This is a genomic window from bacterium, from assembly GCA_016702305.1.
Taxonomy (GTDB): Bacteria; Electryoneota; RPQS01; order RPQS01; family RPQS01; genus JABWCQ01.
This window is the reverse complement of record JADJEH010000011.1, coordinates 1-57,671: the sequence shown is the minus strand read 5'-3', so window position 1 is coordinate 57,671 and position 57,671 is coordinate 1. Positions and strand designations below refer to the sequence as shown.

41 protein-coding genes and 2 pseudogenes (1 of these 43 running past the window's edge) are annotated in these 57,671 nt (G+C 52.5%); 2 read left to right on the top strand and 41 right to left on the bottom strand.

The features are described 5' to 3' along the window. The 5 genes from IPH10_10575 to ettA all read right to left on the bottom strand — a co-directional run. Nucleotides 1-232: the 5' portion of a carboxypeptidase regulatory-like domain-containing protein gene (locus IPH10_10575; GenBank protein ID MBK6911353.1), read on the bottom strand. It extends 1,742 nt beyond the left edge of the window; 232 of the gene's 1,974 nt are visible here — the first part of the coding sequence; the start codon lies at nt 230-232; its stop codon lies beyond the left edge, outside the window. A gap of 262 nt (nt 233-494) precedes the next feature. Further along, nucleotides 495-3,356, bottom strand: a complete 2,862-nt coding sequence (locus tag IPH10_10570; GenBank protein ID MBK6911352.1) for a hypothetical protein — start codon at nt 3,354-3,356, stop codon at nt 495-497. A gap of 383 nt (nt 3,357-3,739) precedes the next feature. After that, a complete protein-coding gene (locus IPH10_10565; GenBank protein MBK6911351.1) occupies nt 3,740-4,102 on the bottom strand; it encodes a diguanylate cyclase in 363 nt (120 codons plus the stop codon). Between the two features lie 33 nt (nt 4,103-4,135). Further along, entirely contained in the window at nt 4,136-5,647 is a 1,512-nt protein-coding gene (locus IPH10_10560) for a transglutaminase domain-containing protein (protein MBK6911350.1), read from the bottom strand. 67 nt (nt 5,648-5,714) lie between these two features. After that, on the bottom strand, nt 5,715-7,385 hold the full coding sequence (gene ettA / locus IPH10_10555) for an energy-dependent translational throttle protein EttA (GenBank protein MBK6911349.1): 1,671 nt from the start codon (nt 7,383-7,385) through the stop codon (nt 5,715-5,717). Between the two features lie 659 nt (nt 7,386-8,044). Here ettA and IPH10_10550 point away from each other — a divergent pair. Next, nucleotides 8,045-9,484, top strand: a complete 1,440-nt coding sequence (locus IPH10_10550; GenBank protein ID MBK6911348.1) for a DUF3365 domain-containing protein — start codon at nt 8,045-8,047, stop codon at nt 9,482-9,484. 763 nt (nt 9,485-10,247) lie between these two features. Here the strand turns inward: IPH10_10550 and IPH10_10545 are convergent. From IPH10_10545 to IPH10_10415, 27 genes and pseudogenes are all read right to left on the bottom strand, one after another. After that, nucleotides 10,248-10,550, bottom strand: coding sequence for a hypothetical protein (locus IPH10_10545; protein MBK6911347.1), 303 nt, complete (start codon nt 10,548-10,550; stop codon nt 10,248-10,250). Between the two features lie 100 nt (nt 10,551-10,650). Next, complete coding sequence (locus IPH10_10540; protein ID MBK6911346.1) at nt 10,651-10,926, bottom strand: RNA-binding protein; 276 nt, start codon at nt 10,924-10,926, stop codon at nt 10,651-10,653. Between the two features lie 93 nt (nt 10,927-11,019). Further along, nucleotides 11,020-11,166: a lmo0937 family membrane protein gene (locus tag IPH10_10535; GenBank protein ID MBK6911345.1), complete on the bottom strand. Its 147-nt coding sequence runs from the start codon at nt 11,164-11,166 to the stop codon at nt 11,020-11,022. A 39-nt stretch (nt 11,167-11,205) separates the two neighbouring features. Continuing rightward, nucleotides 11,206-11,766, bottom strand: a complete 561-nt coding sequence (locus IPH10_10530; protein ID MBK6911344.1) for an outer membrane beta-barrel protein — start codon at nt 11,764-11,766, stop codon at nt 11,206-11,208. 28 nt (nt 11,767-11,794) lie between these two features. After that, on the bottom strand, nt 11,795-12,757 hold the full coding sequence (locus IPH10_10525) for a glycosidase (GenBank protein MBK6911343.1): 963 nt from the start codon (nt 12,755-12,757) through the stop codon (nt 11,795-11,797). After that, a complete protein-coding gene (locus IPH10_10520; GenBank protein ID MBK6911342.1) occupies nt 12,754-15,039 on the bottom strand; it encodes a glycosyltransferase family 4 protein in 2,286 nt (761 codons plus the stop codon). Before IPH10_10520 ends, IPH10_10525 begins: the two co-directional genes overlap by 4 nt. A 339-nt stretch (nt 15,040-15,378) precedes the next feature. Continuing rightward, nucleotides 15,379-15,945, bottom strand: coding sequence for a hypothetical protein (locus IPH10_10515; GenBank protein ID MBK6911341.1), 567 nt, complete (start codon nt 15,943-15,945; stop codon nt 15,379-15,381). Nucleotides 15,946-16,545: 600 nt separating this feature from the next. After that, on the bottom strand, nt 16,546-18,108 hold the full coding sequence (locus IPH10_10510; GenBank protein MBK6911340.1) for a PAS domain S-box protein: 1,563 nt from the start codon (nt 18,106-18,108) through the stop codon (nt 16,546-16,548). Between the two features lie 101 nt (nt 18,109-18,209). Then, nucleotides 18,210-18,671, bottom strand: a complete 462-nt coding sequence (locus IPH10_10505) for a hypothetical protein (protein MBK6911339.1) — start codon at nt 18,669-18,671, stop codon at nt 18,210-18,212. 68 nt (nt 18,672-18,739) lie between these two features. Continuing rightward, nucleotides 18,740-18,925: a CsbD family protein gene (locus IPH10_10500; GenBank protein ID MBK6911338.1), complete on the bottom strand. Its 186-nt coding sequence runs from the start codon at nt 18,923-18,925 to the stop codon at nt 18,740-18,742. 546 nt (nt 18,926-19,471) lie between these two features. Then, nucleotides 19,472-19,909 carry a hypothetical protein gene (locus IPH10_10495; protein MBK6911337.1) on the bottom strand — a complete coding sequence of 146 codons (438 nt, stop codon included), beginning with the start codon at nt 19,907-19,909 and terminating at the stop codon, nt 19,472-19,474. Between the two features lie 243 nt (nt 19,910-20,152). Next, entirely contained in the window at nt 20,153-20,965 is an 813-nt protein-coding gene (locus IPH10_10490; GenBank protein ID MBK6911336.1) for a TetR/AcrR family transcriptional regulator, read from the bottom strand. Between the two features lie 449 nt (nt 20,966-21,414). Next, nucleotides 21,415-21,879: a hypothetical protein gene (locus IPH10_10485; protein ID MBK6911335.1), complete on the bottom strand. Its 465-nt coding sequence runs from the start codon at nt 21,877-21,879 to the stop codon at nt 21,415-21,417. A gap of 11 nt (nt 21,880-21,890) precedes the next feature. After that, nucleotides 21,891-22,328 (bottom strand): tail fiber domain-containing protein, encoded by a 438-nt coding sequence (locus tag IPH10_10480; GenBank protein MBK6911334.1) that lies wholly within the window; start codon nt 22,326-22,328, stop codon nt 21,891-21,893. 166 nt (nt 22,329-22,494) lie between these two features. Then, on the bottom strand, nt 22,495-23,775 hold the full coding sequence (locus IPH10_10475) for a hypothetical protein (protein ID MBK6911333.1): 1,281 nt from the start codon (nt 23,773-23,775) through the stop codon (nt 22,495-22,497). Nucleotides 23,776-23,784: 9 nt separating this feature from the next. After that, nucleotides 23,785-25,008, bottom strand: a complete 1,224-nt coding sequence (locus tag IPH10_10470; GenBank protein MBK6911332.1) for a hypothetical protein — start codon at nt 25,006-25,008, stop codon at nt 23,785-23,787. Between the two features lie 20 nt (nt 25,009-25,028). Beyond that, nucleotides 25,029-25,337: a hypothetical protein gene (locus IPH10_10465; protein ID MBK6911331.1), complete on the bottom strand. Its 309-nt coding sequence runs from the start codon at nt 25,335-25,337 to the stop codon at nt 25,029-25,031. A gap of 26 nt (nt 25,338-25,363) precedes the next feature. Then, nucleotides 25,364-27,187, bottom strand: a complete 1,824-nt coding sequence (locus tag IPH10_10460) for a hypothetical protein (protein ID MBK6911330.1) — start codon at nt 27,185-27,187, stop codon at nt 25,364-25,366. Further along, nucleotides 27,184-28,155 (bottom strand): hypothetical protein, encoded by a 972-nt coding sequence (locus tag IPH10_10455; protein MBK6911329.1) that lies wholly within the window; start codon nt 28,153-28,155, stop codon nt 27,184-27,186. The genes IPH10_10460 and IPH10_10455 overlap by 4 nt, the downstream gene beginning before the upstream one ends. 1,166 nt (nt 28,156-29,321) lie before the next feature. Continuing rightward, nucleotides 29,322-31,418 (bottom strand): annotated as a pseudogene (locus IPH10_10450) (DUF87 domain-containing protein). Further along, on the bottom strand, nt 31,402-31,764 hold the full coding sequence (locus tag IPH10_10445; GenBank protein MBK6911328.1) for a hypothetical protein: 363 nt from the start codon (nt 31,762-31,764) through the stop codon (nt 31,402-31,404). The pseudogene IPH10_10450 and the gene IPH10_10445 overlap by 17 nt, the downstream one beginning before the upstream one ends. Before the next feature lie 1,133 nt (nt 31,765-32,897). Further along, the gene (locus tag IPH10_10440) at nt 32,898-33,299 is read right to left on the bottom strand and encodes a hypothetical protein (GenBank protein ID MBK6911327.1); all 402 of its coding nucleotides are present in this window, start codon (nt 33,297-33,299) and stop codon (nt 32,898-32,900) included. 1,894 nt (nt 33,300-35,193) lie between these two features. Next, the gene (locus tag IPH10_10435; protein MBK6911326.1) at nt 35,194-35,643 is read right to left on the bottom strand and encodes a hypothetical protein; all 450 of its coding nucleotides are present in this window, start codon (nt 35,641-35,643) and stop codon (nt 35,194-35,196) included. Between the two features lie 16 nt (nt 35,644-35,659). Then, nucleotides 35,660-37,465 carry a hypothetical protein gene (locus IPH10_10430; protein MBK6911325.1) on the bottom strand — a complete coding sequence of 602 codons (1,806 nt, stop codon included), beginning with the start codon at nt 37,463-37,465 and terminating at the stop codon, nt 35,660-35,662. Between the two features lie 90 nt (nt 37,466-37,555). After that, complete coding sequence (locus tag IPH10_10425; GenBank protein ID MBK6911324.1) at nt 37,556-38,632, bottom strand: DEAD/DEAH box helicase; 1,077 nt, start codon at nt 38,630-38,632, stop codon at nt 37,556-37,558. Nucleotides 38,633-38,879: 247 nt separating this feature from the next. Then, a complete protein-coding gene (locus IPH10_10420) occupies nt 38,880-39,200 on the bottom strand; it encodes a hypothetical protein (GenBank protein ID MBK6911323.1) in 321 nt (106 codons plus the stop codon). A 29-nt stretch (nt 39,201-39,229) separates the two neighbouring features. Continuing rightward, a complete protein-coding gene (locus tag IPH10_10415) occupies nt 39,230-39,589 on the bottom strand; it encodes a hypothetical protein (protein ID MBK6911322.1) in 360 nt (119 codons plus the stop codon). 163 nt (nt 39,590-39,752) lie between these two features. Between IPH10_10415 and IPH10_10410 the strand changes: the two are divergent. Continuing rightward, nucleotides 39,753-40,846, top strand: a pseudogene (locus IPH10_10410) (IS3 family transposase). Between the two features lie 1,542 nt (nt 40,847-42,388). Here the strand turns inward: IPH10_10410 and IPH10_10405 are convergent. From IPH10_10405 to IPH10_10365, 9 genes are all read right to left on the bottom strand, one after another. Then, on the bottom strand, nt 42,389-42,616 hold the full coding sequence (locus IPH10_10405; GenBank protein MBK6911321.1) for a PD40 domain-containing protein: 228 nt from the start codon (nt 42,614-42,616) through the stop codon (nt 42,389-42,391). A 440-nt stretch (nt 42,617-43,056) separates the two neighbouring features. Next, complete coding sequence (locus IPH10_10400; GenBank protein ID MBK6911320.1) at nt 43,057-43,239, bottom strand: T9SS type A sorting domain-containing protein; 183 nt, start codon at nt 43,237-43,239, stop codon at nt 43,057-43,059. Nucleotides 43,240-43,269: 30 nt separating this feature from the next. Then, the gene (locus IPH10_10395; protein MBK6911319.1) at nt 43,270-44,001 is read right to left on the bottom strand and encodes a hypothetical protein; all 732 of its coding nucleotides are present in this window, start codon (nt 43,999-44,001) and stop codon (nt 43,270-43,272) included. Nucleotides 44,002-44,129: 128 nt separating this feature from the next. Continuing rightward, nucleotides 44,130-44,687, bottom strand: coding sequence for a hypothetical protein (locus IPH10_10390; protein ID MBK6911318.1), 558 nt, complete (start codon nt 44,685-44,687; stop codon nt 44,130-44,132). Continuing rightward, entirely contained in the window at nt 44,687-47,311 is a 2,625-nt protein-coding gene (locus IPH10_10385) for a right-handed parallel beta-helix repeat-containing protein (protein ID MBK6911317.1), read from the bottom strand. Before IPH10_10385 ends, IPH10_10390 begins: the two co-directional genes overlap by 1 nt. 664 nt (nt 47,312-47,975) lie before the next feature. Then, nucleotides 47,976-49,547: a hypothetical protein gene (locus tag IPH10_10380; GenBank protein ID MBK6911316.1), complete on the bottom strand. Its 1,572-nt coding sequence runs from the start codon at nt 49,545-49,547 to the stop codon at nt 47,976-47,978. A 23-nt stretch (nt 49,548-49,570) separates the two neighbouring features. After that, a complete protein-coding gene (locus IPH10_10375; GenBank protein MBK6911315.1) occupies nt 49,571-52,069 on the bottom strand; it encodes a T9SS type A sorting domain-containing protein in 2,499 nt (832 codons plus the stop codon). Nucleotides 52,070-52,345: 276 nt separating this feature from the next. Further along, nucleotides 52,346-56,644: a T9SS type A sorting domain-containing protein gene (locus tag IPH10_10370; GenBank protein ID MBK6911314.1), complete on the bottom strand. Its 4,299-nt coding sequence runs from the start codon at nt 56,642-56,644 to the stop codon at nt 52,346-52,348. Beyond that, a complete protein-coding gene (locus tag IPH10_10365) occupies nt 56,641-57,474 on the bottom strand; it encodes a right-handed parallel beta-helix repeat-containing protein (protein ID MBK6911313.1) in 834 nt (277 codons plus the stop codon). Before IPH10_10365 ends, IPH10_10370 begins: the two co-directional genes overlap by 4 nt. Between the last annotated feature and the right edge of the window lie 197 nt (nt 57,475-57,671).

Sequence of the window (57,671 nt, the reverse complement as noted above, 5' to 3'; positions counted from 1 at the left end):
GCACATCGCCACCGCTACTGATCCGAGCAATGAGTAGTCGTGAATTCGTCAGGCCGGGATTCGTTTCGCCCACGACGATAAAATCGGCGCTGGAATGCGTCATTGCGTCGTAGATCGCGGGATTGCCGACGGTAGTGATCCTGGCGGACCACAACGTGTCCGGCACCGCGAAGGCCGAGATCGCCGAAATACTCAGAAGTACGAAAAGTGTTGCAGGCCTAAGCCAACGCACAATAGTCCTCGTAACGAGTCCGTGGTGAATCACTCTGCACCGCACTCGCGGCGGTAGATGATCCGTGGTATATACTCATGAGGCGGCGGCCAGAGTCTTGCGCTCTGACCGCCGCTCATTTCACCAATGCATGCTGCTCTCAGAGCAGCGCGTAGTACAGGAGCGCTAACATCGCCAGCAGGACTATTCCTGCGTCGTCCAGGCCCTCTTGCCAAGGCCTTGGAACGACGCCAGGCAAACTGCTCGCGACCGATAATTGCAACTATGGCGTATCCGTGCAGTGACCGGTAACGATGTAGAACATCATACTGTTGCCAGCGGCAGGCTCACTGTAGTACAGATGGTCGTCAGCGACCACCGGCACGATATTATCGGCGACAATCGTCCAACTTAGGTCATCGAACGGCATCCAGTTGGTGTTGGCCCAGATCCGATAGGTGCCGCGCGCAGCGGACGCGGCGTCGGTTGACCACCGGAGTTCTATATTGTCACCCTCGACCATCGCGGTGAGATCGTCCGGAGCGTCAGGCGGCGTGCAGTGCAAGGGACCGTTGTCGTAAACCGTGAGCGTGTAGGCGCCAACTTGCGCGCCATACTTGGCCACCCGAATCAAGAACAGCCCCGGCCCCATATTCGCGGCAACATAGGACCTTGATTCGCCAGGATGCTGTTCGGGAACGTCCCACGAAGGCAGCGGTACAAAGTTGGCATCATCGTCGTTGCACAGGAGCGCAGGACTCACGCAACACTGGCCCTGGCCCTCATAGACGGAAATGTGCATGTCGCTCGTGCCGAGCGCCAGCGCGATCTTTCGAGTTTCGCTTAAGTCCAGCGAATAGAACACGTCGCCGCCCGAAGAACTGTAAGTGAAGCCACCCTCGTCACACGCGTCCGTGCAACTTGCTGCGGCATTCATCGTGGTTCCGGATACGGTAACGGATCCATTGGGAACAAGTGTTAGAGGCGCAGCCGCCGCACACTCATCATTGTCAGGCGGAAGACTGGAAACGGCATTGACATGAATGGTGTATTCGCCGATGCTATTGGGGTCGTACATCGTAACTGAGATGTACCATGTCCCGGCCGGTACGCTGCGCCAGAGACCTGTCATCGCTGTGATCGGTGAACAGAAGCCCCAGTCCACGGCCTCCAGCATGATGCGGTCGCCACACGGACAGCCGTCATAAATCCACGGATTGAAGCTGTGAAAATTCTGGGTGCCGCAATAGTCAATCTGAATGTCCTGCGTTTCCGTGGTTGTGAAGACGTGCCACACCTGCGGGTCGCCCTCCTGCGGGCAGTCGTTCGTGGCATTGACGTTGGTGCCCGTGAATGTCGCAGGCAGCGTCGCCGGCACACCGGCATTTTCACAATGGTCATTCGGCGGATAGATCGGACAGGGATCAGCGCAGGTCAGCAGCGCATCCCAATAACCACCCAGAATATCGCACTCGGGCTCCGTGTACATCGAACAAATGCCGGCGTAGCAGCAGCGGCCCGTGGGTAGTTCACAGGTAACCAGATCGAATGATACGCGATATTCAAACGGCTCAGTGTCCGGAGACGACAGAGCGCCGCCGCGCGTGATACGAATGTAATAGTCGCCGGGCGCAAGGCATGTGGTCGTCATTGACCGCGAGCCGCAAGGCGTCGTCTGAATGCCATTTTGCAGGGGGATCGTTCCGCACGGTGCTTCGAGCAAGGCAGCTTGCAGCGACGTCTCACCGACGTAGGTAACCGTCAGCTCAGCCGGCATCGCGAGTGACAAGCGGTACCAGTCCGTGTCGGCGCGCAATGAACCTGAAATCGAGTCCGTATAGGCAAATGTCCGGCCGTGAACCGTCTGGCCGCCCGCGACATCGTGAAACTGCGGCGCAAACGGAGTGTCGTTGTTGCAGCCGCCATCGGGATCGTTGATCGAGAACGTACCGGGCAGCGGGAACGCCTCGGCCACTTCTTCAACATCACCCGGCTGACTGACCAGGTCGCACGGCCCACAGGTCTGAATCAACAGATCGTAGGAGTAGCAAGGGTGGAGCCAAGTTCCATTGTCAATCATGACATAGTACGTACCTGCGGCAAGCGAGTTGCAGTCCAGCACAAGCGGAATTGACTCGACGATCGTCCAACTGCTGGCCGATGCAATGCATGTCCAATCCGGCGGACAATGGTCGCTGAGTAGGATTCCGGGCATAACCCATTCCTGCGGCGGAGTGTCGGACAGATGCGCGTTGAGGATAATCTCGACGGACGTCTGCGTCGTTAGCGTGAACGAGTAGATAACGTCCGGGCCTTCATCCTGATTGCTCAGGCACGTGGATCCGGAGTAGTTGTTCGAGTAGACGCAGTTCGTTTCATTTACGACACTGAATGGAAGATCCGCGACGACGATCGGGTTGTCACAGTTATCGCCTTGGGGTGCCGGCGCCAGTTCTTCAATGTAGAACGCATAGTCGCCGAAGTCACCGTTCCAGCCGTCGATTACGAAGTAATGCGTTGTTCCGCCCACAAGAGTCACGCGGGCGATCACCGATGACGGCCAGCAGGGCCCGTCGTCGTTGCAGGCAATGGGTACGCCGCCGCAATTATCCGCATAGACCGACAGCTTTGTGTCATACGACGATCCACACATGCTGACGTAATAGTCGCCGGTGGTCGCAGGCGTATAGGAGTAGACAACATCAGGTCCCGCGCCGCTGCCGTCGCATTCAGGGATTTCATCCTGATAACCGAATGTGCTGCCAAAATCCGTGTATGGCACGAAGTCAATCGGTGTCGAGGTCGTGCAATCTTCACCACCCTGATCCAGGCTGCCGCGGCGAACCGCGGGCGGACGTAGCTGTGCGACTCGACTGAGCAGCGCTGGCGCAGGTGCCGCGCCCGCAGTCTTGGCCGCTTGGAACTCGTGGTACAATCCCTGAAGCTCCCGCTGCTCAGCGATCACCTTGGTGATGGCCGGGTCAGTTGACGTTGCCGAGGCACTATTTGGCTCGGCATCGCGCACGTAGGTTACAGTCGCCGATTTGCCATGTGTCGTTTGACTTATGACGGTCGAGGCAGCGAATACCGCCACGACGCTAAGCAGCGCGGCGAGTCCCACAAATAGTCTCATTCGATTCTTCATGTCACGTTCCTTCTTGTATGTTCCTTCTGGCAAGTCCACGGCCTAAATCAGGTACTTGCCGAGCATCGCTAGCGACATATCCTCTTCCATCCTCCATCGCCAATGCCGAACCGGTCCTGTGCACAGGTGCCGCACAATTTGAGGAGTTACTTCGCACCGTTTGCATCCGATGCGGCGGGGTAGTACTCACCTTGTCCAATAAGCTACACAATCGCGCACAGATAAGCAATGCAGATTAGCCAGTCTAAATAGAAAGTTGCACCTCTCCGGACACAATGACAATATTGCATTTATAACTTGATTGATTTTATCAACTATGAAACAAGCGGTCCAAGGTTGCGAGCGCGATTTTCAGGCCTTGGATTGCGGCGAAGACGATGTAATCATCCCTGCGCCGGTTTGCTATTGGCACGCACAAAATGCGGCATGTCAAACGGGATTTCCAATGAGAGTTCGACATAGCCACGATACTCCGCGTTTTCGTACCACGGCATCTGGTAGATCAATTTCTTCACACCGTTCTTCTCGATCGTATAAATGTTCGTCGTCCGTTCAACGAGCATGTCCGCCAGTTGAGACCTGGATGGCTCCGGGTGGCAATCCAGCACGTTTGTGCCGATCAACGCGCCGCCGCCGTCGGCAGCAAATGTCGCCTTGGACTTCTCATTCATCTCCAGTATCATTCCATTGCTATCACAGACCGTGATTGAAATCGGCAATTCGGCGGCCCAACGCTGTTCTGTCATGTTTGTACCCGGTAATGACCTGATCTTGTGGGATTACCACCAGACCTGCTGATTATTTTCGTAAGTGAAGATGCGTTCTTCGCGATCTGAATCCGCGGCCGTCAGCCAATAGATCGCGGCGCTGGGCACATTGTCGAATACGATCGGTTTGTCGTCGGCGGCGACGGTTCCCAGCGTTTGCCAACCGTCGCGCCAGAACTTCAACTCGTAAACGACATCCGGCAAGAAGTTGGTTTTTCGGATGCCATCCGTGGACATTTCGAGAGTCGTTTTCGTAGTCGCGGTCAACTCCATGCGTATCAGATTGGTTGTGTCCGCGATGGTCGGATGCACTGATCCGTCTTCAGCCAGAATAAACGGCGCGCCGACGGGCACGATTTTTCCGTCGCTGAAGCAGGCCGGAAGATAGGCAATACCGACTCCCATGTCAGAAAAGACCGCCGCACCATTTTGCAAACGACTCCAGTGAATCGCTTTCCATTCTCCGGAGTTGAATACGCACAAGTAGCCGATCGTGATCGAGTCCGGCGCCGCAAAGTCTAATGTCACATCACGAACGGTCGTGTAATCGCGCGTTACATCCGTGTAGCTCTTGGAAGAGAGATACTTGGGCAAGTCTTCCGGGATCGCCACCTGGAAGGCCAGATTGTCACGCTGCACCGAATATGTCTTGCGATAGACTTTGGCGAGCTTGTTGGCAAGCTGGTAAGAACCCGGATTGGCTTCCGCGCCCATAAACGGTATCACCTTGCCGTCCGCTGTTACTATTGCGTTCCAAGCATGGTTGTTCCCTGAGTTGGCCCAGTAGGGCGTATAGTCGCTGGTCACCGCCAAGCCATTCGCACGCATCGCATAGATCGTGAGATTAGTCATGTCCTCGCAGCGGCCCAACGTCGTCGAACGCATGTCGGCTAATCCTTGATCCGTAGGATGGTAATAGAAGCGCGGGTCAAAATGAAACCACGACATCAGATCACGATTGATCAGACTCGCGGCCTCAATCGGATCGGCCGGATCCGCCATGAGATTGAAAGCGCTGTCATAGCGACTTGCAAAGAACTCGCGCCACAACTCGAGCGGCTCATTGCTCCCGCGATAGGGCAGAATGTATTCACAGAACTCCGCGAAGCTGAAATCCCGCGCCCAAGGCCGCGACCGCCACGCTGCCATGGCGCGGTCCACATGGTCTATTACGAATTCCGCGGTAATCACGGAGTCATCCATGGTCACGGCGCGCTTCTGGAAATCAAGCGTTCCGCGTGTATTTTCGAGAGTCTTGAAGGAAGATTCCAGATCCGCAAACGTCGCATAGTCGAGCACATCAAAAGCCACAACGGTCCCGGCTGTGTCCGCTAAATCGAAGGTCATGTAGCTATGTCCTTCCATATTCTCAAACAGAAACGTCGCGGCCTTCCTTTTGAGCGAATCATCCGCTTCCGAGTAGTGGTTCAACACCTGATTGAGCACCGGATGCAGCGAAGCTGTCGTTGCGGCGGTTAGCGGAATCAGCACCGCCAGCCACAGAAGCGTGATGTTCCAATGCATGCCTGTTCCGCGATGATTCCCTAAAGCGTTCATTGCATTTACCTCTTTTACTCCATGCGACGGGAAGCTATGCCGTAAGCTTACGATAGAGTGAACGGCGCGGGCGATCGTAGTTCGCCCCCAATTCAGTCCGGCGCTGCTGTTCGTACGCTTCAAAATTGCCTTCAAACCAACGTGCCACTCCGTTGCCTTCGAACGCCAGAATATGCGTGCAAATGCGGTCCAGGAAGAACCGGTCATGACTAATCACCATGACGCAGCCGCTGAAGTCCAACAGCGCGTTCTCCAGCATACGCAGCGTCGTGATATCAAGATCATTGCTCGGTTCGTCAAGAATCAGGAAATTGCCCCCCTTGCGTAGAAGCCTCGCCAAGTGCACGCGATTGCGTTCGCCGCCGGAGAGATTTCCGACGAGCTTCTGCTGATCACCTCCGCGAAAATTGAACTTCGACACGTAAGCACGCGACGAGATTTCCTTGGTGCCCATCATGATTGTGTCGCTGCCGTCAGTAATCTCCTCAAACACCGTTTTCTTGTCGTCAAGATTGTCCCGCATCTGATCCACGTACGAAAGCACGACAGACGGACCTAAGCGTATGGTGCCCGAATCAGGCTGCTGCTCCCCGGTAATCATGCGAAACAGCGTTGATTTACCCGCACCATTGGGTCCGATCACGCCCGTAATGCTGCCCGGCGGAATGAACAGATTCATGCGGTCAATCAGGAGGTTGTCGCCAAAGCTCTTGGTGACTTTCTCGATTTCGAGGACCACATCTCCCAGGTGTGGTCCCGGCGCAATTTGAATGTCCATGTTCTGATTGCTGACTTCAAACACTTCTTTGGAGCGCTTCTCGTACTCCGCAACGTGCTTGTGGCTCTCCGCGAGGCGATCGCGCTGACTAAGTTTGATCCACGCCAGTTCGCGCTTCAATGACGCCAATTTCGCCGACGGCTTCTTGTCGCCGACGTCCATCTGCGCGATCTTCTGTTCGAGCCATGACGAGTAGTTACCTTCCCATGGTATACCCTTGCCCGCGTCCAGCTCCAGAATCCACTTGGTGATATTGTCGAGGAAATAGCGATCGTGGGTGGATATTATCACCGTACCTTCGAATTCACGCAGTTGCTTTTCGAGCCATAACACCGTTTCTGCGTCGAGATGGTTGGTCGGTTCGTCAAGAAGGAGAATATCCGGCTTTTCGATTAGCGCTTTGCAAAGCGCCACGCGCCGACGTTCCCCGCCGGAAATCTGTGATACCAGTAGATCACCGTCCGGCAGGAACAAGGCGTCTGATGCCACTTCCACCTGGTGTTCAAGATTCCAACCATCCACTTTGTCAATTTCGTCTTGCAGCTTCTGCATGCGATCGAGCGCCTTTTCCATGGCATCGCCGTCCATGCTGGCCATGTCCTCGGCGAGTTTATTGTACTTCTCGATCAAGTTCAAAGTCGGACCGAATGCCATTTCGACGTTTTCCCGCACAGTCTTGTCCAAGTCCAGCACAGGCTCCTGAGCAACCAAAACGGCGCGCACTCCTTTGGCTGGTTCAGCGGAGCCTTGAAACTCTCTGTCCAACCCGGCCATGATGCGCAGGAGTGTGGACTTGCCCGATCCATTGTCGCCGACTAACCCGATCTTGGCGCCCGGATAGAAGGCCAAATTTATGTCGTCAAGGACTTTCTCACTGCCATACAGTTTGACGAGATTCTGCATGACAAATATGTACTGTGGTGCCATTACTCTCTTGTGGTTCGTGACGTGACGCTCTGCTTGTTTAACATAGAATATATCGCTTCTTGGGATTTATTGCTCACCGGTGAGCGCGGCACCGCCGGGCCATATCGAACTCTATAGAAATCAGTATATTAGCGGATTGCAGTTCGGCGGCCCCGCACTCGCCCGTCGCCTTGCTGACTCGCCAGCAATCCAGGCTGTAAAACGCTTCGGGCGCAATGTGCTGCGCGGTGCCAACGGGGAGCAATTGTGGAATGCCCGGACCCGGCCATATGACGACCTGATCGCCCCAGACTGATTCTTCGGCAACAACGGTTAGCGCGGCACGAAATGGCCGCCAACACACGATGACACCGAGGGAAATACTTTTAGCCAGCGGTTCTTTTTAACCGCGCTTGAGCATTGACGACCCTATTCAAATCCAATGCCTGCCTGATCAAGCAGATATTTGTGTTTGTGAAATGCGGAAAATACTGTGTCTTCCTTGGAGCATGAAAGGGAAAGAATGTCCACAACAACTACTGGTGAAGCACTCGGGTCATGCTTACTTCGCGACGTTTCTGGGCAAATTATGAACACTTTTTCCAAAAGCGAGATTCGAGAACTTCGGCGGATACTCATGCGATAGTCGGCACGCGAGTTGCCAAAGGAGTGAACAAGCCGTGAATGTTCATGAAAAGGAGTACACAATGCTGGGGTTTGGAGTATTGTCACACCGTACCAAGATTGTCGTCATCGGTTTGACGTTGACATGTTCTTTGATGTTAATACTGTTTTCAGTCTATTACTTTCAGTCATCAAGTCAACTGCGCGCTATGTATGTGGACAAAGCGCGGGCGATTTGTGTTGCGACTGAAGCAGCCAACGCCATGCTGGCCGAAAACGCCAGTGCGGATGATCACTGGGCGATGGCACGCAAAATGGCTAGCGAAGGAGGTTATCAATTTATGACTCCTGTCGCGGAACCGGAGAACAAGGAAAACAAAGCCAATGCCAAGCAAAGCGAAATTTTGCAGCGCATCGTGGCGAACAACTTGGCCGAGCATGTCGAAATCGATGATGAAGACGGCCATCTCTGCTATTTTCGGCCGATTCATCTTGAAAAAAGCTGTCTCGACTGCCATACTTCCAATCAAAAGGTAGGCGGCAAACCGATTCACGGTGCCATTGAGATCCGCCAGTCATTGGACCCTAAGCAAGCAGCATTGGCTAAAATGCGACTGAACGGTATTCTTACATTGTGTGGGATCGGATTTATTTCACTCTGCCTGATGAGCCTCGTGTACTTCAGGGTTGTGACAGTTTCCATCAATCGGCCGGCGGAACTAATCACGATGAGCTTAAACGAGGGGTCGGATCAGATTACAGCGGCAGCAAATGAACTCTCGGGCGCGAGCCAATCTTTGGCAGCGGCATCACATGACGAAGACACTGGGCTTAAGGAGACTTCAGAGGCCGTGACCCAGCTCAGCAACAGAACGTCGGAAAATGCTCGGCACGCCGAGATGGCTCGAGAATTGGTTGAAAAGTCCATGTCGAAGACTCGGCTTGCCACTGAGCGCGCCGAGAGCATGGAAACATCCATGCAGCAAATTCGTGAGGCGTCACGGCAGACTTCCGCAATTGTCCGGACCATTGACGAAATCGCGTTTCAAACGAACTTGCTCGCCCTGAACGCGGCGGTGGAAGCAGCGCGAGCAGGCGAAGCAGGCAAAGGCTTCGCCGTAGTCGCCGAAGAGGTGCGCAACTTGGCACGACGAAGCGCTGAATCCGCAAAGAATACCGCTGATCTGATTCAGAGCACCGTAGCCAGCGTGGAAGCGGGATCAGGAGTTGTCTTGGCGCTGCGTGACGCCCTGTCTGAAGTCAAGATGTCTGCGGAGGAGATCAATAGCCTAGTCAACGATATCGCAGAAGCAGCTGAGTCCCAGCATCGCGACATTGATGTAGTCAACAGTTCAATGGCCACGATCAAGTCAGCTTCCTCCTCTAACTCATCATCAAGTGAACGAACTGCAGCTGCTGCAGAGGAGTTATCGGCACAATCAGAATCACTGCGGACAAGCGTGCGCGACCTGGTCCATCTGATACACGGCCGTTAAACTAGTTTGATTGTCAGAATGAAAGCCCCCGCGATTCTCTCGCGGGGGCTTCTATCGTTGAGCTAGCCCTGAAGACTGTACCACTTTGGAAGTTAGTGATTGGCAGCACATTCGGAAGGTACAAAGGCCTGAATGGACAGAGATAAGTACCGTCCGAAGCAGACGATGCCGATACTTCGCGAAGCGGAGGTCGAGATCGGGAACGAGATGGCGGTGCGTGAAGTGTGCCGGAAGCTGGGGTTTCGGTAAACACGTATTACCACTGGCGGCGGGAGCACTTGGGGTTGACGACGAATTCGCACGGCACCAATCGACGATGGGTACCTGTGCGGCGATTCGACGATACCGAACTGGCATTGCTGGTGAATGTTCATTAGCGTGTCAATATGGCCCGATGGCTATCGCATCGTCACCGCGCTGATCCGGTTGACTTGTTGGTGTGTCAATCACAGACGCTACGTTCGTGACAAAAGGCCAACGGCAGGCCGTTGCGAGTATTGACCATACTGGAATGAGTATACGCGGGAGTGCTTGGACTTGCCTGTCGCCTGACCGATCACAGCGGATGATGTGCTGTTACCTTTGCAAGATATGATCGCCCTTCCCAACGCATAGTTGGCCGATCAGGATCATGTGCAATAGAAAGAGGGTGATTTGAATTGTTGGTGGTTCAGGAAGACATGAAGCCCATTGGACTGTTCCGACGTGCTTGCTTCTTATCTGTGTGACACCAGTGGACTGCGCACCCATACTGACCGGCAGCTTACCGGATCGGCCGCCGCTGCCGCATGTCAGTTTCTGCCGCCCAGAATTTCTCGGCTTCCTTCTCCATTTTCTTCAGGCGCGTGTAGTAGTCCGGAAACTCCTTCAAGTGCGCCCAAGCGATACGACCAGTCTGCAGCGGATCATCATGGGTTACATCCGTCTGCGGATCGCGCGCACCGTGCTCAAGCTCGACGTCTAAACCCATGCGAAATTCCTCGACCGGGAACATGTTCCAGTCCACGCCGAGAAGGTCACCAATTCTCTTGGCTTCCGTGAATTCTATCATCGTTGTATTTGCCATTCTGCACTCCGTTATGTTGGACCTGCCCTCACCACACGAAAGCCGGTAACGCAAGGGGCGAACAACGCGTTCGCCCCATGTCCATGCTGTCTGCGAAGCTTTAGTAGCGGTCGTGGCTTGAGCCGCGATCGCCCTTCGGCTTTGCTTCATTGACCGTCATCTTGCGTCCTTGCGTGTTCATGTCGTTCAGAGCGGCGATGGCCACCTTAGCTTCAGCGTCATTGGGCATTTCGACAAAACCGAAGCCCTTGCTGTCGCCGCTAGCGCGGTCTTTGACGAGGCTCGCGCGATCTACCTTGCCATGCGCTTCAAACATGTTTCTCAGGTCAGATTCCGTCATGTCAAATGACAGGTTACCCGCATAAATATTAACCATTGTTAGATCCTTTCTGGACTTGGGTATGGTACCCATATGTTACGGTCGAAAATGTTTCCATGCTGTGCGTGTCGGCGGCTGCCTGCGCGAAAATCAGGTTAGCCGTTTGCCCTGTACCATCCGCACGATGAATACTATGAGGGCGATGACCAGCAGAATGTGGATCAAGCTGCCGACCGGGTAGACTACAAACCCGAGCAGCCAAAGCACCAGCAGCACGACGACGATTGTCCAAATCATGTTGGATTCCTTTGGGGTATGCATTGCGATTCCACTGGTCTATTTCAAGACGTAGAGCAGATTAAACATGAGCGCCGTTTGATCCGGGTCCGCGAAATCAAGCTGCACTTGCAGTTGTCCGGTCCAGCGCTCCGCGATTTGATGCTCAACACCGCCGTCTACGTAGAGTCCAAGTTTGTTGTCATCAGAGTTGCTATAGTTGGGCGCGTTGCTGTAGTCCCACGAGTAGAAGTGCAGACCAAGACCACCGCCCGCATAGGGCTCCCAATCACCTTCAATGAAGTGATAGTCCACGCCTGTGCGCACGATTATGTCGCGCAATGTCCAGTCGTACCGGTCGTTGAAGTAACGATACTCGCGCCCAGTGGACCAGAAGCTCAAGGAGCCGTTCCAATGCAGTTGGCGAACAAATTCGCCGAATTCCATTGCGGCGCCGAATTCTACGGCACCGTCTAAGTCGTTGCCCGGATCAACGAAGCCCAGACGTGGACCAATTGCTTTGAAGCCGATGTTGCTCTCGGCGGAAGCGGTTGCAGCGATTGCAAGCAGCATGATGCTTACCCCAAGAATAGCCACACTCTTGCCTAAGTTCTTACTCATTGTCTTTACCCTTTTTCTTTCAATTGGACTATGTGATGTTAGTTTGGTTTTGAGACTGTCGTTCCAGCCACTTCAGCATCGTCTTCACGCTGCCGGTGGCAAGTGCAATACTGGTGTCGGCGGCGCCGTAGTAGAGATTGAGACTATCGCCGTCCGCTGCGATGGTGTAGCCACACGGGAATACCACATTGCCCACGTCCCCGTGCTGTTCGTATGGTTCCTGCGGCCCAAAGATCCACTCGTCACCGCGACTCAGACACACTTCCGGCTTGTTGATGTCAAAGAGCGCAAGCCCGAGGCGGTACATGCAACCGGCCGCTGACTGTCGCACACCGTGGTAGATGACGAGCCAGCCATGTGGCGTTTCAATCGGTGGAGGCGACAAGCCAATTTTGTTAGCATCCCACCACGCGCCGCGCCGGGCTTCCATCATCAGCTTGTGTCCGCCCCAGTTCTGCAGGTCTGGCGAGTATGAAATCCACATGTGGGCGCGCGGCGCGCTTACCGGACGGTGGATGACTGCCCATTGACCGTCTATGCGGCGTGGGAGGAGTGCAGCGTCTTTGTCCTCGGGCGGCATGATTACGCCCAACCGTTCAAAGGTCACAAAGTCGTCCGTGAACGCCAACGCGACGCCGGGCCCGTCGCGACTATAGGCTGTGTAGACAATGGCGTATTTGTTCAGCTCAGGTACATACGTAATGCGCGGATCTTCGATTCCCCATAGCTCCTCGGGAAATCGCTCCGGGTCCGCTGCCAGCGTCGGCGTCGCGTCAATGACCCAGTTGTCCACTCCGTTCGCAGAGCGCGCCGCGCTGAAATGCGAATGACCGCGCCGATCCTCCACTCGACAAAGGAGCAGCGTCGTTCCGTCCTTCAACAGGACAGCGGCGGGATTGAACACGCTGTTGACAGGATATGGCCAATTGTCCGCGGTTAGGATCGGGTTGCTCTTACTTCGCTGAAAAAGATCCGAGTAGCGTTCCGTCATGATTTGCGCGCCTCTTTAGATTCCAAGCTGTGTTCTTCAAGGCGGAGCTCGAGCAGCGCTTGCAGAAACGCCAACGATGACTCGGCTCCTTGATTTTCGTTCAGGCGATTTGCGTGCAAACCGTCACGACAACCGCCGGTCAGCGGGTCGTAAATCTGCAAGTTTAAGTCGTTGCGTCCCAGAAACCATTCGAATGCACGGCGCGCTTCGTTGCGCCAGCGCTTGTCTCCCGTTGTACGGTGCGCCTCGAGGCATGCCGATACCATGGCTTGTGCTTCAACAGGCTGTTGATCAAAGCGGGCGCGATGTCCGCCGCGCCGATAGAAACCATTGGACCCGATCGGCACGAAGTGACCGGTCCCGGCTTCGGCTCGTTGCAAGTCCGCCAACCACGTCAATGACTCAATTCCGATTCGAGTGAGCTCGTCGTTTGCCATCGTGTGCCCGCAGAGCAGCATTGCGTGCGGAAGAACGGCGTTGCAATAGGTTAACTCATCTTCAAACCATTTCCAGTCATCCCCTGAGTTGGCGCGATAGAGTTCCAGCAGCCGCGCCGCCAGTTCATCTTGAAACTGACTTGCGTTGCGGTCGCCCGAAAAGCGGCGGAGATATTCGTGTATGCCGATGATTGCAAACGCCCAGGCGCGCGGACTTGAAGTTTCGTGGATCGCCGGCAGTGCTTGCTCAAACATCCACCCTGCCATGCTATGCAGAGCCGGCGTGTTGAAACGGCCTAACACCGTCCCCAATGCAAGCAGCGTGCGGCCGTGACTGTCATCCGACCCGCTATGCTCTTCCAGCCATGTACGCTGGTAGTTCATGAAATTCCGAAAGCGGCCGGTCGTAGGATTAAACGCGTACCACACGAACGAGAGATAGCGTGAGGCAAGGTCAAAAGCCTCACCGCGGCCGACTTCGTCGAGCAACGTACTAACCATCAGCGCCCGCGCGTTGTCATCGGTGGTGTAACCTTCGTGGTAGTTGGGCACCGTGAAGACAGCGTGCTGCAGCATGCCGGTTTCGTCTGTCATGTGCCGCAAATGGTCGAGTTTAAGCGGCGGTAATTCGCTCGGCCGCTTGTCCGCTGATCGGGCGATAAACGCCGGAGACATGGAATGCCGGCGTTCCGAGTGTGCGCGTTTAAACGTCGCCATATAGCTGCGCGCCACTACGGGCCAGATCATCTCTCGCCCAAACATGTACGCGCGCTTCCGCATGGAGTGGCGTCGTGGTTCATTCTCCAGGAGTTCAATAACCTGTTCGGCCAGCGCGGCGGGGTCGCGAAACGGAATCAGCACGCCGCGCTCGTCGGCGAGCATCTCCTCAGCGTACCAATACGGCGTGGAAACCACGGCTTTGCCTGCGCCAAGCGTATAGGCCAGTACACCGGATGTACTCTGCGCGGCGTTCAGGTAGGGCGTGATGTAGATATCAGCGGCGCCAATGAATTCTATCAGTTCATCCAAGCTGACAAAGCGATTGTAGAACATGACGTGTGCTTCAACGCCCTTCTCTTCTGCCATGAGTTGCAGGGATAGACGATACGATTCCCCCTCGCGCCGCTTGACATGCGGGTGCGTTGCACCGAGAATCAGGTACACCACATTTGGAAAGCGATCAAGAATTGCCGGTAGCGCCGCGATGACGTTCTCGAGTCCTTTGTTCGCAGAAAGCAAACCAAAGCTCAGCAGGACGATTTTTCCTTCTACTCCAAACACGTCCTTATGGAAGCTCGGATCAACAAATGGCAAGTCCGGTATGCCGTGCGGGATCATGTCAATCACTTCCGGCGCAACCCCAAACACCGTCTGCAGGTCGGTCCGACCGCGTTCGCTCATGACCACAATCCTGTCAGACAGCGTCGCAATTTCTTGCAAGACTCTTTTCTGGTCCGGGTCGGGATGCTGCAGAATTGTGTGAAACGTCGTGACGATTGGCATGCGAAGTTCGCGCAACAAAGCCAGGATATGGCTGCCGACTTGTCCGCCGAAGATTCCGTATTCGTGCTGCAAGCAAACTAAGTCAACATTGTTAATATTCAAGAAGTCCGCGGCACGGCGATAGGAGTCTATGTCTTTTTCGGTAAGTTCGAACCGCACTCGAGGCGGGTACGCATAGCCGGCCTCAGTATCATTGACGGGAATGGCGATGTACGTTGTATCTGTAAAGGTGTTCGCCACGGATTCGCAGAGGTCGGTCGTAAACGTCGCAATTCCACATTGACGCGGCGCGTAGTTGCCGATGAAGGCGATGCGTTTTAGCGGTGAGTTATTTACTGTCATTAGTTGGCCAAGAGTGGTGAGGCGCTTGCATTCTGCTTACGGATAGGATTGGGAATCGGTTGCCATCGGATGTATGCTATTGCGGTCAAAGTTGTCGGCGGCCCAACTTTCGGTCTTGTACTGGCAAATCCCAACGACTTTCGACGGACGATACAGTGTCTAGTCGTTTTCGCGGTGACATTGCGTTCTTTCAATTTCTGATCGCCAGCGGTGGTTCGAAGGTTTGCTACTTGTTCCAATACCGGGATGCCGCGGTCACGACAATCCAGGCTGCGAGGACAAGCAGGCCGGTTGGCACGAGCCAGCCGAGAACGATACTGCGTAAGCTCCAATCGGTCATCATTGTGGCCTCGCAATGTGTCCGTCGGTTAGCGTGGCGTTGTTCGCCGCCACACCAGGTATGACAACAGGTCCACTCTCGATCGCTTCTTCAGCCTGAAGTGTCTTTTGTTCGATTCGCACCCTGCGGAGATCAAGTCGCGCCTGCTCCTGCAGGATCTCGAGAGTGTTGATTTCATTCTGAAGTCGTTCGGCCTTCTTGCTGAGCACGGGCTTGGTCGTCCGTCCCCAGTTGAAGAAACGGTCCAACAGCCAGACTATAAGGGCCATCGCGGCCAGCATAAGCAGAAATCCGTAGTCCCGCGGCTTCCGTTGTGCGGTATCAATTTGCTTGCTGATTGTACCGGGAATGACTGTGGTGACATTGGTGGCTATCATTTGAGGTTTCTGTGGATTAGATTGTTCATCATTATTGATTTGTTGCATGTCCGAAAGGCTGAGGACGAGTGCCGGGTGTGGTTGATGCAATTGCAAGCGCCTGGTGTTCAGTACGCGATTGGCACTTTTCGTCGGCAATGCGGGCAGAGAATTTTCTCTTTGGGCATCATTGCGCGGCAATGAGGACACGGTCTTTTGGATCCTGACACCCACAGCAAAAGAAGCACGATCCCGGCTAGTATGAAGCCGATAAGAAGGACATTCGTTACGCTGGTCATTGCTTCTACTCCAGTGTGTTGTGCGACGAGGCTCGTTAATCGCGCGCTTTGTGTTTGACGCTGTCTGCCGACGGTTCGTTTATGAGCAGTCCACGTTTGAGAATGGTGGAGAGCGTCAGCTTCCATTCCTCCCATACAGTTTCGTCATGACAGTCACGCTCGTTGATCATCGAAATCAGTGGTGCAAGGTAGATCGCGCTTTAGCCATCCGCCAAAAGGCACTCGCGGACGGGCTCGATAGGCGAGTCGATCTCTGCCCTGCCGGCGACGGTGCCACCCTTTGGATTGCCGACCGGAGTCGCGGTCAATGGTTCCAGGTTTGATGGGTCACTAGCCAACCGATCAGAGTTCTCGTGGTGTGCAGCTGTCACAACTTGCGACCTTTTGGCGTATGTAGGCAAGATCGCCCAACTCAAAAGGACTCCAAGTATTACGGATGTGATTTCAGTGCATCTTTCTCTCAGTGTAGTGAAATTGACAAGTTCTCTACTCGCCGCAGTTCAAAGACAGGTTACGATTCATCCGCTTGTTGGCTATTGAGCAGCCGCCTTACTTCCGATGTCAAGTCTGTAAGACGAAAAGGTTTCTGCAAGAACGCGTCTGCGCCGGCCACGAGCAGGGACCGTACTTTGTCGTTCAAGTCGTACCCGCTGCTGATAATGACTTTGCAATCCGGTCTGGCTTGCTTGAGCAGCGCAAACGCCTTCGCGCCGTCCATAACCGGCATTGCCATGTCCAGTACGACAAGGTGAATGTCGCCAGCGAACTCTTCGGACACGCGCAGGGCTTCCGCTCCGTCTCGCGCCGTCAACACATGATAGCCGTTGGCCTCCAGTATGCGGCGGTTAAGCATCAGCAACTGCGCCTCATCATCTACGACAAGAATTGTCTCACTTCCGCGCAACTCACCACTTGGTACTACAGGGATCTCGATGGATTCACGAGTAGTCGAGGGCAAGTAGATTGTGACAACGGCGCCTTTGCCCGGTGGACTGGATGCCGTGACATGACCGCCGTGATTCTTCGAAATGCCGTAAACTGCAGCTAATCCGAGGCCGCGCCCTAGACCCTTAGTCGAGTAAAACGGCTTAAAGGCGTTCGCGATCACATCTTCGGACATGCCATGACCGCTATCGGATACTGTGACCACGACATGTTGTCCTGGCCTAAGTCCGCCATGTTCCGCGACCGTTTGCTCAGTCAGAACAGCGTTGCACGTCTTGATTAAGATGCGCCCCTGTCCGTCGACCGCTTCGATAGCGTTCTTGATTAGATTGTGCAAGGCATGCGCCATCTGCGTTGGATCCGCCACTACGCTGTTCAGATCGGCCGCCAGTTCCTGTTTAATAGTAACGCCTTGAGGAACGTGCGCTATCTGGAGCCCGAGAACCTGTTGGACAATGTTATTCATGTTGACAACGGCTGATTCGTAACGGCCTCCTTGGGCGAAGGCGAGCAGCTCTTGCGCCAACCGTCCCGCGAGCTGCGCGGAACCAAGGATAACATCAACGCTGCCCATCGCCGCGGGACGATCGCGGAATTCCATCGCGAGCAGCTCCGCATGCCCTAACACCGCGGCCATCAGGTTATTCAGATCGTGGGCCACTCCGCCGGCTAGCAGGGTTGTAGCTTCCATATTGGAGAGGGCGCGCAGTGCGTCATCCGTGCGTTTCTGGGACGTGATGTCTCGTGCGATTGTCGCAACTCCTGAAATGGTTCCATACTCATCCAGCAGGGGCGACATCGTTAACGCGACTACTTGGGTCTGCCCGTATTTCCGGATCTGTGTCGTTTCAAAATTCAGAAGTCGCTCGCCGGCTTTGATCCGCAGTATCTTGGCAGGAAATTCGTCCTCGGCGCCTTTGGGCGCCAGCATTGATATGTTTCGGCCAATGGCTTCAGCAGTAGTGTATCCGTAGAGTGCTTCTGCGCCGATATTCCAACTATCGATTGTGCCGTCCACGGCAAGACCGATAATGGCATCCGATGTCGACTCTGCAAGCGCCGCGAGTTTCAGAGCGGCAGACGTTTGTGCTTGATTTGCAGCGTCAGTTATCCGTTGCTCGTCGTTCATCGAAATCTCCGACTTCTCCTTTGTGTCTCCGACAATCCACCGGTGCGCCGCCGTGAGTGTATGCTTGGTAACACACGACTCACGACTCGCACGGCAATGCGTTACTTCTCGTTGTTGACTGCGAAGTCCTTAAGTGCCGAACCCAGTTCATCCATGTCGTGGCTGAACTCGTTCTTGAATTGTTCCCATGAGCTTTTCCCGGTTTCGGGATAGTTCACGAGCCTCGCCTTCAACTCCTTGTTCTTGAGTTCCAGCGCGTCGATCTTCTTGTCGTATTCGGCGCGACGTTTGCCATTCGCACCTGACATGCGAGCTTTGTAATCCGCGATGGCTTTGTCGTTCGCCATGATCTTCACTTCCGCGTTGCTCTTGAAGCTGAGCCACTCAACCTGCTTGGCAGCTTCTGTCTGTTCTGCGACGGCGACTTTCACATCCTTCTTGAGGTCCACAACTTCGGCCTTGGCGTCGGCGAGCTTCTGCTCGGACGTCTGCGAACAGCCGACAATCGTTGCTATTGAAGCCACCGCAACCGCTAACACTACGACCTTAAAGTGCTTTTTCATCTGTGAGTCTTTCTTCTAGTTGCCCGATCTGCTTACCATGGACCGTCCATCCGGGTCCCGTGGAGTCGCTAAATCTTCTTAATGATTTCGCGCAATTGCGCCTTAGTTCGTCCGAGTTTCGTTTGGAGCCGCCCCAAGAGTTCCTCTTCCTTGCCTTCCATGAACATCAGATCGTTGTCGGTCAGGTGGCCGAACTTCTGCTTGAGTTTTCCTGTGACTTCAAGCCATGTCCCACTGAACGTGAGTTTTTCCATTTTATCCTCGTTTGCTTGTGTGGCCAGATCGCGAGCAACTGACGACACGATTATCTACTTATTCCAATACCGGGACGCGGCGGTAATGACGAGCCAAGCTGCCAGTACGAGCGCGCCGGTCGAATTAGCCAGCCGAACACGATCCTGCGTAAGCTCCAATCAGTCATCATTGTGGCCTTGGGACGTGGCCGTTGTTTGACCGTGGGCTTTCGGTTGCCGCGGGCGGCTCAGCGTTGGCTTGCCGTTCATTTTCTTCTTCGGCCTGTAGTGTCTTTTGTTCGAGTCGAACTCTCCGGAGGTCAAGTCTCGCTTGTTCCTGCAGGATTTCGAGAGTTTCAATTTCGTTCAAAAGTTTCTCAGCTTTCTTGCTAAGCACGGGTTTGGTCGTCCGGCCCCAACTGAAGAATCGACTGAAAAGCCACATGACGAGGGCCATCGCGGCGAGCACCAATAGGAATCCATATTCCCGGGGCTTCTGGTGAGCTGCTTCCGTTCGCTTGCCGACCGTAAGCGGAACGACAACGGTGACATTAGGGGCTGTCATGATCAGTTGCTATACATGAGTTTGTCTATCTTCTTGCGCAGCTTATCTTTCTTGTCGAAAATGTTCTTCTCGCGCTCCAGCTCCTTGATGTTGCGCTTGACGTCCTTCTGGTCAACTTTGACTCGCTTGCGTTCAAGGTTGTTCTGTTCCAGTTGGCTCGCCAACGCGGAATTGTCCTGGATCAACTGAATGGACTGTTTGTCAAGGCTTGATTCCCGGTCGCGCAGTTCTGTGAGCCGGTCCACAAAATCCTTGCGTTGCGCGACGGCCTGTTCTTCGGCCGAAGGCACGGATTCTGGCGTCGTTGGTGCCTGCGCCGGCGCATACTGCGCGTAGTAGTTGCGCGGGATCGTCTGCTGTAGCTGCATCACGGTCCCAACGGCAAACGCATTGCCGGCGAACAATGTGAGCAGGACCAGTGTCCAAAGTTTCTTTTTCATGGGTGTCTCCTGGTGAGCTTTCGCTCGTGTCGCGGTGAACCCGCGGGTGACTGTCTCGTTTCCGAGACTCTATTTTTCAGTGCGCGATCGGCACTTGTCGTCGGCAGTGCGGGCATAGTACATTTAACTTGGGCATCATCGCGCGGCAATGGGGACAAGGTCGCTTGGATCCCGACACCCAAAGCAAAAGAAGCACAACGGCGGCCAATAGTAAGACGACAACAATGATACTTGCCCCGCCGGTCATGACTGAATTTTCGGGTTGATGTGAGTCCCATCCTTATTGTCACCCGCAACGTTCGGAGATTTGACGTGAGACTCATCGACAATGAGCAATCCGCGTTTGAGGATGGTGCTGAGCGTCAGCTTCCATTCTTCCCAAACCGTTTCGTCATGAAAGTCGCGTTCATTGATCATTGAGATTAGCGGGGCAAGGTAGATTGCGCTGTAACCGATCGCCAAGAGGCACTCGCGGACAGCCTCGATGGGCAAATCGACTGCTTTGCCGCTACTGACTGCGGCCTTATAGGCGTCGTGAAAGTGCAGATTGGCACCCAGCGGTCCGTGTTCGGCAACCCCGATCAATGCCCGGCGCAAGTGCACGGCACCATCGGCGATTTCGCGTCTTAAGAGCGCTGCCCACTGCGGATTGTCGTGCAATACGGTCATTAGGCGAATCGGCGAGTCGATCAACATCTCTTCGGGTGACTTGTTATTGGTTGCCGAGCCAAAAATGACACTGAGCATCGTTGTGCCCTCATAGCGCAAGACTTGTTCGTATAGCTGTTCTTTGCTGCCGAAATAGTAGTTCAGCATGACTTGGCGGACCCCCGCCGCGCTGGCGATCGCCCGCGTGTTTGTTCCCTTGAATCCGAATTCCGAGAATAGACGGGTTGCCGCAATGAAAAGTTGTCCCTTTGTTGTGGCTGGGTCCGGTGGCAAAATCGTCTCAAGCTGCGGAATTCTGGCACCGGGCGTCCGGTTTACGAGAACGAAAGAACTTTTTGTCTTCGGGGCACCTTTGGCCACCGTGGGCTTTTTCTTCATTGCAGTCATGGTTCAAGCGACTCCGGGAGTAGAAATTGATTCTTGGCTTGTATTTGAGACTAATTAGTCAATTGTATTGGTCAATTGAATTAGTCATATGACTAATATACGTTGCTTCTGTTAGAATAGCGAGCGAAATCTCGAACAATTTTACGAGTAATTGTTTTATATGATTTTATGATCAGATTGATCTGATTTAGGGGTAAAACGAAAAGGGTTTACCATTTCTGGTAAACCCTTGTTTTTTAGCGGGGCCGACGGGACTCGAACCCGCGACCTCCGGCGTGACAGTCCCAACATGTATCTGCTGTTAAATCATTGATTTAACGCGCCAACGAAATCGAATGAAGTCAAGTGCAACCTGATTTGCGATTTCACGCGCTTCCAAATGAAACCAAGTGAATGCCAAGGACAGGACCACAATGGTTGCGACGCCGCAAGGGGTCTGATTGATCGTGTCATGGGTTATTCACGATGACGATGTAATACTGCTGAACAGCGGGACCCGCCAAAACGTTTGTGTCCGTAAATGTAGTATTCGTTGTTGTGCCGACTAGGTTTCCGGGTCCTGGCGTGAAGTTGATCGCAGTATTACGATATACAGAGTAGCTTCCCGCACCGGCGATGGCTTCCCAGTTAAGTACCGCGTCCGGTTGCGCTTCCTTAATTACCAGGCGTTGAATTGGTGACAGCGGTGAAACGGAAAGCAACGGCGTCAAGAAGCCCGCGTACAGTGTGAAACTTTCGCTTGACTGCACACCGACTGGCGTCGGTTGACCGAACGCAGAAACGAGGTTGAAATTCGTAGAACTCGACGCGCCGCCGCCTGCGTCAATGACGGACTTTGTTAGGGTGAAATTCTCGCTCTGAGACTGTGCCCACAAGAGTGCGGGCAAGAAGAGTAGGACGAGTGCTTTGTTCATGGGTGGACTCCTTACTGTTTATCTGTTTGTGTCAGATTCCCAAATTGTAAGATCGCTGCCTCAAGCTGTTTCACTCGCGCTTCGAGTTCGGTGATCTTTGTGTCTTTCTGTTCATTCTGCTTGGCCAATTCCTGAATCGCCGCCAGTGCCACGCCATCGGGATCAAGCGTGGAGATCGTGGTGTCACTTTCGCCTACATGAAACGCTGCATAAAAGTCCTGCGCCATCGGGCCGATATGCTTGATGTGATTGGGGTCATCTTTGTAGCTCCATGTTTCAATCGGAATCATCGTTAGTTTGGACAAAACATCCCTGGTGTTGACTTGTCCATATCGTTCCTTCTTAGTCGAGTCGCAGATGGCTTCCCATGCAGTCGAATTGGCGGGAAGCTGTGCTCCCAGAGTAGCGGTACTGTTCGTGTGAATAAAAGTACCGTTGGACGCAACCACGATAAACCTCCGTGCTTGGCCGCCAATATTGCCGCCATATCTGCCATCATTAAAAACAAAGCTACTGTCACCAACGGAATGCGCATAATTCCCACAGGTAAATGAGCCCTCACCGGAGCAGGAATTGTTTCGTCCTCCGGGAATGCAACTCCCGATACCGCTCGCGCTATTGCCAATTCCGCCGCCGACAGTTGCAAAAAAAGTTACTTGCTGAATTTATACTACCGCCTCCGATTGTTGAATTGTATCCACTCGCCGAATTTCCTGCACCGCCGCCGACCGTAGCATAATTACCACTCGCAGTATTAAATTCGCCGCCGTCAATTGTTGTGCTGATGCCTGAAGCAACATTGTCATGACCACCGCCGACAATTGCATAATCGCCACTCGCCATGTTCCCTTCACCGCCACTGGCAGTTGCGGAATTGCCATTTGCGGTATTCCCTCCTCCGCCTCCGACTGTTGACGTGTTTCCACTCGCCGCATTTCCTACACCGCCGCTGACCGTAGCGTTCGAACTTGCGGTGTTATACCGTCCTCCGCCAATAGTACTTGCAACGAAGTTTGCGCTATTGCCTTGACCACCGCCAACAGTACTATACGAACCAGACGCGGAATCCTGCACACCCCCACTCACGACGGATCCTTGACCACTGGCAATATTGTATGCGTCTCCACCGATGGCCGAATAGTTCGCGCTCACTCTATTAAAAAATCCACCAGCGATCGTTGCCGCACTGTCGCTTATGACGTTGTTGTAATTCCCGCCCCCGATGACGCCAAAGATCCCATTGACGTAATTGCCTTCTCCGCCCGCTATGACAGCGTTATAGGCATTGGGAAAGGCATGATTAAGGGATCCGCCACTGATCGTCACGATACCCGCCTCTACGATGTTTCCAGCTCCACCGCCAATAACATTGTAGAATCCTTCCGTCGAAATGTTATTACTTCCGCCTGATATCGCTCCCCAGTTGCCGCTGACGCTATTGGACTCGCCCAGCACATTGGCGAAACTTCCGCTGTTTGTGTTGCCGCTTCCAACATTCAACTTTCCGGTGATCGTTCCGCCCGTCGCTCCGTCCACCGTCCCCGCACGGTAGGCATGACCGACCGACACAATCTGCTCACGCGGCGACATTTCCGTATCTGCGCCAATCGTCACACTCAGCCAACTGTTCACCGAGAAAACATCCGGTAACGGTATGACGGAGCCTAAGCGCACATTGAAAAGCCCGTCTGTTACAACAACTGCCGGATGTGTCTCACTCCAACCCGCTGCTCCACCGGATACAACCGGATAGAGATTGAACGTCATTGCCACTGTCGTATCGAGAGGTGTTCCGGTCTGCGAGGTCAACTGCCCTTGGTAGTTGATCACTTGCGGGATTGCAAAGGCTTGCACAGCAAACAGGAAGAGCACTATGGCGAATTTCATCATCTTCATTATCACTCTCTATTTGTTTCCCAATTTAATCGTTTGCTCGACCAGTTTTCTTAGCTCAGTGTTCTCACTTTGCAATTGCTTAACCTGCTTCGCCAATTCCTGAATTGCGGCGAGCGCAACGCCATCCGGATCAAGCGTTGAAATCGTGGTGTCGCTCTCGCCTACATGAAACGCCGAGTAAAAATCCTGCGCCATCGGGCCGATATGCTTCACATGGTTGGGGTCGTCTTTGTAGCTCCATGTTTCAATGGGAATGTGAGAAAGTTTGGACAACACTTCACTTGTGTTGACTTGCCCATACCGATTCTTCTTAGTCGAGTCACAGATGGCAACCCACGCTGTGGCGTTGGCGGGAAGCTGGGCACCCAACGTGGCGGTACTATTCGTATGGATAAAGGAGCCGTCGGACGCGATCACAATAAACCGTCGCGCTTGGCCGCCGATGTTCCCGCCGTATCTGCCATCATTAAAAACAAAGCTGCTGTCCCCGATGGAATGGGCGTTATTCCCACAAGTAAACGAGCCTACTCCGGAGCAAATATTGTTCGCTCCTCCGGGAATGCAACTCGCGACGCCGCTGGCACTGTTGCCACTCCCTCCACTCGCCGTTGCAGAATTGGCACTCGCCGTATTGCCACTACCGCCGCCAACAGTCGCATCAGTGCCACTCGCCGAATTGCCAAAACCGCCGCCGACAGTTGCAGAATTGGCACTCGTCACATTGCCAAAACCGCCGCTAACCGTAGAAAAAGGGCCGCTTGCCGTATCATTCTGCCCGGCAACGAAAGCGAAACTGCCACTGTTGACGTTTCCACTACCGATATTGGCTTTGCCAGAAATATTCACATTCCCGCTTATCGTTCCGCCACTCGCGCCGTCCACCGTTCCGACACGATATGCATGAACAACTGATAACAGTTGCTCACGAGGAGTCATTTCGGGGTCATCTTGTATTGCAATTCCGAGCCAACGATTGACTGAGAAAAGATCTGTTAGAGTGGTGATGGAACCAAGCTGAACATTGAATAGTCCGTTAGTCACAGACACAGCCGGATGCGTCTCTGTCCATACTGAAACTCCACCTGTGGGAGTTGGCCAGATGTTAAACGTCATCGCAACTGTCGTGTCGAGCGGCGTACCGGTCGGCGAGGTCAACTGACCTTGATAGTTCACCAACCTCGGGATCGCCATCGCGTTCGCGGAAAGGAGTAATACGAGTAAGAGTCTTTTCATGGGAATTCCGAATCGTCCTGTTACTTATTTCCAAGTTGAGTCATTTGTTCTACCAACTGCTTGAGTTCAGCAATCTCTGATGTTTGCTTGTCATTTGTTTGCTTCAGCTCCGCGTTCTGTTTTGCCAATTCCTGCACCGCCGCGAACAGCACGCCGTCTGCGTCAATGGTTTCGATGCCTAAACTGTCTTCACCGAGATGGAATGCGTTCCAATAATCCTGAGCCATTGGCCCAATATGCAAAGGGCCATCCGCTTGATGCTTGTAGTTCCACTGGTCAATCGGAAGCGCGGCGACCTTCTGTAAAATTGCTTTTGAATCTACAGGTATTCGATTTGTTTTCTTCGTTGAATCGCTTAGAGCAACCCATGACGATCCCCTGCTGCGAGCCGCGTCCCGATGTTGCTAGCGTGATCTGCTGTCGTCCAAAACCTACCTCCTCCATTAGCCTTAACGTTGAATGTGTTTTCTGCACCTATGCTAAACAGTGGACCGCTTCCGTCGGAAAAGACAAACGAGCTGTCGGCGCTGCAGCTAATGTTGGCGCCCAGGGCTACAGAACCTGTTCCTGCCACATCCACATTCTTTCCAGCCGCAAACGCGTAATCTCCGCTTACAGAGTTCGTAAATCCGCAAACGGTAGCGGCGTCTCCACTTGCGCTGTTGCTTGCGCCACCGATTGATATTGAATAGTTGCCTGAAGCCGTATTGCCTACTCCTCCAGCTACGGTAGCAAATTCTCCGCTTGCGATGTTCTGCGAGCCACCGCTTACGGTGCCCCTCTGTCCGCTTACACGGTTAAAATATCCACCGCCAATTGTCCCGTCAAATCCGCCATTATCTATATAGTTTCTTGATCCACCACTGATGGTTGATTGACCACCCTCCGTACTATTTGAGTCTGCGGCAGAGCCAGTTCCACCTCCAGCGATTACTGCTCCGCTCGCGCGAGCGAAATTATAGGTTCCACCACCTATCGTGGCATGGTTGCCGTGTGCTCCATTGTAGCGCCCTCCAGAAACTGTGGCATAACTGTAAGTGACCGTATTGTCCCCGCCACCCGAAATGGTGCAGTAGTAGCCAATCACCTCGTTACCGTAGCCTCCCGCGATAGTCGCATAATGGTGTACTGTGTGATTATTCTGGCCGCCTGCGATCACCGAATAATCTCCATAGAGGGAATTGTTGTAACCACCGCCAACCACACTTGCTGTATCGTGTGCGCCGTTGCTGTAGCCGCCCCCGATAGTTGAGTAGACACCACGCGTGATGTTCCCAACCCCGCCACTTACAGTCCCGCCCACATCGCTGGCAATGTTTCGATTACCACCACCGATTGTACCATAAGAACTGCTGGCGATATTGGAGTCGGCTTCTGAAGCACCGCCGCCGCCGCCGATCACGGAGTATAGGCCACTTGCACGATTGAAGCGACCTCCACTGACTGTTGAGCCGATCCCATCTGCTATGTTGCTGGCGCCGCCCCCTATGGATGAATAGGTACCGCTGGCGTTGTTTTCGTTTCCACCGCTAATTGCCGAGTAACTACCGCTTGCCGAGTGCTTTCGGCCGCCGCTGATCGTAGAGTTTAGACCAGAGGCGCTGCTGGAATCGGCAAGCAAGGAGGTTCCGCCGCCTGCAACTACTGAATATGCGCCGCTCGCACGGTTGAATCGTCCGCCGCTCACAGTTGAACCGAGCGCGCTTGCGGCGTTATTCTCGCCTCCACTAACCGACGCAAACTGATCGCCAGAGAAATTCTTGTGACCACCGCTCACTGTTGACCAATCACCGATGGCACTGTTGGAATCTGCTGAAGATGCACCGCCACCTCCACTCACAACCGAGTAGTCACCCCGGGACCTGTTTCGGGTACCGCCACTAACAGTCGAACCAATGGCGCTGGCTACATTACTTTTGCCGCCGCCGATAGTGGAATTGGTGTTGCTGGCGCTATTTGAGTCTGCCCTGCCGCCGCCTCCTCCTCCCGCGATGACACTATAGTCGCCGCGTGCCCGATTAAGGTTTCCCCCGCCAACAGTAGACGTATTGCCACTAGCAACGTTGTTAAGTCCACCGCCGATTGTAGAAAACATGTTTGAAACAGTGTTACTGTTACCTCCAGAGATTACTCCGTAAGGCGCGTTTTGTACTTTGTTTCGAGATCCGTTTCCGATCATGCTATTGTAAGAAATTGCATCAATGCTGTTCGAGTCGGATGCAGTATTCCCCCGCCGCCTGCGATCAGGGAATAGTCGCCGCGCACTTTATTGAAGCTACCACCGCCCACGGTTGAGTTAATACCGAACGCAATGTTATTTGCGCCACCAACGATCACAGCGCCAGAAGCATTGGCGTAATTCTTTTGTCCGCCGCCTATGAAAGCGTGACTGGACCAGACTTGGTTGCTGTCGCCGCCGACAATGGACGCGCCTGTGGCTTCGGCAGTATTATTTTGTCCGCCGCCGACAAAAGCATAGTCGTCCGATGCCGAGTTGTTTTGCCCGCCGCCAACTGTAGAATAGGAGCTTGCTGTTGCATTGCTACGTCCCCCTCCGATTGTACCGAAAGAATTCATAGCGACGTTGTCTTGTCCGCCTCCTACAAAGCTACCGGAATCATTGGCCGTGTTGTTAAGTCCTCCGGACACGGTCGTAATGTAATCGTTGGCCAAATTGCTGGTACCGCCACCCACCGTTGAATGCACGCCGTTTGCCTCGTTATTGCCGCCGCCGCTTACAGTCGAATAGGCTGCCGATGAATTGTTGCCTACGCCACCACCAACAGTTGAGTAGTCTGATGGCGCGAAGTTGACATTGCCGCCAGAAACCGTGGACATTTCACCGGAGGCTGTGTTCTCGTATCCACCACCAACCGTGCTCCAGGTTCCTGAAGCGGTATTGGCATCTCCACCGCCAACAGTGCTTAATTCTCCACTTGCAGTGTTGCCCGAACCACCCGGAGACTGTTGCAGCGACACCAGAAGCGATGCTTCCTGAACCAAAGGTTCCCTTTGCAGTTCCACGAACATCCCCAGTGATAACACCGCCCGTTGCCCCATCCACTGTTCCAACACGATAAGAATGAGCAACCGACTTAATTTGCTCTCGCGGCAACATTTCTGCATCCGACCCGATAGTGATTCCAAGCCAACGATTGTTGGCGAATAGATCGTTAAGCGATGTTAGCGATCCAAGGCTGACATTGAATAGGCCACCGGTGACCACGACCGCAGGATGGACTTCGGTCCATACCGCAGCACCACCTGAAAATTCAGTATAAATGCTGAACGACATTGCCACTGTGATTGTCAGTGGACTTCCTGACGACAATGTTAACTGACCTTGGTATTGACAATTTGGGGAATTGCAAAGACAGAGCTTGCAAAAAGTGAGCAAGACGAAAACCAGGGTCTTCATGGCGTTCCTTGTAAAATTGATAACTCTTGAACTGGGAGGGAAACGTGCGGCTAGATGGAATCTGCTTCGCATCCACAATTTAGCGCGAACGTTGCCGTGGGTCAACGAATGTCAGATGCATATCTCGATTTTCTCCACATTGCTGGAATCTATAAGTTATTGTTTATCAATGAGTGAATAAAAAAATTGGGTCAGAGTTCTTAATTCTGACCCAATTAGGAGTATTTTAGAGGCTATCGATTATTCGACTGTTTGCTCAGAACGCGTTCACTTCGTGACGACCAGTACAAATGAGTCCGCCAATTATGGCCAAAGTCGGAATTTATTATGCAGAATTCGTGGGTCGGAGAGACTTCTGCCCTACGCTATTTTGCAATGTGACAAAACGGGATTACGTGTGTCGTCATCGCGGGTCGCACCTTGATTCGCTGTTATACGATTGATTTACCAATACTTCACGCCTTCGTCGCCTTCGCGGCTTTTGAGTTGCATGGAAGGCCTGCTAAACTATGTTCAGTAAACAACAAAGCTAGCGCTTTCAAAGGTGAATCATCTCTTTAATCCAGGCAAGCGGGCCTTTACCCTCCAGTACACCGTAATAATACTGATCCTTTTGTGCCAAATGCGCTGACGGAAGGCAGGCGCGACGACGAGACGATTTTACGTCATTTGTCGAAGCGAGAGCGTGCGGAAAACGGATGATAATCGAATCAATATACACGATTCGGATCGGAATTTCAAGATTGGGGGGAACGACATTGAATCGATACCATGATACGCTGTCGGGCCGTCTGACTGGACTTATCGAACATTCTACTTGTAATAACCCCTCACCTTTTGTGCCAAGTGCGTGGCCCAAAACCGAAGTAGGGCAGTCACTCCGTTCTTTAGCACACTACGTTGTTCCCGTCCAGTCACTAACGATTTTCTTCCAGTCGATAGTTCGCTCTTCACTCCCTGTCCAAACTTCCCAGAATTTCGGATCGGCGGATTTTGGGCGATGCTCTTCTCGAAGTTCATTGATCTCTACGAGTACGGGCACTTGTGCTGCCCAACCTAAGAGAATTGCTTGGCGGGACGGCAGGTTCGGGAGTTCCTTTAACAATCCGCCTAGATTGTCAGGAACGAGTTTTCCTACTAGCTCCTGGTCGCGATCATTGACGATACGATGAAGCAGAAAGGTGTTGCATTGCGCGAGTACAGTAGAAGAAAGTTCTGAAGGTCGTTGTGACGAGAGGACCAAACCCAAGCCGAATTTGCGTCCCTCACGAGCAATGCGCTCGAATGTCTGTCGGCACATCTGCGTAGGATTTGGTGTTCCATCATCTTGTTCACTGCCTCTCTGAATGAACGAATGTGCTTCTTCTAAAACGAGGACCGTGGGTAGTTCCATGTGCTCAATTCGCCGATATCGTTGTACTGCTTCAAAAACGATACGTGCTATGACGGCGACAACCCAGAAGCACGTCAGCTGAGACCAGCAACGATAGATCCAGAACTACCAGCTGCCCATTGATGCTCCATCATTCCCAATGTAATCACCTCAGCCAGTCTTCGAAGCAAATTGCAGCAGCGTCCGGGTTAACAACTGGTCCCAGTCTCGATCTGCTAGCATCATGCGGATTCGTAAAGTAAGGGTCGATATGAGCAGCGAGGCCTGCGAGCTCGGCGAGATATTCGCGACTTGTTCGAGGTGGTCGGGAAGGAGATTGACATCGAAGTGCAAAGGAGCATCCTCGCTTATCGGCTCAGTTGTCAATTTCACGGGAATGCCTCCAAGTGCCTTGCGAATGCACTCAATGACTGATAATACATCAGACTCGCTGAAGGCGTTATAACCTCCAGTTCCCTTTGCCAGATTCTCCCAATGTCGACTGTCCGCTACCTTTTGGGCGGTTTCAGCAAGGTTTTGAAGTGATTTGTGCTGATCATCCGAGAATTCACTTGCATACCTCTTTGGTGTCTTCTGCAATATTTGCAAACTGAAGGCCGCAATTGTTGCTCTCTGGGAATGCCGCATAGCCATCAAGTCCCCGAACAACTCGATTTTCGAGAGAAAACTGGTGAGAACGAAGATATCGGCAACATTGGCGTTCAGTACTCTCTTTGAGTTCCGTTCCTGCTCGCATATCTCGAAGTGCTTGCAGTAACAACGGGCGTTGAATTCCAGGCGCAGCACGCGTTAAAGCGCACCACTCATGGCTATTCCACATCCAGGCAGGTAGCACTGGGTCTTTGAACGGGGCTTCACAAGGAGGTACACGGAAGTGCCGTACAGAGGTTAGATCATCAAAGGCCGAGCCATATTCACCATTTGGATCAAGGACTATGAATCGAGCGTTAACCTGATTGTTCTTTTGGCTCTTCACACACGCTTCCTTAGCTTCAGCCAGCGACCAGCGAATAAGGCCAGCAACCGTACATGATTTACCGCTTCCAGTATTACCCAGAACCGCTAGGTGTCTTCCAAAGACCTTGTTAGGGTCAACAGTTACCCGCGCGCTGGAGGTCAACGGTGAAGTTCCGATCGTTACTCTTTGATCAGCTACATCGGGTGCTTCAATAATGCTCCTAAGTTGGGTCTCGGTAGGCAATGATGCAGGATCACCAACTGATGGAAAGGCAGAAACACCACGCTCTAGCCTGTAAGAGTAGGTTCCCTTCTCCATTCTTTGAACCAAGGTACCAAGTGGTGTGAGCTTCAGTTTTCGGGCGGATAGGGCAAGTCAATAAGACCAAAGTCTTTCATTCCAGGTCGCTTTGGGAAAGCAGATCTCTCCACGCCTAACCAAACAATCATTCCGACAACTGCACCCGTCTCGTTTGGAATTAATACGTATCCATTGATCCGTGGGAATCCGATTGGAGTACCCGCATTCAAAGCGGTTGCTTGGGGTGCATCAGTATCGAGTAGAACCCAAATCTCGGATGGCGATACGGATTCAACCGTTCCGATAGTTAGTGCAGCAGCACTTTCAATTGGTGTTTGCATTTGTATTGCCTCCGACTCCAGCTCCTTGCTTTACAGTTGCGTCGTCAGGAGTACTCAGTAGTTCATCACCGCGCCGCTGTAGCAATTCGGTTTTTCGTGAAGAAATGAGATCAATCGCTGGCTTGGGTAGGTAGTTTACGACAAGGCTTTGAAATTCACCAAAGTGTGAACCAATGAGGAGTGATATCTGAGCTTTGTGGCCCACTTTGTCGCAGAACGACTCAACTCGTTTCCCCGGATTGTCATACGAAATAATTACCACATGCGTTGAAGGAATCGTGAGCATATCCCGAATCACGCGGTTAACGTGGTCATCGCCAAAACCATAGCCATAAGTGACAAGCACTGAGTTAGGTCGGCACGTAGCAGCCGCGAAGTCGCGGAATAGTTCAGCGTATGGATACTCGGATGTCTCCATGTCTTTGCAGCATTTGGATATATGATTACCCCGTCTGGTGGACCCATTGTTATCGCAGGATGGTTGTCAGGCGCGCCAAAAGGCAGTGACTGACGCCTTATTTCTCGCCGCAATTGGCGCCAATCAATTGAGCCATGCAATTTGAACAGCCTTATCACACCTTCCAAATACCGTGGCTCGCCGCGAATGCCGGGAGGGTTGTAATGAAAGTCTAGATTCATACGTGAGGCACGAAACACTGGTGACAACATCCCAACAAATCGATCCATGATGCGTAGCCCAGCTTGGTCACAACCATACTCGATAAGTCGGTCGTAATTTGTTGTAAATAGATTTAGCCTCTCTCGAGATGGTGTTCGACTTGCAAAAACTCAACAAGAAAAGATATGAGGAGATTTTGTCGAAGGTTCGCTTCAGGATCACCTTTATCAAAGACAGCGAGGAGGTCGCGCTCAGACTCCAAGACCGATTTTAGGAAGACCTGGAGCTTCGTGCCAATTTGCGTTTGCAGGTCGGTTGAGCGAGGATCGGCGAGAATCTCCAGTCCTCTTAGTAGTTCATTTGCAACGCGTAAGTTGTCCTCAAAATTGGGCACTCCACGTTCGGAGCATTTTGCTGACCTACTTGAGGCCTGTTCGACAAATTCGGCCAATGGCCCGTCGAATCCCGGGAGACACCCATGCTAGCCATGAATTTGCCACCGGAAACCCCTATTCCAAAACCATTTCCGAGAAGTAGTGACAAATGCTCACTTTGAAAAACCGCAGACAGCCACGGCTCTATATGCTTACGCAATTGATCGGGATTGTCTGGAACGTCGTCATAGCTACCGATATGTGAGCCAGTCCTGTAAAGGTGGTTCTTCCATTTCTCGTCTGATGTATTAATAGACATGGGTGATGTTCCCGATTTATAGTTGGTCGCCTGTCACAAGATAACCCTTATTGGACCTTTCTTGTGGCCCGAATACAGTAAGAAAATAACCAAATGAGATTGGAAAGTCAGGTTCTCGGCGCCATACTACTTACTGTTAGATCAACGAACCAGCGCCTCGAATCCACCTATTCATTCTGCAGATAAGCAAGCTGCGGGATCTTCTCAGCCAATTCCTTCTTTACCTCTGCAAGCAGTGCAGGTCGATCCTTCCATTTGCTGACACGCTTTTCAAAGTCGGAAAGCGTGGACTTGCCATGCCGCTTGGCGAGCTCAAGAATGGCTTCGTCTAACGTCTCGCATGCTGAATTGACAATTAGAGGTTCGAGTAGCTCATTCGTTTGTAATGCGCTAATGTCATCTATGTGTTCAGCAACCACGGCTTGCCAGCGAGAAAGTATTGACTCGACTTGGTCCTTACTCCGCATTCGAAAGGCAAGATCCGGATCGGTACCTGCCACGAAGCGCAACGCCTCATCAAGCCTCTGATGAAGGTCTGGCATCGGCGGCAGTATCTTGCCAATGGTCACTTTGCAGCCATTCGGTCATGCGAGGAAATTAACGTCCATAGAGTCAAACAACTCCCCCATTACGCTGACATACGTCAACCCATGCCGCACTTCAGCGAGGTCAAATAGGACCCTGCCGATAGCGGCGCGATGTTCGTCTGAGGAACGTCGGCGATGTGTCAATTCGCTAAACCCCCAGACTACTGCGCCACCAACGATTGATGCAAGAAGGTTCTCGAGTATCATAATCAATCAAGTTCTTTACCCGGATGCGCGACGCTGGGGTAGGCGGGAGGGGATTTACAATGGTTTGGTAAGGTGCGCCTGCGCCCATATCCGCGAAAATCTCTGTTCTTGTCATTAGGCTTTTGACAATGCGGCCGACAAAGTTGCCATGTGCGATCTCATTATTTCCGGATCATTGAGATCTCTGCTTTGGATTACAATTACGGCGAAACCGTCGAGTTCTAATGCTTGGCGAATGATATTGTCACGAACTTGTTGCTGAGGGTCGCCATGCAGAGATCTGCTCATCCCAGGGGGGATTGCTTGGTGACCCAGTTCCGGAGTCTCCTTTATCAAGGACCGGCTCAATGTCGCGATGCAATTCTGGGGCTTGGCCCAGTTCGACAAGAAGGGTACGGGCTAAGTTTCTATCAAGGTGGTCATGCTGAAACTGGTTTCGATAGGTCTTAAGGCAAATGTAACAGGCACGCTCGCAAGCGGCTTTGCAGGAGGCGACATCATATGCTGCTTCTATTAACTCCGGCCAACGTTTTAACATTTGGTCAAGAACCCAGAACCGCCTGGCATCGGGTCATAAATAGTGTAGTCTAGAGTGCCATCTGAACCAGGTATTGGCATCAGTTGAGGTCATCGTGCCCCATGTCTAATATTCGAGCTGCGGCAGTTCTTAGTATCTCTCAATGTTCACACCTTCTGGCAGGCTACTGATTTTGTGGAACAATAGCATGTCAACGTCTGTCTTTGCAGATAGACCTAATTGAACAGGATCCCGGCCGCAACGCTCCCTGTGGTGTTCATCAAAATGTTGTCGCTCGAGAGGTACAACGTAAGGGCTTTTGGCTGCCCCACATACAGAACAAATATGAAACCCTAGTTCGTGGCGCCTCCACTAGCCTTTGCAAGCCCTGCCTCGCCAAGATTCACAAGCTGTATTCCTTGGCCACGCAACATGTGGGTCTCCGTACTTACCTATTTTGAATGCTTTGCCACCTCGATGATGTTTCAATAGACGACCCGCAATCAGAACTGGCATTGAGAAGCGAAGGACCTCGTCCTCAGTAATGCGACCTTCATGCGCAATATCTAGGTCAACAATTGGCATTGCATAAAGTGTTTGGAAACCCGTTTGACCATATGCTGAGGCAACGCCTTCGCGAGCAACAAACCCCTGCTCTGGGTCAACTGACAGTAATTCAATTTGACCTTCAGTTCCTGCACCTAGATGGTAGCGTGAAACGTAGAAGGTTCCTCGATTTGCATACAGCCTATTCCCGGGCACAAACTCTCCCAACGCAACGGCTTGTGACCTCGACAATTCAAACGTGACTGGACCAGACCTCTGAGAAAATCCTGATGCTGCTGAAGCCGTGATCCCGCCCTCGTACATGCCATACCCTGGAAGAAACCTTCGGTGCTCAGAACGGCAAGCGTATAAGTCGATCGTTCACGACTCGTGATATCTCAATAAAGTCGTTGCACCGCCGCAGCATCTGCCGCTCTTCTTGGTCGAGTTTCCTAGTCTCTTTCTTGCGGTGCAGCTCTTTCTGAGTATCAAGCGCCCAGTCTAGCCGCTTGTGAAGCCTCGATATCACTAATGACAATTCGTCCGGAGTGTCTGTATCACGGCCTTAATCCGCCCCTATCTACCAACCCCATTTGTTTCGTCTGGTCAGAATTTCACGAAGTGGGAAAGAACGTTTTTCGTCAAAGTAGTACATTGTTGGTCAAGCAAAGTACCAAGTGACGCGGTAGTTTGTGGATCTGTCTTATAACTGTTGTTGGAATCCAGCAAGTAGTCACGAATGAACGGCGGGAACAAAACACTGAGCACTGTTTGAATGTGTCTTGCTTGTTCGGTATTGCCGTGAGACAATTGCAACAATTCAGTAAGTATCGTTGCCCTTATATGCTTTTCAAGCATGACCGGATTTCGCAAATTGAACGCCGGCGCAGCGATTGAACCACTAAGCAACCTTAAGGGATCCTCAAAGAAGAACCGATCGTGATTGGCTCTCCTGCAATAAGTGCTGATTACAGCCATGCGCTCCTGACGTCCGGCACGACCGGCACGTTGCCAGTAATTGCTTGATTGTGGGGGCACGTTCCGGAGTAAGACCATGTCTAGCGCGCCTATATCAACTCCCAACTCCAAGTGTGGGAGTTGCAACCAAGCAGTTTGTTCTACCCTTTGCCGATTTGAAGTCTTGCTCAACCTTTGCCCTGACCGTTCCGGGAACCTGAGCGGTGTGTTCTTCCGCATTGACCATGGTAAAGGCACGGTCCATAATAGAGACGTTATAGTCCTCAAAATTTGGTTCTTCGTGGACGACCGTTCCATCACAGTTTCGTTGCATGCAGAGGTTTTGGGGAGATGGTCGTGATGTAACGCGTTGACACTTCTTGCATCTGAAACGCCCACTCTGTTCTACTACCTTAATGCAATCCGAGTTGAGCTGCCAGACTTCGTCTGCGAGCGTTTTACCTCGGGAGTCAAGTAGAATGACATTCTCAAGCAACTTCAAATTCGTTGTAAGAATGTCCCAAAGGAATTCTGCCCATTTCATGGCGTCAATGTTGCTTTGACCTCGCGTCCATTTTCGCAGAAGAACTTGGAGCGCACCGGAACCTTTGTCATTAACGAGATTCCGCCAACGCTTCGCCCTTGCTCGATTCTGCGCGAGGGGTTTTAAGACAAGCCCTGTCGGCGTAAAATCGCGCAATGGGAGAATTCCACTTTGAAGATATGGACTGTCCTTCGGGTGATAGCGCGAATAGATGGGGTCATCCGGCACGAACAGCATTCGGCTTCTTCGCCAGTTGTCTAACAACGACGAAATTCCTTGCACAGCGTCCTCGGGTTCCATGCCCACCATCGCTGCCCATGCGGAAACACCTGAATCTTCAGCCGTGATGCCGTTGTACTCGAGCCGCGCTAAGCCAAGAGCTTCCAATACTTCTCGCTTACGAAGTCCGGAAGTAAATTCACGCAGCACCATATACCCAAGTGCCTTGCCCACGCGAACCCACTCGTTTCGTTGCTCGAAGATGATGGCTGCATCCTCCTCAAACATTTCAGGTAACAGCGCTTCTGCGAGTTTCTTGTCACGTTGGAAGCTACCTTGGAGCTTGTCAGTAAGATCATTAAACGAAAGTGGCTGATCAGCTTTGCGTATCACCTCCAACATCATATGACGCAACCGGATGCGTCGGCCATGATCTTGAATCCAGCCCGCTCGAAAAGCCGCATCCTGACGACTATCCGCAAAAACAACCAACTTCCTGTGACCTTCCGGGGCCGCATTGATCATTTCCTGTGCAAGAATGTGAACGTCTGACACAGTAACAGCGCGCACCGACCTCACTGGCTCGAGCGTTCTGCCCCCAATCTTCCGGGACAATGCACGACAGGTCGGGCAACTCGAGACCTTCTCGCCTATCAAATAAGTCGGGAGCAGTGCAGCCAGATGACCACAGCCTTCAGCTAAGCACTTTTCTCCCGGATTTGTATGCAACGCTCCACAATCTCGACAGAGATACGCCTTGGTGAGTTTCCTATCTGCCGCGCTTTCTTCATCTTCGTCGCCTTCTTCCAATAGGCGATTGGTCATGACTAACTTTGTGCCTGAATCAGCTGATGTCGGCCCCCACCACGCATTTCCACCGCGGAGTAAATCACCTTGTGCATTGCCATTGAGCAATTCGACTCGGCGTCCTGTCTGATTTAGCTCAAGGTTCTCATACTTCCGTTCAAAGTAGTGCTGACCGCACTCACGACAGACGAGCACTGGAAATAGCGCACTATCTCGTGCGAGCGGCCTTGCGTCTTTGCCATGTTTGATTGAGGGGTAGAGCTCGACTCTCGTGGCATCAGCATCGCCTCCAATCCCAACAACCATTTCCTCTAAGCCGCGGATGAAGAAGTGAACCTTGGGTCGAAGCAATGACTCATCATCTTTCCGGGCCGCAGCGCCGAGCGCAAGATACGCCAGCAGTTCTGCGTTAGCCAGGCTCCTGAGGAAGACGATTGGGTTTCAGCTGATTTGAGACAATCCACGCGCCTTCCACAAGTTCTTGCGGAGCCTTGGAGCGTTCTCGGCGCAATAGACGTAATCATTCCCAATGAGGTGGTCAAAGAGCGAGGTTCTCCAATCTTTGCCCGGTTCAAACGTTTTGCCTGTCAGCCATTCCACTTCGGACTTGATGACGGCAATGTCAGCTTCCTCACCGAGTGCAGTCATGAGCCGATTCACTCTTTCCATGCCGTTGCCTTGCGGAGGTTCCGGCCGATATCTTTCTTGCGGCCATTCCCGTTGGACGTATGCCTCGCCTACCAAGCTAACGTTGGCTTCATCAACGCCGAAGAAGCGTGACGCAAAGCGTTTGGCAGCTCCGTCATCATCTGCTTTCTGCGGATCGGTCAAAGTCGCCGATGTGCCAATGCAGATAACCTCTTCAGGTGACTTTCGGGCCAATCCTCGAATTCGTCTGATCAAACACGCGACTTCCGCGCCAGCGGCGCCATCGTATGTATGGGCCTCGTCAAATACAAGGTACTTTAACGGCGCGCTCGCAAACAGCAAGATATCAGGCAAGCGTGTTGCCAGAATTTCCAACTGTCTGTAGTTTGTGATTAGAATCCGAGGCTTGCGCTCGCGGATTTCTTCTTCAGACAGGCACTCTTCTTGGGGTGCAAATGCCCGTGCCGCTCGGTCACGCCTTCTTGCCTCCTCGAGTCGTCGTTCACGCTCCGCTAAGAATGCGGTACGGTCGCTACCGTCGAAACGGTCAACCAAATTACTGTGACCTGTCTTGGGTGTGCTGCCAATCCATTGCCCGAACGTGATACCGGTTCCTGCAAGGATCACCCGTAGGCGCTCAAGCTGGTCATTCGCAAGCGCGTTCATCGGATAGATTAGCGTTGCGGCAAGTCCTTCGACATTCCCTTGGTCTCGTTGACGCAATAAGTCATCAATGATCGGATAGAGAAAAGCCTCGGTCTTACCTGAACCTGTGCCTGTAGAAACCAACACGTGCTTGCCTGTCTTGACCGCTTCAAACACCATTTGTTGGTGGCGGTACATGTTCGGGTAACCGATTAGGCCCGGCATAACCGGATGCAGAATCCTTGTCCGCGAGTGCCTTGATCGGAGTCACCTTTGGCAGGAAGCCTCGGACAACGTAATGTACGGCCCCTTGACCAACGGCATATCCAGCGGCGTAGGTGATGCCAAGATACGCCGTGCCTGCTCCGCTAAATCGGGATCAGACATTGGGAACGCTGTCAACAGGTACCGTCGGAACTGGTCGGCTACTTGGTTTGCAAAGACTAAGGGATTTATGGGCATGGATTGTTTTCTATCTATCCTTCAATATCTCGATAGACTCGCGAATAAGTTTGGCGTAGCCCGGTGGCACGCTCAAGTAGGTTTTAGAAATTTTACTCGCGAGTTCAGCATTCTCATGAATCCATAGCAATGGGTCAAGGCCTTGGTGCCAACGCAGATTGTGAATGAGCTGGCCTAAGCCAGAGTCTTCTCTGTAACCAATCTTCTTCAAGAGCACATCGGTCATGATGGTCATGTTGACGTGAACATCCCAGCTACCTTGAGGTGGAGTGCGGATCGAAAGAGTGTGTGACAAATACTCTTCCTCTGTAACTTTCAAAGAATCGTCCATAACTTGCGACCTATTTCCTTTTCTTGCCCTTACGGAAGGGGCTGCACATATCGTGCGGCCACAGTGACTGGGTTAATTGGATTTCCCGCGGCATCTTTGTCAAAGCAAACGCCTGCTTGTAGATAAGTAACCGAGTAATAGTATGGATCGAGCGAATATACCGAGAATCGACCTCCGCTACGCTGTTCTAGTGCTGCATACTTTCGATTGCGCCCAGCGTCCCATGACCACAATTCTGCTGTCCATCCAGCTTTCAATGCTACCTCTATGAGTTCGGGAAAACTTGTGCCAAAGTCCGAATTCTTGCCGTCACCCGTTGCCAGTACAAGTGTCTGCGGTGCTTTATGTTTCAGGATAGACATTGTAATCATCAAATGCAGATTTTCCATCTACACCCTGTTCACCCACTTTCCCATTGTCTTTCAAGACCCGAGTCAAGAAGGTTTGTCTTGTAGTTGTTTCGTTTCGCGTACTCCCCTGATCTAGCCCCGGGAAACTGTACCACTTTGAAAGTTAGAGAATGGTGGTATATTATGGGTGAAGGAGGCTGGTATGGCACGAGCTAAGTACAGGCCGGAGCAGATCATTCCGATGCTTCGGGAAGCGGAAGTAGAGATTGGGAAGGGGATGACGGTTCGGGAAGTGTGCCGGAAGCTGGGGGTTCAGGAGAACACGTATTATCACTGGCGTCGGGAGTACGGGGGGTTGAAAATGGATCAGGCGAAGCGGCTGAAGGAGTTGGAAGTCGAGAACAGCCGTTTGAAGCGTGTGATCGCGGACTTGACGTTGGACAAGCAGATTTTATCTGAAGCGGTGCGGGGAAAATCTTAAGCCCAGCGGATCGTCGCAGAACGGTTCTGGCGGTTCGCCATTCGCTGGGCGAAGACAGAGTGTCGGAGCGGCGGGTGTGTCGGGTGTTGGATCAATGCAGAAGCAGTCAGCGCTATGTTCCGGCGCGGCGTTCCGACGAGAACGAGTTGACGTCACTGGTGATTGCGTTGGCGTGTCAGTACGGCACGTACGGCTATCGCATCATCACAGGGTTGATCCGCTTGACGGGTTGGCGCGTCAATCACAAACGGGTTGAACGCATCTGGCGTCAGGCGGGACTGAAGCTGCCGCGCAAGCAGCCGAAGCGCAAACGGTTATGGTTGAATGACGGATCGTGCATCCGTCTGCGTCCGGCGTATCCGAACCACGTATGGAGCTACGACTTCGTGACGTGGCAGACGGCGAACGGCAGAGCGTTTAGAGTGTTGTCCGTGCTGGATGAGTACACGCGGGAGTGTCTGGCGCTGTTCGTCGCACGACGGATCACAGCGGATGACGTGCTGGCACAGTTGGAAGAGCTGTTCTTGTTCCGGGGCACACCGGATCATATCCGCAGTGACAACGGACCCGAGTTTACGGCGCAGATGGTACGGGGCTGGCTGGCGAGGTTGGAAGTGGAGACGCTGTTCATCACACCGGGCAGTCCGTGGGAGAACGGCTATGTGGAGAGCTTCAACTGCAGGCTGAAAGAGTTCTTGAAAGGCGAGATATTCGACACGCTGAAGCAGGCGCAGATCCTGATCGAACAGTGGCGGGTGCATTACAACACGGTCAGGCCGCATAGCTCCCTGGGCTACAAGCCGCCCGCCCCGGAAACGAAAAAACAATTACTTCCGTCTCCGCTACGCTACGACGGAAGTAACCGATGTAATCCTGCAACTGGTACAGAAAATGGGGGCGACCATGGAAATCGGGCTACCTAGCGCAGTGGTGTCATTCGTTACATAGTCGGGATATTCGTAGCGATTAACAATAGTGGTGTCATGGATCAGACTATCAATTATAGTATCAGGAGTCACGATGAACCATCCGTTGTGTGCACGACCAGCGTCAAACGGGAAGTCCATCATGATCATAAAAGATCCACACCACCATCCTCATTTGCATCATACTGCGAGAAATCAATGTCGTTGTCAATTTCCGCAAGTAATATGGTGGCATAGAAATCCCCAGCAAGTGCGCTGCACCGATGGTCCCCAATCTTCCGGGATCAGCGTAGTAATTATACCTTTCACGCGTCGCACGATTTCGAACATGCACGTCACCTGGAGTCCGCATCGAGAACAAGCTGGCCGTGTGACACTGTTTCTACCCAGTTCACAAGGCTATATTGCCAACTGGGGTCGAGGAACTCGAGTACCATGCAGGAGCTTCTGCGTATGGCGTTGCGTAGATAGAATCCTGCCCGGGATGCAGCCCGATATTGTTAACGCTGTCCCAGACTCCTGCCCAGACCATGCATGCCTTTACAGTCCCGCGCGTCGGAAGCGTGCGTTCTTCAAGTAGCGCGCCTGCATTGTCTGGCGTGCCGCACACGACTTCTCCCCGTGCATCAACCGAACCGATATGCAACGTCAATCCAAGAAAAGCTACAAAGTAACATTCAAGCTAACGAAGCAACAGAAGTTTGCCAACAGTCGATTCCAACTCGTTGTGAGCATAAATGAAGTAAATGCCGCTTGAAAATATTGTTTTGTTTCCATTTGAATCTCCCTTCCAGAGATAAATGACTTGTCTTGCGCTTGATGCAGTGGTGATCGAGTTCCTGGCCCAATACGTTGTGAATGTGAAGTGTGCTCCCTGCCAAGTCGGTGGGAAGTGTGATTTCGAATAACGTTCCAAAACTGCCAAATGTCGGCGAAATCTGCATAGATGGTAAATGTCTCCCCCGAATTGTTCCTTCTTGCGCTCCCGACCACAGCCGCCTGGCTCGGTAGAGTCTCGCAGCTCCATTTGGCGGGTCACGTCGACTTTCAAAATACAGCTCTGACCCGTCCGCCGGGGAGCTTGGGCCAGAATCCCACCATTGCGTGTTGATCGTCGAGTCACAGCGAATTGCGGGGCCAAAACCTGAGTCAGTTCGAACAGAGTAGAGTACTTCAAGGTTATTTCCCCACCACTGGCTATAGACGAACAAATCGCCGTTGGAAGTCAGACATGGAGACGAAAATCCGTCAGGATAGTATAGGTGAAACGCGATTTCTTCGGGTTCTGACCATGAGCCATCCGGCTGTAAGCGGCTCGTGAAGGCCGCGTCTCCGCCTTCATGCATGCCGGGCTGTCCTGTTGAAGTAAAGACAAGGGTTGAATCATCAAAGGATATCTGCCCCGTGAATTCACGCCCGCGATTGATTGGCTCAGGGTAGCTGTTCTTTCGGGGACCAGTCATCCCAGTCCGGTCCGGTTCGATGTGACACAAATATGTCGTAGGAACCTTCATGGTAGGAGACAAAGTAGAGGCGTTGGCGGTCGGACGTGATCGAAGGGCTAAGATTCCGGCCCTCATTATTCACGTTTGGCCCGGCATTGACCGGAGTTGTCCATGTCGAATCGTCAATCCGCTCCGGAAATGTAAACATCATCATCGTTAGGTGCCTTGGTAAATCGTCATGCAAAGGACTTGACCATCTGCCGAAATTGTTGAATAGTAATAACTTCCTGGCGGATCAACATTGATTGGCGGCCGCATCAGCACTGGTTCCGTCCATTGTCCAAATGCTACGGTTTGCACTAAGAACAAGACCGGCGAACCCCACCCGTATCAGGATGGCCTGAAGTCCGGGCAAGATTCGCGTTGTTGCTGTGCTGTTCAACCTGTTCATGTCACTCCCTGACGGTTGGCCTGCAGAATGATCGTTCATTCTAAACTTGTTTCTCAATGGCACGAAATCATTGCGCATAAGGTGTATTGGTCCAGTTGCATGTTGTCGCACGACGCCCCAGCCCATGGGAGGCACCTGGACCGTTATGAACCAGGCAACCCTCCCATGGCGGTCTATTTTACGCAGTAGTGCGTCCAAGCGATTTACCTTATCAGCATCATCTTCTTAGCGTCCGTGAAGTTTGGTGTTTTGATTTGGTAGATGTAGACACCGGATGCCACGGTCAGTCCGGCAGCATTCTTGCCGTCCCAGAGGACGCGGTACGCACCTGCGGCACGGACATCATCAACAAGCGTTACCACTGCCTGACCGAGGATGTTGAACACCCTCAATTCCGCATGCATTGCTTCAGGTAGCTAAAAGCGCATCTCGGTGTTGCGGTCGCACGCGTTGGGGTAGTTTTGATACAACGCGTAGGACGTCGGAATCGGAGACGATTCAGGTTCTGATGAGACCGTCGGGTTGTCGAGGAATCGGGCTAACTCGCGCATCCTGTTCTTGAACTCGCGGATCGATTCTGTCCGCACAAACGAATACTTCTGGCTTAGGTCATGCGTGCTTCTGCTTGCCCGATAGAGTCCGGTCGCGTCGGCCAAAGCACAGAGCGAGTCACGTGTTGTTGGCGAACTCTCAATCAGGTCCTCCAGCCCGCGCAATGCTGCCGTGACATTTCCTTCGTATGCCAGGGCAACACAGGATTTCCTTTGCATCAAGGCTTGAAGGCTTTTGTCTTTAGTTTCAATTGCGCGCTGCGCTAAGAACGCTGACACGGCATGCTTGCCCTTGTCTTGCTTTGCCAAGCCAACAAGCTGGACGACCGTCGCTGGAATCAACGGCGATGAGGCATTCTCTTCGATGAACCGTTTGCCCATCTCGATTGCAGCTGACTCTGACCCAGAGGCTCGGGCCAGATCGCGAAACTCTCGCCATTGGATGAGTTCGGAGTGATGCTGCGCCAGTGTGGAAGCTTTTGAAGTAGTGCGCTTGGTCAGGCTGGCACTCTTGTCAAGAGGCAGTACCGATTCACTTTTTGTTGATGCTTCCGTCGAGAATGTGCCGTCAATGCCATCTTCAGCGATAACAATCAAATCTTGCGGGCCTGTCGAACTGCCACTTCCGCCGCCGCATTCGATGAACTGTGCCAGTGACGAATCAACCGTCCATTTTGCAGGGTTAGAGGGATAGAGCTTGGCAAAGAAACCGCTATCCGCCGGGTCTAAGGGTGCCCAAGCGTTGTATCATTGTCTTCGAATTGGCAATTCTCAATGGTAACGCCGTCGCTATAGACGACCGTCATCCCCGATCCCTGGCCGGAGTAATTGTCAGCATTCCCGCCCATGGATTCGAACCTGCAGTTCGAGACCGTGCAGGAATCAATCAGCCCGTGGATCCACAGACCATCCTCGAAACCCACAAAGGTGCAGGAATCCGCGTAGAACACAGGACTTCGTCCACCGGATATGATTTCGACGTTCCAATTTACCCAACCTTTGCCGATTAAGTCAGCATTGTTCATGTAAATGTTGGCGCGTCGAGACTCAATATTCACCCAGACCGTCGTCGAGTCCCACTCCAGCCTTACTCGATTCTCAGGTTCACCTTGGATGTACATCTTAGCTGGAGGATAGTTCAGATCCCAACCCTGCACAAGTATCGAACCTGCACCCCGGAAGCGAATCGTTGGGTCCTCTGCGCCGGGATGCGGCAAGATGGTGAGGCGGCCATTGGGCTGTGCGACGGTGATTTCACCTTCCACTGTTGCGGGTGCATACATCACCACGCTATCGGTAATGCTGGTCTGCGTCCACCCTTCATTACTTCAAGCGCCTTCTGGGCAGAATCCAAGTAGGCAATGCAGTCCGAGGCCTTATACTCGGCTGACTGCACACGCAGCAGACGTACACTCAGCATCTGTTTCTGGGCACGCGCCGCGACACGATCAAAGCGCGTCGGTGTGTTTTGAGCCAGCGAATCCAGAATCTTCGCTGCATTGGTGGAATCGTCCAGTTCGGCCCAGCACCAAGCCTGGCCTTCTTTGATCCACCGCTTCAATGATAAGCTGGACACGTTATTGTACAGCGTGGCCAGTGTATCCCTCACCGGCCCGAATGCTTTGTTCTGTGCAAGATTTACCGACAGGAGTCGATCCACGGCGGACAGAGCGTAATCTGAACTCTGCGAATTGCGAATCATGGCCTTGTAACCCGAATCAGCACGGGTGTATTGACCAGAAAGCTCGGCGTTGTGCGGAAGCAGGAATATTTGGACAAGCGAATCGTGAACCGAGTTGTCCGCTGTGAATGTTGGGCACAATGTGCGAGAGGAGTCAATCCGGACCAAAGTGACATTGGATGGCAACTTGCTCTTGATTGCAGCAGTGTCCGTACTACCCCAATACACGTCCGCCCAACGGTCAGATCCAACCTGATCTTCCCAGTGTACCAGTCTTCCGTCACCTGTCGTATCCCAAATGCAATTGTTGCCGTTCCAAAGTGCTAGGGCAGTGCGGTCTCGTAACGTAATCTGGCCTTCATAGGGAATTGTCGCATTGTGCTCGATCCTGTTTCCCTGCCACTGCCACAGAGTGTCGCCGACTGTCTTGACCGAGGTCAACATTATCGTACCACCATAGGCCGTGATGCCCGAGCCGATATTGGACGCCACTTCGGTGCATTCCATGAACAGGTTGGAGCCTGTGTAAAGTCCGATTCCACCTGCCACGCCGTCGCCGCCGTTATCATTCACGAAGCAATCTTCCAAATAGAAACTTGCTCGGGATAGGCCTTTGAGGCCGGGGCCTGTATTGTAGTTTGCGACGACGTTAAGCAGTTCAACTGTCGAGAGGTTCGTCGCCGCGATGCCGACCTCATTGGTCGTTACAGAACAGCCCACCGCTTCAAACCACGCGCCGTTGTTGACCAGCGCACCGTAGAGGTTGTCGTGAAAGACGCAATGCTCCGCGTATCCACGCGACCGGTCCAGAAGCAGACCTGCGACCGCGCCCGAAATGCTCACATACTTCAGTGAACAGGCTGCCATCTGGCTGTCGGCTTCACAGTGAATGCCTTCCCACGGAAGACTATCCACCACCGCTTTGAACACGATTCCCGTTGAATCATTGCCGAAGGCCTTCAGCTTGCCGCCCTTCTTGACAATCAGTTGGCCGCTTTCCAAGAACGACAGTGCGCTGCCCGGCAGTATCGTCAATGTCGCGCCATTTTCGACAATCAGCTTGTTGAACGTCGCCGTGCCGGTAATTTCCGTGGGGCCTTTTACGAGAACCGAGTCTTCAAATGCGGCCTCGTTGAACTGCGCTTTGGAGTCTCCTGTAGCGTTCTTGAGCACCAGCGCTTCGCCCGTGCCCTCGTGGAAAGTCACGTAGTTCTTCACGACCACACCGACGCTGTCAAAGATACCCTTCCACTTACAGGTGTCGCACAACGGCTTCACATGAATGTAACTTGTGTCGGTGCCGTTGAAAACAATCTGCGGCGCTTGATTCCCGGAGCCCGTCCACGTTGTCGTGACTTTGGCATCGTCGCCGACGTAAAGCGTCGCATGCTTGTACCCCGGCAGCGGTTGAAACACCAGCTTACCATTCGGAGCAACCTGGTGTTCCTTCGTAATCACCCCCGGCAGCCAGAATGTGTCCGGCTTGACGATTGCATCGTCCTTGCGACGCTCGAAGGTGAAGCAGTTGCGTTCACCGGCTTCTGCATCTGTCCATTTGGTACCGTATGGCGGATAAGAACCATAGCGTCCCAAATCATCAAACGACCACACGCGATACTCCACGTAGCCGCCAGTATCCGGCAGACTCAAACTGAAATCGTACGTGCTGTCTGATTGAGAACCTTTCTTTGAAGTCTGCCATGATGTCGTTCCGTCGAAGCGGTACTGTAGCACCACACTATCAACCTCAACCGTGTGATCCTCAGGGTAAGGGACCGGATATGAACGGAACGTTGCATTGGCCACGGAATCGTTAGCAAGAACATAGCGATCAAATGCTACCGTTGGTGTAGAAATCGGGTCGTTCTTCCACCAGAGTTGAAGGAACTCCTCGCGAGCTCGAAATTCGGCCCAGTCCGGGGACATTGTACCTACGTCATATAGCAGGCCGCCGCCAGTAAACCTAATGGTGTCCTCGCGAAGGAGGGAACAAGCATGGGCGATGCCTCGATAGAGTGGGAAGCGGTCCTGAAATTCTTCGTCATCCACGCGCGCTTCAGGCAAGAAGGTAAACATCGCCTCCCAGTTATTGCTATTTCCCAGTACGTCGGCAAAGGCGTCCACAATGCCAGTCGCCTGATTGTCAGTCTGCACTTCTTTTGACCACCAATCTACGAACACAAGAGGCTGCTCTTTCGAAAACTCGGAGAAGTTTGTCGCAGACATGTCGTAACCGCCCAAGGGAGCAAACGGATTATTTACACGAGAAATTAACTGCCCGTTGTGGTAGGGGTTGAACATATCCGCGAAGAGCAAAAGAGGAATAGTTGAGTTCAGCCTATCGTTTATCCGGTCATTGACGTGAGCGTTGAAGTCTGCGTACATGTCCCCTATGTTCCAGTCGTTTGGGCTGCACAAGAGCGAGTCCATAAGAGACCACCCAAGGAATCGACACTCGTTGTATCGATTGAACGACCCTTGGAACGGAGTACCTGGCCCTACTGAATTCCACAGATCGTTAACGGCTCTCATGTTGTTCGCGATACTCCCTGCATATTCACCCGCATCGTGGATTACATCGCGGTACCCTATCCTTACCCTGTCACAGGTATCGGTCTGCCCGCTACTAAGATAGAAGACTTGAAGTGGATTAAGCGTCTCAAAGAATGCCGGCAATGCCAATGGACATGCCGCATGATAATAGAATCTACCTCTGAAGTTAGAGGAACTATCAAGGTCTTCAAGTGTCAGGCCACACTCGTTATCAATCATCGATGACCACAAACGGAGGCGAGGATGATACCATACTGCCCTGGCATCACAATTGGCAACCTGCAATTCCTCAAGGCGAAGTCCATTCTCATTTAGATCGCAGAGTTGCGTCCATCCGTTAGAATCCAGGCGATCCAGTACTATTTTTGCAAAGTTGGGGTCCAGCCTCCCATTTCCTGCGTCCAACACGTAGAAGAAAGTAGTTATCAGATTCGTAGAGCCGCATCCCGTCAAAGTCGACGCGCGCATTCTCAGCGCCGATATTCTTGAACAAGAATGTCATGTAGTCATATTTCAAGCCATAGCTGTAGAAGACGACACTTAGCGTTTCCCATGCATTTGAAGTAACCTTGCGTTTGAATCGCAGAGGTTTCGAGTGGTGTTTTACGTCGAAGATTCGGAAATCCTCGAGTCCCACGGTGTCGTTGGGCAGTCCGTTGCTGTCGGCGGGCATTTGGGATTCTATCCACACTTCGGCTGAATCGCCACTGTTCAATCGCACGCGGAACTCTAACACAAGTTGGCGCATCGGCAGCCCGACTGTGTCCTGCAGCTGCATGTAACGAGAAATACTCGACGTGGCGTTATTGCCCATGTTGGGGCTACGGGCAAAGAAATTCCCGCCTTCGTCATTAATTGTCCAGAGACCAGCTGGGTTCCACCTCTCAAATTGTGTGAATGACTCAAAACCGAAATTTGTCTGCGGATATTCTGTTGAATCGGGGAAGATCCCAATATTCGTTCCCGCAGCATTGATTCCCCTAAAATGTACCTCTTTGTATATATATGCGGAGGCATTAGCACGCTTCTTCTGTGCTTCAGTAGAACCACCCCATGAGCCCGTGCCTTGATACCAGTCCATACCCAGATCTTCCCATGTGTCCGGGTGCTCCGAGAACGTATCGCCAATTGCTAAACGCTGAAAGATAGTGCTTGCACCTGGACTCTTGCCGAATTGGACAAATCCGTTTCCTTTGTTCTGCAACAGCAGGTCGCGCGCGCCCTCAAGAATTGCATCGGCGTGGGCCGTTGACGTCGGCCAAGGCGAAGTCGAGTTCAGGTCAAAGGGTTCGCCAATGATCCGGCGAGGAAAGGTAGGGAAATCCATGATGCTTGCGGACTGCGCGTGCTTTGTAAATTCAGGAATAGGCGGTGGCGGCAACGCTTGATCGAACGACTCGATGCCAAATAGAATGCCTCTTGTGCGGTTCGCAATGATGAAGGATACGAATTTCTCAAATCGTTCCTCCGGCGCTGCCAATTCCGGCTCTCTTACCCAAACGCCATACGCTTCATCCTGTTCTAAAAGCCGATGAGTCTGCACCCCATAATAGGCATCGGCAACCCAGTTAACTGAATCAACCATTGATGGGACACATGTTAGGAGTATTTGGTCCATTCCGGGCAATTCAATGCGAACGTGTGTGAGGTCCATGATGGAATTTATCCGCTTCGGCACTCCAATAACCGCCGTTCGAGACAACCGGTCGGCAAGCTCCTGCGCGGGCCATTCAAGGGAGTCGCCAACATAACAGATTGCAATGCTATCTGAAAAATGGTGAAGCGAACCTGGCCCATCCGACCTAATGTACTGAATCGCCGGAACAACCTGTTCCCAGCCAGCGATTGCCCTGATAATACCGAACGACACTACCAACGCCGCCCAGCGAAATACAAAGACTTGTTTCATGATTTTCTCCCAATGAAGATTGGCTACCGAAGCAATAACAGTTTTGTAGTTTTGTAACCAGAACCTGCTGAAAGTGTTGCGAAATACAGTCCTGTTGCCCATGCCGTTGTTCCTACCCGCTGTCGGTGCTGCCCTGCGCTTAAATGGCCAAGATCAATCCTCTCGATTTCTTGTCCAAGTACGTTCCGAACTCTAATTTCAACATCTGTGCTGCGCGGAAGAGTGAACGTTAGCGTTGTTGTCGGATTAAACGGATTCGGGTATGACCTCATCGCAATATCTGATGGAATGGGCCTATGACCCGCAGCACTGGTCGTATCCGCTGTGGTGTCAATTGCGAAATGTTGTACAAAACCGCTCGACAACCCATTGTCGCCAGGTTGGATGGCATTAGGTGTCGTCGGAAAATCTACGGAGAGTGTTTTGCCCACCATCCAAAGGCAGTCTGGGTTTGAAACGCTGACTGCGCGATACATTTCATAGTGCCCGCCTCCGACATAGGAACAGTAGAGAAGCTCGGTAAGTCCAAGGTCAAACTTGACAACAAAACCATCAGAGCTTCCCCTCAATCCTGCCTGGTAACAATCGTTTGTGACAGGCAAATCATCGCTGTCCGTGGTTCCAACTAAGGTGACTGTTGAATCATGCACCCAGTTCGTATTCAGAGCAAATTGTTCATATCTGGTCCCGCCGAAAAATGTGCCGATGAAAATGTTGTGCTCAGGAATAATTGCAGAAATGAAAGCCTTGGTCGTCAGCCCGTTAGGACCGGAAGTATCGTAAGCGTCGGTCGAAACTGGAAAGTTGATCGAGTAAGTCCAACCGGCTACGTAAAGCACGGAGTCTTTGACGGCAAGTGCATTGGGCATATCCGTATCCACGCCGCCGAGGTAGCTGCAGTATTCAATGGTTGGTGGTGCGAAAGTGAATCCTGCCAACATCATGTCGCCCCATCCGCTGCTGTCGCCGCACACAGACTGAAAGGCATTATCTGTCACTGGAAGATCGACGCTTTGCGTGCGTGCAAGCAGCCAAAGAGTTCCACTGTTATCAAATTGAAATCCATCGGTCCAATACTCCTGATCGCTGCCGCCGAAGTAAGTGGAAAACTCGACTTCGTGCGCGTCTATGTCATACATCCAGATAAAGCAATCGCTTTCCTGACGCACCGAAGAAAACGCATCCGGCGTGGTTGGGAAATCTGTCGAATAGGTTTTACCTGCAGCATACAGAATTCCGTCTGTTCCTATTTCGAGCGCGGATATCCCGTCGTTGCCGTTCCCTCCAAGATAGGAACAATAGCTCAAGTCCGTAAGATCGGACGAAAGTCTTACCATTATTCCGTCACCGAACTCATCAATCACCGTGTCATATGCATCCGGCGTCAGCGGCCAACCGTCATCATACGCACCGCCAACCATCCACAAACCGCCCCTTGCCGAATCATAGACCATATCCACAAAGCCTGCATTGGAATGCGGATCTTCGCTGGTTTGTATTTCGCCGAGAAGTGTTGACGCAATGAATTCCCCGTCTGGCCCAAAATGACAGCAGAAGTGACGATGTCCCGGAAACAGGCCCGTCTCATCGTAGGCGCCCGGTGTCGTTGGAAAGCCCGACATGGCATCAGTAGAGCCAGCGACATACACTCCGCCGTCGGGAGCTGGACAAACCACATGACACTCGTCTTCTGCGCCTCCTCCCAAGTACGTCCCATACAGCAGCGGATCCACGACCAGTTCCATCGTCGAATTATATCCGTCAAGTTCGAACCCAACGCGATTGTCATCCACAACACGATAGCTCGATTCGACGCGCTCCTGCATCCGCGACACCTGTTGAAACGCAAACGGTGCTTGCTCTTTCATTTCGCCCAGCGATGTTGTTAGCACCAAGTTTCCTTGCGCATCAATTCTGAGGGGCGCGTCCAATCCCAAGTACTCCATTTGAATTTGCGCTGGATCAGCACCGGGTTTGACGTAATAGACGGTTTCTACGCCTTGGTGGTCGGCGCGGTATTCTACGTCAATCCCCGGCCAGACTTCGGGGACGAGGATGGTTTGGTAGTGACTAACTCGGCTGCGCCATTTTGTGCTGTCGCGGCCAAGGAAGTAGTTGGAGTAGTGCGCCAGCTTACCCTCGCCCATGCTTGTTAGGTTCTTGTTAGCCCCGTTGTAGTGAATCTGCACCACATGCCCCCGCACCGTCAACGAGTCGCGGTCCTCATGCCTGTCCATCATGTCCATCGGATTACCCGGATCACGGGGCCTTGGGTAACGCTTGAACTCCCGAAAGTCCACAGTCAGCCCTTTCGGCGTCACATAGTACACTGCGCTGCCGACTTCGCATTTGAAGGAAAAGTCCCCTTCCCATTGGCCTTCGTTGGCGATGAAGTATGTGTTACTTGGTGCGTTCACGGTGATTGGGCCAGCTAAGACGATTCCGCCCAAAAACAAAACCGCGAACCCTACCCGCTTCAGGATTGCCTGAAGTCCGGGGAAGATATCGCGATATTGTTTCAATGCAATTCAACCTGTCCATCTGCTCCCGTCCGGTAGGTTGAGGTGTCGTGTGTGTTTCAAGCTACACTCCGTTTCTCAAATTGTCAATGCGTTGCAATAAAGCATCATCGCCGCTTATTTGCACGTTTTTTAAACGGTTCAATTTAATCCTCACTTTGCCCGAATTACCCATACTTTTTTTCGAGAGGTGAACTATGTAAATGGACAAATTGCATCTATTTCAGATGTGAACAAGGAGCCCCGCCTGCACGAGGCTCCTTGCCCGTGTCTTACCGACTACCTGATCAGCATCATCTTCTTGGCATCCGTGAAGTTCGGTGTTTTGATTTGGTAGATGTAAACACCGGATGCCACGGTCAGTCCGGCAGCATTCTTGCCGTCCCAGAGGACGCGGTACGCACCTGCTGCACGGACATCATCTACAAGCGTTACGACTTCCTGACCAAGAATGTTGAATACCTTTAGTTCAGCGTGAATCGCTTCCGGCAGATCGAAACGAATCTCGGTGTTGGGGTTGAAGGGGTTCGGGTAGTTCTGGTAAAGTGCGTAGGACACCGGAATTGCAATATCTTCTACGCCGTCAATCGCTGCATTCTTGGATCGTTGGTGCTGGGCAATCAACCGCAAGATTCGGCGGTACATTTCCAGTGCACTGGACGACTGGTTTTCCGGATGACTGGTGGAAAGTTTCGTGTCCTTCTTAGCAAACAGAAGATGCGTTGCCTCGATTGCCGCAGTCAAAGAATCGTGCCGTGATTCCGGATGGGTGATGATATCGTCGTAAGCGTTCATCGCTTCCTGATGACGGCCTTCCAACGTCATTGCATCGAGCTTCAGGAACTTAGCCGCGCGCTTGACTCTTGGTGATTCAGAACGCGTCTCAACACCAGCGAAGAACTCCACGAGCCCGCTTACCTGCCCAGACTTTCGTGCTGACACCATGAGCCGCGACAATGCAGCTTCATTTCGCGCATCGTTGAGGTTCTGATTCACGAATTGCCCAAACTTCTCCTTGGCCATGGCATAGCGTCCGCCCTTTTGGTCGGCCAACGCATCCTGATACTTGCTCTCCAATGCCATTGATTTGCTTGCAAGATTCGACTTTGCTGAAAGTGGCCAAGACTTTGTCATCTGACCGAGTGGTACTTTTCCTCCGCCGTGAGACGAAGTGCCGTAGGTCTGCTGGTCCGGCCTGACCAATGCAATTGGTCCGCCGCCCGGCATACTAAAGCCCTGACCAACACCGCAACTGGCTAATGCTACGGCGGGTTGATCCCAGTCCCAGAATCTGGAAGTATCCGGCTCAAAGTAGTCTTGGAAGATCGATGTGTCTGGTGTCCACGGATACCACAGATTGCCGCCGACATCCAGTGTATCGGTTTCATCACCGGTATAGACGTATTGTCCCGTGGAATCGAATAAGTAGAAGCCGTTTCCGCCATCCACCAGTTCGAAATTCTCCATGGCGCTGCCTTCCAGAAGAATACCCGCCTTGTCCGCGAAGACATTGCCAGCATCATTGCTGAAATCAACGACGCCATCCAGAATCAGGACTTCGGAAGTCGAATCGCCACCATTGTAGCTGAACTCGCTGCAAGTGATGGAGGCAGATGATGTCACGCCCCAACTCAATAGGCCGGTGAGGTCATTGGCAATAGAGTTGGTGCCGGAGACCACAGTCTCCAGCGGTTCATAGAGCACGATGCCATTGCCGCCGTTGTTGTAGAACCAGCAGTCTGAGATTTCAATATCACCGCCATAGACCACGAATGAACCATCGTCCCACGACATCCCCAGATCCCTGAATACACAGTTGCGCAGGTAACTCGTGCTGACGTCTGTTCCCATCGTGGCAAAGAAGCCATCGGAAGATTCGAATGTGCAATGATCCAGCTTGATCTCCGGATTGCCCAAGAATCCTGGCTCAAAGGCGACTAGATTGGTTCGGAAAGTTGTGTAGCTGGCCGTCAGGATGGCGTCGTTCAGATAGATGTGCTGCCATTCCAGAGTGTCCACCGCAGCTTCAAATGTGATTGGCATCGATTCAGTGCCTAAAATCCATGCTTTGGCCCGATTGTCACCCTGTCCACAGCTTCCGATAACCGTTATTGCAACGCCTTCCGCCATGGTGACCGTATGGTCCGATGCGCCCGGCCATGGTTTCACGACAAGTCTGCCCAAGCAACCCACGTTGATGTTGTGCGTGAGCGTCGTCGGAGCCCAGATGGTCACGCTGTCGGCGACGATAGAAGTGTCCGCAATTTCAAATGACAAGAAGTGCGTGGCTCCGCTATCCGGAGTCGTAGTATCAGCTCCTGCCGGGCTCGTTATATAACGCCCATGCCTGTCCTTGGCCCACCATATGTAGCTGATCAGGCCGCCCTGATCCCCGACTGACACGGTCCAGTCATAAATGCTGTCCGTCTCGATTGTATTCTGGCGGAACGTTGTCCAATTAGTGCTGTCCGGGAATAGCCGGTACTTGAAACCAACTTGAGTAATCGTGTCGTTGGTGACCGAGCCCAAGTAGTTTTGTACATAGGCTTTCAGTTCGAAGTCAATTGAGCCATTTGGATCCTCGATGACATCGTCCATCTGGTCTTCGGCGCGCAGGTAACTATAGACCCACTTCGAAAGGGAGTCCTGCATCATGAAGTCATCAATGAATGTCGAATCATTCACGGACTCCGGATAGAAACTGTTTCCGGTAATGTACGCCGGTCCTGACATGCTCGTTACATTGAAGTACTTGCCCGTAGTGTCTGCCAGCACGAAGCTGTTGGATCCAAGCTCTGCGTCAAAATCATTGACTTCCGCGCACTCGAACAGCATGCCCGTCGAATCTTTGACGATGTTGCCGGCATAGTCGGATACGTCAATAGTGCTGTTCGCATAGACCTTGATCTCGGGAAGCGTGTCGCCGTTAAACGCAACATAGCAATTGCTCAATCTAACGCTGCCAGAGTACTCTTGGTTAGTTGTCACACCGTAGCCGCCATTCCCAGTGACCCGAACGCGTGAGAAAAGCTGGTCAGCCGGTTCAAACAAGACAACGCCGGCACCGTCGCAGTCTTCAACCGTGACATCTTCGACGTCCAGAGCCCCAGTCAAAATGACCATGCCCGCGCTGTCACCGTCACTGATTGTACAGTCCAAGATAAAACTGCTGTCTGCATCGCTTGGGTTCATATACGTTAATACCAAAGGTGAACCAAAGCCCGAAACCTCAACGTCGCGGAATCGTACAATAGGATAGTTCTCCTGCTTTTCCGTAACAAGCGGGCCAGACGCGTTCTCCATTTCTGCGTATCTCGCTTCGACCCAGCCACCGAAAGACTGGATGCCGTTCCATCGGTCGCCTTCGCTGGCGCAGTCAAGTCGAATTACGGTTGACTCAGTCCCCGCAATCACGAGCTTTGGCATCGTCCCGCCATCGGAAGAAAGCGTTATTCCTACACCGGAATCAATCGAAACAACATAGCTATCCAATTCTACCGGGGCCGGCAAGATGTACAGAACGCCACCATCGCCAATCGTAATATCCTCCGTGATCACACCGGGAGCGTAGACGTACGCCGTGTCGGTCAATGGAGCTGTGAGGCGAGGTTCAAAGGATACGAAGTGAGTCAGAGTGTCGTTCAAGTTTGCTAACATACCGTTCCCTGGCCAAGTGGCAACGCGCATACAATCATCAACTGCTACGATTCGGTAATCTATGCCACCGCCAAGCGAATTCAACATCACTTCAGTCTCCCATTGGCCTCCACCTATGTCCAGCAATGTATCCCGAGTCCAATCGTCATCTGGTAGAATCCGAAAGTCCAAATAGACCAACGATACATCCACATCGTCGCCACATTCAATTTCTGGCACAAATGTAGCAGTATCGTCGCTTCGACTAATTGGAGGCAGATTCGTGAATGCGATTGTTGGAGCAAGAACAAAGTCGCCATGACGGGCTTCGAGTAGTGTATCCAAAGAAGAAGTTAGAGTGTCGAGATAAAGCTTGGTGTCTTCCATTTGACTCGCATCAATGTTGCTCAGAAAACTCGTGAATCGCAACGTTGCCTCAACCTGCAAGGAATCAAGTCCTGTAGCGGATCCCAGCAGGCCATTTAGTTCGTTTTCCGCCGTGGCAATGCTGTCCACTGATGATGTGGCGACAACCAATGCAGATGCCACTTCACTCGCAAGCTTTACATCGACGTCCTGGCCGTTTACACCTGCCGTTGAGTCCAAGTAAGACCTTACTGTTTGAAAGCTCTCTCCACCAAGCAGTTTGGTGTTTGCGATTTGTTCAGCCGCTCCCTTCCCTAGGTAACAATTGCTGTAACTGGTAAGTAATGAATGAAGATCTATCGTGGCGCTAGTAAAGTCAAGTTCTTTCATATCTACACCAGCATTCTTCCAGTATGTCTCGCAATTGGATTCTGTGGGTGTTGTTGGCGTACCACAGAATGTCCATGAAGTCAATTGGCTGAAGGAGCTTAGATCAAAGTTTCCATCTGGTTGGAGCCGGCCCGTGACATCTGCATCGTGTCCGCCAGACGTATATCCCCAGTGATTACCGTTCACAATTCGTTTAGGCGAAGCGTTTGGCAGTGCCTGATATAGATGAAGTAATCCGTACCGTTTCGCGGCACGATCTTGTTCTTGCCACCTTCGATATTCAACCACGCTTCGTCAATGTGGATCTGGCCACGCGGCCACTCGTTGTTTGTGATTTCGTTACCACCCCATGGAATTGACATGTTTAGTACGCCTCCGTCCATGAAGATGCCGGTGCCCACATTGTCACTGATCTTCGTGCAGGAGAGGCTTACCGTTCCGTCATAGAAATGCGAAATACCGCCGTACATCCAGTTACCGGTGCCATTTCGTAGGACTTCACAATCGGTAAGTTGTGCTGACGCCGAGAAGAGAACGATGCCGCCTTGCGCATTGTCTGAGACGGAGCTGCCATCGAGAATTACGTTTGCCAAGAATCCTGCCGAAATGCCCACTTTGCATTCTTGGACGCTGCATGAAGACAACGCGGCTTTGGCATTTCCCACAAGCAAGAGCCCATTGCTGGCACGTTCAATCACGGTATGATTCAGTTGTGCAGAACCACCCTTCTCGATGACAATGCCGCGCCAATGGTCACCGGTACTTGTAATCACGACATGTTCTGACGATGTACCTTCTGCGGTAAGCACTCCCCCGTCTTCGATGATTATGGCTTTGCCTGGAGCAATTCGAACTGTTACTCCCGGTCCAATAGTTAGCTCGTGTCCGCTTGGAATTCGGTAGTCTTCTTGGAGATAACGATTTGATTCCCAGTTCGGATTCGTGTTTGTGCCGTATGGAAGAGTTAGTGTGGGGTCACCAAGCAATGTGAAGCTATCGAACGTGAATTCTTGCATTACCTCATTGCGAGTTGCATCTTGCGAGGCCTCCACCAAGCTTCCAAAATTGTAGTTTCGGTAATCAAATATCTGATTGAATGCCTGGTATCCAAACGCACCACATGCCGAATGCGTAGTCAATGGGTCGGCGCAATTGCCGCAATTATGCCGGCTTCCGGAAGAAGGAGAAGCTTTTCTGCGACGCATTCGTACTC

Excerpts from the sequence above, each read along its gene's own strand:
- IPH10_10490 (MBK6911336.1), bottom strand. The coding sequence starts at position 20,965 with ATGACTGCAATGAAGAAAAAGCCCACGGTGGCCAAAGGTGCCCCGAAG.
- IPH10_10565 (MBK6911351.1), bottom strand. The coding sequence starts at position 4,102 with ATGACAGAACAGCGTTGGGCCGCCGAATTGCCGATTTCAATCACGGTC.
- IPH10_10525 (MBK6911343.1), bottom strand. The coding sequence starts at position 12,757 with ATGACGGAACGCTACTCGGATCTTTTTCAGCGAAGTAAGAGCAACCCG.
- IPH10_10505 (MBK6911339.1), bottom strand. The coding sequence starts at position 18,671 with ATGAAAAAGCACTTTAAGGTCGTAGTGTTAGCGGTTGCGGTGGCTTCA.
- ettA (MBK6911349.1), bottom strand. The coding sequence starts at position 7,385 with ATGGCACCACAGTACATATTTGTCATGCAGAATCTCGTCAAACTGTAT.
- IPH10_10420 (MBK6911323.1), bottom strand. The coding sequence starts at position 39,200 with ATGGACGATTCTTTGAAAGTTACAGAGGAAGAGTATTTGTCACACACT.
- IPH10_10405 (MBK6911321.1), bottom strand. The coding sequence starts at position 42,616 with ATGATGATGTTTACATTTCCGGAGCGGATTGACGATTCGACATGGACA.
- IPH10_10460 (MBK6911330.1), bottom strand. The coding sequence starts at position 27,187 with ATGATCGGAAACGGATCTCGAAACAAAGTACAAAACGCGCCTTACGGA.
- IPH10_10570 (MBK6911352.1), bottom strand. The coding sequence starts at position 3,356 with ATGAAGAATCGAATGAGACTATTTGTGGGACTCGCCGCGCTGCTTAGC.
- IPH10_10485 (MBK6911335.1), bottom strand. The coding sequence starts at position 21,879 with ATGAACAAAGCACTCGTCCTACTCTTCTTGCCCGCACTCTTGTGGGCA.
- IPH10_10520 (MBK6911342.1), bottom strand. The coding sequence starts at position 15,039 with ATGACAGTAAATAACTCACCGCTAAAACGCATCGCCTTCATCGGCAAC.
- IPH10_10475 (MBK6911333.1), bottom strand. The coding sequence starts at position 23,775 with ATGAAGATGATGAAATTCGCCATAGTGCTCTTCCTGTTTGCTGTGCAA.
- IPH10_10390 (MBK6911318.1), bottom strand. The coding sequence starts at position 44,687 with ATGTATGCACCCGCAACAGTGGAAGGTGAAATCACCGTCGCACAGCCC.
- IPH10_10530 (MBK6911344.1), bottom strand. The coding sequence starts at position 11,766 with ATGAGTAAGAACTTAGGCAAGAGTGTGGCTATTCTTGGGGTAAGCATC.
- IPH10_10380 (MBK6911316.1), bottom strand. The coding sequence starts at position 49,547 with ATGAAACAAGTCTTTGTATTTCGCTGGGCGGCGTTGGTAGTGTCGTTC.
- IPH10_10365 (MBK6911313.1), bottom strand. The coding sequence starts at position 57,474 with ATGCAAGAATTCACGTTCGATAGCTTCACATTGCTTGGTGACCCCACA.
- IPH10_10540 (MBK6911346.1), bottom strand. The coding sequence starts at position 10,926 with ATGGTTAATATTTATGCGGGTAACCTGTCATTTGACATGACGGAATCT.
- IPH10_10385 (MBK6911317.1), bottom strand. The coding sequence starts at position 47,311 with ATGTCTGCGACAAACTTCTCCGAGTTTTCGAAAGAGCAGCCTCTTGTG.
- IPH10_10425 (MBK6911324.1), bottom strand. The coding sequence starts at position 38,632 with ATGCCGGGCCTAATCGGTTACCCGAACATGTACCGCCACCAACAAATG.
- IPH10_10535 (MBK6911345.1), bottom strand. The coding sequence starts at position 11,166 with ATGATTTGGACAATCGTCGTCGTGCTGCTGGTGCTTTGGCTGCTCGGG.
- IPH10_10435 (MBK6911326.1), bottom strand. The coding sequence starts at position 35,643 with ATGGTCTTACTCCGGAACGTGCCCCCACAATCAAGCAATTACTGGCAA.
- IPH10_10500 (MBK6911338.1), bottom strand. The coding sequence starts at position 18,925 with ATGGAAAAACTCACGTTCAGTGGGACATGGCTTGAAGTCACAGGAAAA.
- IPH10_10470 (MBK6911332.1), bottom strand. The coding sequence starts at position 25,008 with ATGAAAAGACTCTTACTCGTATTACTCCTTTCCGCGAACGCGATGGCG.
- IPH10_10415 (MBK6911322.1), bottom strand. The coding sequence starts at position 39,589 with ATGGAAAATCTGCATTTGATGATTACAATGTCTATCCTGAAACATAAA.
- IPH10_10510 (MBK6911340.1), bottom strand. The coding sequence starts at position 18,108 with ATGAACGACGAGCAACGGATAACTGACGCTGCAAATCAAGCACAAACG.
- IPH10_10495 (MBK6911337.1), bottom strand. The coding sequence starts at position 19,909 with ATGAAAAAGAAACTTTGGACACTGGTCCTGCTCACATTGTTCGCCGGC.
- IPH10_10545 (MBK6911347.1), bottom strand. The coding sequence starts at position 10,550 with ATGGCAAATACAACGATGATAGAATTCACGGAAGCCAAGAGAATTGGT.
- IPH10_10560 (MBK6911350.1), bottom strand. The coding sequence starts at position 5,647 with ATGCATTGGAACATCACGCTTCTGTGGCTGGCGGTGCTGATTCCGCTA.